Raw genomic sequence first — 57,494 nt, 5'->3', positions numbered from 1 at the left:
ATGGTTGCACCCAGGTAGTCACCACGACGCTCTTTGCGCAGCACGTGCTCGTAGACACGGCCGGTGGTGAAGTTGTTGTTCTGGGTCATGGTCGTGCGGATGAACCGCTCGTAGTGGCCCAGGTCCAGGTCGGTCTCGGCGCCGTCGTGGGTGACGAACACTTCACCGTGCTGGAACGGGCTCATGGTGCCCGGGTCGACGTTGATGTACGGGTCCAGCTTCAGCATGGTGACCTTAAGTCCCCGCGCCTCCAGGATCGCCGCCAATGAAGCCGATGCAATGCCTTTCCCCAATGAAGAAACAACACCGCCCGTGACGAATATGTAGCGCGTCATGAAAAACCCTAGAAGTCTGCGTTAAAGCGGTCCGAGCCGCCGGGGAAAGCGAAGGAAGGCCGAAGCCCCCGATCACCTGCATTAATCACAGTGCACCTTTCAAAAAAACCGCCGCGTTGGGACAGACCGGTAGATGAAACACCGGTAGGTTGCTCGCTACACATTTTTTGGAATCGCCCAGCAAAGACTGCTTGGTAATCGGCAACTCCTGCGATTCAGGCGAATCCACAGAAGTTGTATCAAGAAGGGAGCGTAGTCTACCGGAAAGCCCCTTTCAGCTCAAACCTTGATCTTCGCTTAGTGGAGCCCAATGCAAATGCCAGCCGTCCCGCGCGCAGCCACTCAAGTCCCGCAAGTTGGCCACCCCAAGCAATTGCTCGCCTCGGTAGAGCAGCGGCAATCTGCCACGCACAAACCCCGGGACATGCCTTTCGTTGAGCAGGCGCTTGAGATCGCGATGACCTCGGTCGGCCACAGCCATGACCTCACCCCCCTGACGATAGCGGATTTGCAACGGACCATCGGGAATCCGACCGTTGAAATTAAGCACGCCGTTATCCGGCAGCACCAGTGGCTGGGAGGGATCATTCCAGGCCACGGCGTCGGTTGCCGGACGTAGCCAGCTGCCGGCCAACCACCAGATCCGCCCGCCCGTGCGATGTAATTCGCCCTGGGCCAGGCGCCAGATCGGCCGGGCATCGGGGGCGGCATCGCGCAGGTTCTCCCAACCCGACCAATGGTCGCTGTCGGGCAGCTGGGTGAGTGCCGCAAGCCAGCCACTCAGCGCATTGCGCTGGCGCGCGGCGGAAAGTCCCGCAAGCGCTGCCAACTCCAGCGAGGGCACGCCCAACCAGTCGAAAACACTGACCGTGCGGGCGCTGGCCAGATCCATGTGCGCCAGCTCATCAAGCAAGTCCTGCGCTTCCCGCAGGTGTGCCGCGCTGCGGGCCATGGTGGTCACTGCTTGCGGCCAGCGCTCGATCATGACCGGCAAAACCTGATGACGCAGGTAGTTGCGCGAGAACTGCCGGTCCTGGTTCGAAGGGTCATCGATCCAGCGCAACTGATGCTCCGCCGCGTAGAACTCAAGCTCGCTGCGAGTGACATCGAGCAACGGACGCAACAGATGGCCGCGCCCCAGGGTTCGCTGTGAAGGCATTCCCGCCAGGCCGCGCACCCCGGCCCCGCGGATCAACCGAAACAACAGGGTTTCGGCCTGATCGTCGCGGTGCTGGGCAGTCAGCAGTAACTCGTCGGCCCCAGTCGCCGCCACGAACGCCCCATAGCGAGCTTCCCGGGCGGCGCGCTCAAGGCTGGCGCCGGGTTCCACCTGCACCCGAACGACCTGTAGGGGCACACCCAGCTCGTTGCAGACTGACCGGCAATGCTGCGGCCACGCGTCAGCCGCAGCCTGGAGGCCGTGATGGACATGGATGGCGCTCAGCGCCGGCAGGGAGTGATTTTTTGCAAGATGGGCGAGCAGGTGCAGCAGGACGGTGGAGTCGAGGCCGCCGGAGAAGGCGATGTGCCAACGAGCGGCATTGCGCCAGGGCGTAAGGTGCAGGAGCAACCTTGCAGGCAGATCAGTCATGGGCTGACTCATATCGTTCAAATCCTGTAGGAGCTGCCGAAGGCTGCGATCTTTTGATGTTGCTTTCAAAAGATCGCAGCCTTCGGCAGCTCCTACAGGGGTATTGCGTGATTTAGAGACCGTAGCTCATCAGACGCTCGTAACGACGAGCCAGCAGCGCTTCGCTATCGAACTTCTTCAACATCGCCAGTTGCGAGCTCAGCTCTGCACGGATGGACGCGGCCGCTGTGGCCGGGTCGCGGTGAGCGCCGCCCAGAGGCTCGCCGATTACCTTGTCGACGATACCCAAGCCTTTGAGGCGCTCGGCGGTGATGCCCATGGCTTCAGCAGCATCCGGTGCCTTTTCGGCAGTTTTCCACAGGATCGACGCGCAGCCTTCCGGCGAAATCACTGCATAAGTCGAATACTGCAGCATGTTCAACTGATCGCAAACACCGATCGCCAGTGCACCACCGGAACCACCTTCACCGATCACGGTGGCGATGATTGGGGTTTTCAGGCGTGCCATGACTCGCAGGTTCCAGGCAATCGCTTCGCTCTGGTTGCGCTCTTCAGCATCGATGCCCGGGTAAGCGCCCGGCGTATCGATGAACGTCAGGATTGGCATCTTGAAGCGTTCAGCCATTTCCATCAGGCGGCACGCCTTGCGGTAGCCCTCAGGGCGCGGCATGCCGAAGTTGCGGCGAACCTTCTCGCGCACTTCACGGCCTTTCTGGTGACCGATGATCATCACCGGCTGGTCGTCCAGACGGGCAATGCCGCCCACGATGGCAGCGTCGTCGGAAAAGTGACGGTCGCCGTGCAGTTCATCGAACTCGGTGAAGATGTGCTCGATGTAATCGAGGGTGTATGGACGTTTCGGGTGACGCGCCAGACGTGCAATCTGCCAGCTGGTCAGCTTGCCGAAGATGTCCTCGGTCAAGGTGCTGCTCTTGTCCTGAAGGCGGGAGATCTCATCGCCGATATTCAGCGAATTGTCATTACCGACCAAGCGCAACTCTTCGATCTTGGCTTGAAGGTCGGCGATCGGCTGTTCGAAATCTAGAAAATTCGGGTTCATAGGCGTCCGTCTTGGGTCGACGTCCAAGTGAGCTTGGGCCGGCCGGTTGTCTATTCGCGCCCTACCATAAGGGACAGGCGCGTTCAGGTCGAGATTAAAAATTGGGTCGAGATCAGGGCTGCTCTCTTCTGCAAGAGCGGCACCTGGCCGTCAACGGTATTGGAGGAAGACGTTGTCTCGCCCGAACTGGTCACGCAAGGCTTGAATCAACGCATCCGCCGGGTCGATTCGCCAGGTCTCGCCAAACTGCAGCAAGGCCTTGGCATCGGGGCTCGTGTATTCCATGGTAATAGGACACGCGCCGCGATGGCGCTTGAACAATTCACCCAGCCAGCGTAGCTGATCGCCCTTCAAGTCCTTGGTCTGCAACTTCAGGCGCAGGCTTTCGGCCAGGTTGGTGCGCGCATCTTCCATGCTCATCACCCGCTTGACCCGCAGGCGCAGGCCGCCGGAAAAATCATCGTTGCTGACCTCGCCTTCGACCACCACCATCGCGTCGGTCTGCAACAACGATTGCGCGGAATGGAACGCCTCGGCAAACAATGAGGCTTCAATGCGGCCGGAGCGGTCGTCCAGGGTAATGAACCCCATCTTGTCGCCCTTTTTGTTCTTCATCACCCGCAGCGCGATGATCATGCCGGCCACGGTCTGGGTATCGCGTGCCGGCTTCAGGTCAATGATGCGCTGGCGGGCAAAACGGCGGATCTCGCCTTCGTATTCGTCGATCGGGTGGCCGGTGAGGTACAGGCCCAAGGTATCTTTCTCGCCCTTGAGGCGTTCCTTGAGGGTCAGTTCCTTGGCCTTGCGATGGTTGGCGTAAACATCCGCATCCTCTTCGACGAACAGGCCACCAAACAGGTCGGCGTGGCCACTGTCGTGGGTGCGCGCGGTCTGTTCCGCCGCCTTGATAGCCCCTTCCATAGCATTGAGCAACACGGCACGATTCTGGTCGATGCTCGCTTGATAGGCTTTGGGCTCGTCGTGGAAATACGGTCCCAGGCGATCCAGCGCACCGCTGCGGATCAAACCGTCCAGGGTACGTTTGTTGATGCGCTTGAGATCGACCCGGGCGCAGAAATCGAACAGGTCCTTGAACGGCCCATCCTGGCGTGCCTCGGTGATGGCTTCCACCGGCCCCTCACCCACGCCCTTGATCGCACCAAGGCCGTAAATAATCCGGCCTTCTTCGTTCACCGTGAACTTGAACTCCGAAGTATTCACATCCGGCGCGTCGAGACGCAGCTTCATGGTGCGAATTTCTTCGATCAAGGTCACGACCTTGTCGGTGTTGTGCATGTCCGCCGACAGTACCGCAGCCATGAACGGCGCCGGGTAATGTGTCTTCAGCCATGCGGTCTGGTACGACACAAGGCCATAGGCTGCGGAGTGAGACTTGTTGAAGCCGTAACCGGCGAACTTCTCCACCAGGTCGAAGATGTTACCCGCCAGGTCGGCATCGATATTGTTGGTCGCGCAACCTTCGATGAAACCGCCGCGCTGCTTGGCCATTTCCTCGGGTTTTTTCTTGCCCATGGCGCGCCGGAGCATGTCCGCCCCGCCCAAAGTGTAACCAGCCATGACCTGGGCAATCTGCATCACCTGTTCCTGATACAGGATGATGCCGTAAGTCGGTGCCAGTACCGGCTTGAGGCCCTCGTACTGGTAGTCCGAGTGCGGGTACGCCAGTTCCGCGCGACCGTGCTTGCGGTTGATAAAGTCGTCAACCATGCCTGACTGCAACGGCCCCGGACGGAACAGGGCCACCAGTGCGATCAAGTCTTCGAGGCAGTCGGGCTTGAGCTTCTTGATCAGCTCCTTCATGCCGCGCGACTCAAGCTGGAACACCGCTGTGGTTTCGGCTTTTTGCAGCAACTGGTAGGTCGGTTTGTCATCCAGCGGAATGAAGGCGATGTCCAGGGGCGCTTCATCGACCTTGGCACGGTCGCGGTTGATGGTTTTCAGCGCCCAGTCGATGACCGTCAGGGTCCGTAGCCCCAGGAAGTCGAACTTCACCAGGCCAGCGGCCTCGACGTCGTCCTTGTCGAACTGGGTTACCAGGCCATCGCCGGCTTCGTCGCAATAAATGGGCGAGAAGTCAGTGAGCTTGGTCGGGGCGATAACCACACCACCGGCGTGCTTGCCGACGTTACGCACCACGCCTTCAAGCTTGCGCGCCATCTCCCAGATTTCTGCGGCTTCTTCATCGACCTTGATGAAGTCGCGCAGGATTTCTTCCTGTTCGTAGGCTTTTTCCAGGGTCATGCCGACTTCGAACGGGATCATCTTCGACAGACGATCCGCCAGGCCGTAGGACTTGCCCTGCACCCGCGCCACGTCCCGGACCACAGCCTTGGCGGCCATGGAGCCGAAGGTGATGATCTGGCTTACCGCGTTACGTCCGTACTTCTCGGCCACGTACTCGATGACCCGGTCACGACCGTCCATGCAGAAGTCGACGTCGAAGTCGGGCATGGATACCCGTTCCGGGTTGAGGAAACGTTCGAACAGCAGGTCGTATTCCAGAGGATCAAGGTCGGTGATCTTCTGCACATAGGCCACCAGCGAGCCGGCACCCGAGCCCCGGCCAGGGCCTACCGGCACACCGTTGCTCTTGGCCCACTGGATGAAGTCCATCACGATCAGGAAGTAACCGGGGAAACCCATCTGGATGATGATATCCAGTTCGAAATTCAACCGGTCGACATACACCTGGCGCTTGGCTTCGTAGTCCTCGGTGGTATCCCTGGGCAGCAGGACGGTGAGGCGGTCTTCCAGGCCGTCAAAGGACACCTTGCGGAAATATTCGTCGATGGTCATGCCATCGGGAATCGGGAAGTTGGGCAGGAAGTGCTTGCCCAGCTTCACTTCGATGTTGCAACGCCGGGCGATCTCGACGGTGTTTTCCAGCGCTTCGGGGATGTCGCTGAACAGCTCGGCCATTTCCTCGGCACTTTTGAGGTACTGCTGGTCGCTGTAGTTTTTCGAGCGCCGGGGATCGTCGAGGGCCCGGCCCTCACCGATACAGACCCGGGTTTCGTGGGCGGCAAAATCTTCCTGCTTGATGAACCGCACATCGTTGGTCGCCACCAGCGGTGCACCGATTTTCTCGGCCAGGGCGACGGCACCGTGCAGTTGCTCTTCGTCGTTGGGACGGTTGGTGCGCTGGATTTCCAGATAGAAGCGGTCCGGGAACACCGCCATCCATTCCCGTGCCAGGGTTTCCGCTTCCGCCGGATTGCCACTGAGCATGGCCAGGCCGATTTCGCCTTCCTTGGCCGCCGACAACATGATCAGGCCTTCGCTGGCCTCGGCCACCCACTCGCGCTCGATGATGATCGAACCATTGCGCTGGCCGTCGATGAAGCCCCGGGAGATCAGTTCAGTCAGGTTGCGATAACCCACGGCGTTCATCGCCAGCAGGCTGATCCTGCTCAAGGCATTGTCCGGGTCCTTGTTGGACAGCCACAGGTCGGCGCCGCAGATCGGCTTGATGCCTGCGCCCATGGCTGCTTTATAGAATTTGACCAGAGAGCACATGTTGTTCTGGTCGGTGACCGCCACGGCAGGCATGTTCATGCCGACCAGGGTCTTGACCAGCGGTTTGATCCGCACCAGACCGTCGACCAGGGAGTATTCAGTGTGCAGGCGTAGATGAACGAATGAAGCCGGCATGGTGATCCTGTCTGTGAGCTCGAAAACAACAAGGCCCGGATTGTACCGGGCCTTGGCGAAAACATCAGCCTTGCGACTAACTCTCGATCAGGCTCTCACGAGCCTCATACGCCAGGCGTACCGGGGCGAACGAACGCCGGTGAATCGGCGTTGGTCCCAGGCGGGCCAGGGCTTCCAGATGAACGGGGGTCGGGTAGCCTTTGTGGCCGCCAATGCCGTAACCCGGGTAAATCAATTCGAAAGCAGCCATTTCACGGTCGCGGCTGACCTTGGCCAGGATCGATGCCGCTGCAATCGCAGGCACCTTGCCGTCGCCCTGCACCACCGCTTCGGCGCGCATGGACAATTTCGGGCAGCGATTGCCATCGATCATCGCCAGCTTGGGCTGGATGTGCAGGCCCTCGATGGCGCGCTGCATTGCCAGCATGGTGGCGTGAAGAATGTTCAGCTCGTCGATTTCCTCGACTTCGGCCCGGGCAATGCACCAGCTCAGAGCCTTTTCGCAGATTTCATCGTAGAGTTTTTCGCGACGGGCCTCGGTGAGCTTCTTCGAGTCGTTAAGGCCGAGGATCGGACGGTTCGGATCGAGGATTACCGCAGCCGTCACCACGGCCCCGCAGAGCGGACCGCGACCGACTTCATCGACGCCGGCAACCAGTTCTTCGACTTCTGCGACCAAGGTGAAATCCAGTCCCATCTGCATGCTTGTCTTGCTCATTGTACTTGGCCAATCAGTTTCAGCACGGCATCTGCCGCCTGGTTGGAGGCGTCCAGACGCAAGGTCCGGTGAATTTCGTCGAAGCCGCGGGTTTGCTCTTCCCCGCCTTCGATCAGGGGGGACAAGGTCTGGGCCAGGGCTTCGACCGTCGCATCATCCTGGAGCAATTCCGGCACCAGCAGGCGCTGGGCCAGCAGGTTAGGCAAAGACACATAGGGGCTTTTGACCATGCGCTTGAGAATCCAGAACGTCAGCGGTGCCAGGCGATAGGCCACCACCATGGGCCGTTTGTACAACAACGCTTCAAGCGTAGCCGTTCCGGACGCGATCAACACCGCGTTGCAGGCGGCCAGTGCAAGATGGGATTGACCATCGAGCAGCGTCAGGGGCAAATCCCGCCCGGCCAGCATCGCTTCCAGCTGGGCCCGACGCTGCGGGCTGGCGCACGGCATGACAAATCGCACACCCGGACGCATGGCGCGCAGGCGCTGGGCAGTATCGAGGAACAGCTCGCCAAGACGCCCGACTTCACCGCCACGACTGCCCGGCATCAGCGCAACCAGAGGGCCGTCCGGCAAGCCGAGCTCGGCCCGCGCGGCGGCGCGATCGGCCTCAAGCGGAATCGCATCGGCCAGGGAGTGCCCGACAAAACGCACCGGCACGCCCTTCTCTTCATAGAATTTGGCTTCGAACGGGAACAGCGTGAGCATCAGGTCACAGCCTTCGCGAATCTTTAGCACGCGCTTCTGACGCCAGGCCCAGACCGAAGGGCTGACGTAGTGCACGGTCTTGATCCCGGCCTGACGCAGCTTGAGTTCGATATTGAGGTTGAAATCCGGGGCATCGATGCCGATGAACACATCCGGTTTCTCGGCGATGAGATCGCCGACCAGCTTCTTGCGCCGGGCCAGCAGCTCACGCAGACGGCCCAGCACTTCCACCAGGCCCATGACCGACAGGCGTTCCATGGGGAAGTAGGAAACGAGACCCTCGGCCTCCATCAACGGCCCGCCGACGCCAATGAACTCTACCGCCGGGTGCTGAACCTTGAGCGCGCGCATGAGACCCGCGCCCAGAATGTCACCGGAAGCCTCACCCGCTACCAGCGCGATACGCAAGTTAGCCATGATTAACGGGTTATGCCGCGGGTCGAAGACTGGATCGAGTCACGGAACACTGCGACTTCCGGGAACTGCGCCGAGGCCTCGCCCAGTTCGGTCAGTGCCTGCTCGACCGTCAGGCCCTGGCGGTACACGACCTTGTAGGCGCGACGCAGGGCATGAATGGCTTCTTCACTGAAACCGCGGCGGCGCATGCCTTCGAAGTTCATGCTGCGGGCTTCGGCCGGGTTGCCGAACACCGTGACGTACGCCGGGACGTCCTTGCCAATGGCGGTGCCCATGCCGGAAAAGCTGTGGGCGCCGATATGGCAATACTGATGCACCAGGGTGAAGCCGGACAGGATCGCCCAGTCCTCCACATGCACATGCCCCGCCAGCGCGGTGTTGTTGACCAGGATGCAGTGGTTGCCGATGACACTGTCGTGGCCGATATGGGCATAGGCCATGATCAGGTTGTGATCACCCAGGGTCGTTTCCGAACGGTCCTGAACAGTCCCACGGTGAATCGTCACGCCTTCGCGAATGACGTTGTGGTCGCCGATCACCAGGCGAGTTTCTTCGCCCTTGTATTTCAGGTCCGGCGTGTCTTCGCCTACTGAGGAAAACTGGTAGATGCGATTGTGTTTACCAATGCGGGTCGGGCCCTTGAGAATCACATGCGGCCCGATCACTGTCCCCTCGCCGATTTCCACACCAGCGCCGACGATCGACCAAGGGCCGACCTCGACGTCGTCGGCCAGTACGGCCGTCGGATCGATGATTGCGCGAGGGTCAATCAAACTCATAGTTTGCGTTCCGCGCAGATGATTTCAGCGGAGCACACTGGCTTGCCGTCCACCGAAGCCTGGCACTCGAACTTCCAGATCTGACGCTTGCAGCTCAGGAACTTGGCTTCAAGGATCAACTGATCGCCCGGCAGCACTGGCTGGCGGAAGCGCAGTTTGTCCGAACCGACGAAGTAGTAGAGGGTGCCGTCGGCTGGTTTCACGTCGAGCATTTTGAAACCAAGGATCCCGGCAGCCTGAGCCATTGCTTCAATGATCAGTACGCCCGGCATGATTGGGTGCGCCGGGAAGTGACCGTTGAAGAACGGTTCGTTGATGCTGACATTCTTGTAGGCGCGAATGCGCTTGCCTTCCACATCCAGATCCACGACCCGGTCCACCAGCAGGAACGGGTAACGGTGAGGCAGGTATTCGCGAATCTCGTTGATGTCCATCATTTCGGGGGGAAGCCTATGTAAAGATTGGGAGCGCGCGACTAAAAGCGCACCCCTCTAGCAAATCAAGGAGGCAGTCTAGCGGCTGTGCACACTTGATATGGAAATGGTATCAGCCATCTGATGAAGCATTACCGTCAGGGGTCACTTCCCCTGCACGCTTTTCCAGCTGACGCAAACGCCGCGCGATGTCATCGAGCTGACGGATGCGTGCCGCGCTTTTGCGCCACTCGGCTGCCGGCTGCATCGCCGTACCGGAAGAATAGGCACCCTTTTCGGTAATCGAATGGGTCACCATGGTCATCCCGGTGATGAAAACGTTGTCGCAAATTTCGATATGCCCCACCAGCCCCACGCCACCGGCGAGCATGCAATGCTTGCCGATCTTGGTGCTGCCGGAGATCCCCACGCACGCCGCCATGGCGGTGTGATCGCCAATTTGTACGTTGTGGGCGATCTGAATCTGGTTGTCGAGCTTCACGCCATTGCCAAGTACCGTATCGGCGAGCGCACCACGGTCGATCGCGGTATTGACCCCGATCTCGACGTCATCACCGACCAGCACACCGCCGATCTGGGCGATCTTCTGCCAAACGCCTTTCTCGTTGGCGAAACCAAAACCTTCGCCGCCCAGCACTGCGCCCGACTGAATCACGACCCGTTTGCCAATGCGAACGTCGTGGTACAGCGTCACTCGCGGTGCCAACCAGCCACCTTCGCCGATTTCGCTGCGCGCCCCGATGAAGCAATGTGCGCCAACCGTCACGCCGGCGGCAATACGCGCCGCACTTTCGATCACCGCGAATGCACCGATGCTCGCTGCCGGGTCAACCACAGCATCGGCAGCGATGACGGCGGTCGGATGAATGCCGGCAGGCGCCTTCGGCTTGGGATCGAACAGATGGGAAATCCGCGCGTAGGTCAGGTACGGATCCGGCACCACCAGTACGTTACCGGCAAACCCGTCCGCATCTGCGGCTTTGAGCAACAACGCTGCAGCCCGGCAATCAGCCAGGTACTTGCGATACTGAGGGTTTGCCAGAAAGCTCAACTGAGCTGGGCCAGCCTCTTGCAAAGTGGCTAGCCCAGTAATTTCTTTCTCCGGGTCGCCACGCAGGGTGGCGCCGAGGAACTCGGCCAATTGGCCGAGCTTCATAGTCGCTGTCATGGATTACTTCAGCTGATTCATGCGCTCGATAACCTGGCGAGTGATGTCGTACTGAGGTTTGACATCGATCACTGCGCCACGCTCGAAGACCAGGTCAAAAGCACCTTTCTTGATGACTTCTTCCACAGCGCTGTCCAGTTTTGGCTTGAGCTGCTTCAGCATTTCACGGTCAGCAACGGCTTTGGCTTCGTTCAGCTCCTTGGACTGGAACTGGAAATCACGGGCCTTTTGCTTGAACTCAAGCTCCAGGCGCTCACGCTCGCCTTGCTGCATCTTGTCGCCACCGGCCATCAGGCGGTCCTGAATGCCCTTGGCACTGCTTTCCAGGGTCTTGAGCTTGGACAGCTGAGGACCGAACTTCTTCTCGGCATCCACGGCGTACTTCTTGGCCGCGTCAGATTCGAGCAAGGCCATCTGATAGTTCAGGACCGCGATTTTCATGTCGGCAAAAGCCGGACCTGCGACCAGTACGGTTGCCAGGAGAACCAATTGAGTCAACTTACGCACGATGCACTCCTACAAAATCCATTGTCGTTATCTTGGGTCAGACGCTTAGAACGTCTGGCCGAGGGAGAATTGGAACACTTGAGTCTCAGCATCATCCGGTTTCTTCACTGGCATGGCCAAAGCGAAGCTCAACGGACCCAGTGCGGTGACCCAGGTCACACCGACACCGACGGAACTGGCCATGTTGCTCAGGCTGATGTCGTTGCACTTGGTGCGGGACTCCGAGCCGTCAGCATTGGTAGTGTCCTTGCACTGCGAGTCGAACACGTTACCCACGTCCCAGAAGACCGAAGTCCGCAGGGAGCGTTGATCCTTGACGAACGGCAGTGGGAACAGCAGTTCCACGCCGCCCTGGATCAGGACGTTACCACCGAACGGCAGTGGATCCTGGTCCGGATCTTCTGCGGTACCCGGGTTGGTGCCACGACTTGGCGTACTGCGAGGACCCAGGGTGCTGTCCTTGAAGCCACGAACCGAGTTGAAACCACCAGCATAGTAGTTTTCATAGAATGGCAAGCCATCGGTCGAACCGTAACCGTCGCCATAACCCAATTCAGTGTGCAGGCGCATGGTGTAGTTCTCGCTCAGCGGCTGGAACAACTGGCCACGGTAGTCGAGCTTGAAGAACGACAGGTCGCTGCCCGGCGTAGTGGTTTCCAGGGTCAGGCTCTGGGAACGACCACGGGTAGCCAGCACGCCCTTGTTCAGGGTCGACTCGGACCAGCCGGCCGACGCCTTGAAGTTCAGGTACTTGTCACCCTCCTTGTCCACGAAGTCGAAAATTTCATCAACGGTGTAGACACCGGTCTTGATCGTGTCCTGCTGTGCGGTCAGGCCGAAGGTCAGGCGCGACGTCTCGCTGATCGGGTAACCCACGCTCACGCCGGCACCCAGGCTGTCTACCGCATAGCTGGCGATATCAGTTTCGAGATTGTCATAGTCGGTCGTGCGGTAGAAAGCGTTGTAACCCAGGCTCACGCCATCAGCAGTCCAGTACGGGTCGACATAACCGAAGTTATAGCGGCTCTGGTATTCACTGCGGGTCAGGCCGATGCTGACCTTGTTACCGGTACCCAGGAAGTTGTTCTGGGTGATCGAGCCGCCGAGGATCAAACCGGCACTCTGGGCGAAACCGACACTGGCGGTGATGGAACCGGAGGCCTGCTCTTCCACGCTGTAGTTCACGTCCACCTGATCGTCGACGCCCGGTACTGCTGGCGTTTCAACGTTGACTTCCTTGAAGAAGCCCAGGCGTTCAAGACGGGTCTTGGACTGGTCGATCAGGTAGGTCGAAGCCCAGCCACCTTCCATCTGGCGCATTTCACGACGCAGCACTTCGTCTTCGGACTTGGTGTTGCCACGGAAGTTGATGCGGTTGACGTAGGCGCGCTTGCCCGGGTCCACGGCGAAGGTGATGTCGACCGTGTGGTCGTCATCGTGCGGCTGAGGCACACCGTTGACGTTGGCGAATGTGTAGCCTTCGTTACCCAGGCGGCGAGTGATCAGTTCCGACGTAGTGGTCATCAGCTTGCGCGAGAACACCTGGCCTTTCTGCACCAGCAGCAGGGATTTGACCTGGTCTTCAGGGACTTTCAGATCGCCGCTCAGCTTGACGTCACGAACGGTGTATTTCTCGCCTTCGTTGACGTTGACGGTGATGTAGACGTGCTTCTTGTCCGGGGTGATCGACACCTGGGTCGAAGCGATGTCCATGTTGATGTAGCCACGGTCCAGGTAGTAGGAACGCAGACGCTCCAGGTCACCGGACAGCTTTTCACGGGCGTACTTGTCATCGTTCTTGAAGAACGACAACCAGTTGGTGGTCTTGAGTTCGAACAGGTCGATCAGGTCTTCGTCAGGGAAGACGGTGTTACCCACCACGTTGATGTGCTGGATAGCAGCAACCGTGCCCTCGTTGATATTGACCTTCAGCGCGACGCGGTTGCGCGGCTGCGACACCACTTCGGTGTCGACGGTTGCGGAGTAGCGACCCTGAGCGACGTACTGGCGCTGCAGTTCGTTACGAACACCCTCAAGGGTGGCGCGCTGGAAGATTTCACCTTCGGCCAGACCGGACTGTTTAAGGCCCTTCATCAGGTCTTCAGTGGAAATCGCCTTGTTACCTTCGATTTCGATACTGGCGACCGACGGACGCTCGACTACCGTGATGACCAGGACGTTGCCATCGCGGCCCAGCTGGATATCTTGAAAGAAACCGGTTTTGAACAACGCACGAGTGGATTCCACCAGGCGACGATCGTCAGCCTGCTCGCCGACGTTCAACGGCAAGGCACCAAAGACACTACCCGCGGAGACCCGCTGGAGGCCATTGACGCGAATATCAGAGATAGTGAAGGACTCGGCGTGAACTTCGGCGATCATCAATACGGTGAGAACCGCAGTTAGCAGCAGACGTTTCATGAAGTCCTTTCTTATTCCAACTGGCAATAAACAAACTGCCGCAAAATGCGGCAGATTCGCAATTCAGCGAAGTGTTACAGACGGCCCAAATCATTGACCAGGGCAAGTAACATCACCCCGACCACCAAACTGATACCGATCTGTATCCCCCAACCCTGCACCCGATCCGACAAGGGGCGACCACGCACCCACTCGATCAGATAAAACAACAAATGCCCCCCATCCAGTACTGGAATGGGCAACAAATTCAGAACGCCCAGGCTAATACTCAGATAAGCAAGGAAATTCAGGAAATCAGCGACACCCGACTGGGCAGAAGCGCCCGCCACTTTAGCAATGGTTATCGGTCCACTCAAGTTTTTTACCGAGAGCTCGCCGAACAACATTTTCTTGAGCGAATCGAGGGTCAGAATGCTCATGGTCCAGGTACGTCGAGCCCCTTCCCCGATTGCCGCGACCGGACCGTAACTGATCTCGCGAATCATCTCTGGTGGCCAATCGACTGCTTTTACCCCGGCCCCCAGGTATCCGCTGGGCGCCTTGCTCTCGCCGCGAGCTGCCAGGGTCACTGGAACGTCGATTGGAGCCCCATCACGCTCGACCCGCAACACGATCTTGCTGTCAGGGCGCAGGCGAACCGTATCCACCACTTGTTGCCAGTCGTCGAGGGCCTTGCCATCGAGGGCCAGCAAACGGTCGCCCGTCTTCAGGCCGGCAGCCTGTGCCGGGCCTTTCGGGTCGAGTTCGGCCAACACCGGCGGCAGAGCCGGGCGCCACGGTCGAATGCCCAGCGAACGAATCGGATCGGGCTCATCTGCGCCTTTGAGCCACTTATCCAGCACCAGCTCGCGCGGGGTATCGCTGGTGGAACCCGGATCCCGTACAACCAGCTGCAACGCGCCGCTTTCGCCCAACCTGCGAACCAGCTGCAGGTTAACCGCGGCCCAGCCGGAAGTCGGCTCGCCATCTATTGCAACAATTTCCTGGCCCGCCGTCAGCCCGGCCTTGGCCGCGATGCTGGCGGGCTCGACACCACCGATGACCGGGCGCACCTGGTCGCTGCCCAGCATGGCGAGCACCCAGAAGAAAAACATCGCCAGCAGGAAGTTGGCGATCGGGCCCGCGGACACGATGGCGATACGCTGGCGTACGGACTTGCGATTGAAAGACTGATCCAGCTGATCGACCGGCACTTCGCCTTCGCGCTCGTCCAGCATCTTCACGTAGCCGCCCAACGGAATGGCGGCGACCACGAACTCGGTACCCTGCCTGTCGTGCCAACGCAGCAACGGCATGCCGAAGCCTACGGAGAAACGCAGCACTTTAACCCCACAGCGACGCGCGACCCAGAAATGGCCGAACTCGTGGAAGGTGACCAGCACGCCCAACGCAATCAGGGTGCCGACAATCATGTAAAGCGCGCTCATCTATTCTCTCCGCAATCCTATCCAGTGCTGCATGGGCTTGCGCATTGCAACACGTGTCAGCGCCCGTGGCGACTCAGCCATTGCCCGGCCAGTTCACGAGCCTTGGCGTCTGCCGTAAATACGGCATCGAGATCCTCCACCGCAACCACCGGCTCAAGATTCAACACTTGTTCGATAATACTCGCGATTTCCAGATAACGAATCCTTCCGTCGAGAAACGCGGCTACCGCCACCTCATTTGCTGCATTGAGCATGGCCGGTGCACTGTTGCCGGCCTCGGCCGCCTGACGCGCCAGGCGCAGGCAGGGGAAACGCTCCTCATCAGGCGCCTGGAAGTCCAGGCGAGCGATCGCGAACAGGTCCAGCGGCGCCACACCCGAGTCAATGCGCTCCGGCCAGGCCAGGGCGTTGGCGATCGGCGTACGCATATCGGGATTGCCCAACTGCGCCAACACCGAACCGTCTATGTAATCGACCAGGGAATGTATGACACTTTGCGAGTGGATCACCACCTCGACCTGGGACGGCTTGGCGTCGAACAGCCAGCAGGCTTCGATCAGCTCAAGCCCCTTGTTCATCATGCTGGCCGAATCGACCGAAATCTTGCGCCCCATGGACCAGTTAGGATGAGCGCAGGCCTGCTCTGGCGTCACGTGTTGAAGCTCAGCCAGCGGCGTCTGGCGGAACGGACCACCGGAGGCCGTGAGCAAAATACGACGAACCCCGACCGAACCCAGGCCCTGGGCGAAATCCCGCGGCATGCATTGGAAGATCGCATTGTGCTCACTGTCGATTGGCAACAGTACCGAGCCGCTCTTGCGCACCGCCTGCATGAACAAGGCGCCGGACATTACCAGCGCTTCCTTGTTAGCCAGCAGGATCTTTTTGCCGGCCTCGACCGCCGCCAGGGTCGGGCGCAAGCCTGCCGCTCCGACGATGGCAGCCATCACCGCATCCACTTGCGGATCGGCTGCGACCTGGCACAAGCCCTCTTCGCCGACCAATACCTGCGTCGACAGGCCGGCCGCGCGCAACTCTTCCTGCAGGCGTCGACCGGCGTTGACTTCAGGCACCACGGCAAACCTTGGCGCATGGCGCACACACAAGGCCAGCAGCTCGCTCAGACGAGTGAACCCGCTGAGGGCAAACACCTGGAAGCGATCCGGGTGCCGGGCAATGACGTCAAGGGTGCTCAGGCCAATCGAGCCCGTAGCCCCCAGCACGGTAATCTGCTGTGGGCGACTCACGGTGCCGCCATCCACAACAGCACCGCAAACACCGGGATGGCCGCGGTCAGGCTGTCGATCCGATCCAGCACCCCACCGTGACCTGGCAGCAGGTTACTGCTGTCCTTGATCCCGGACTGGCGCTTGAACATGCTCTCAGTGAGGTCGCCCACCACCGAGATGAATACGATCACCGCCGCACCGATCAAGCCCTTGAGCAGTTCTGCAACCGTCCAGTCGCGAACCAGCCCGACGAAAAACGTAATGACCAGCGCCAGCGCCAGGCCGCCGTAGACCCCTTCCCAGCTCTTGCCAGGACTGACCTGCGGCGCCAACTTGCGCTTGCCAAAGGCTCGACCGGAGAAATAAGCCCCGATATCCGCGCCCCACACCAGCACCATCACCGCCATGATCAGCCAGTTGCCCAGAGGCTCCTGCTTGATCAGGATCAGGCCTTGCCAGGCCGGAAGGAGAACCAGCAGGCCGATCACCAGCTTGCAGGCGGCGCTCGACCAATGACCGCTCGAACGCGGGTACGTCAGCACCAAATAGGTTGCAACGCCCCACCACAGCACCGCAGCGCCCAGGACCCAAGGCGCGAGCCCGGGCAATATATGCATGAAAAACAGCATAACCGCGACGGCCAGCGCGTAGCCGACACGAACTGGCTGGGCGGTAAAGCCCGCCAGGCGAGCCCACTCCCATGCGCCCAGGGTTACGACCAGGCCAATGAACAGCGCAAAGCCGGAGCCTTCCAGCAGGAAAAAGCCGCAAAGGGCGATCGGCAGCAGGATCAGTGCAGTGATGATTCGTTGTTTAAGCATTAAGCCCGGGCTCCAGCTTCGACCTGCTCGCTCGTTTTACCGAAGCGGCGCTGGCGCGAAGCGAAATCGGCCAGCGCTTTGCGCATGGCGTCGTGTTTGAAGTCCGGCCAGAACAGGTCGGAGAAGTACAATTCGGCGTAAGCCAGCTGCCACAGCAGGAAGTTGCTGATGCGGTGCTCGCCACCGGTGCGGATGCACAGGTCCGGCAGCGGCAGGTCACCCGTCGACAGACAGGTCTGCAGCAGCTCCGGCGTGATGTCCTCCGGACGCAGATGCCCGGCCTGGACTTCACGAGCCAGGCGTTGCGCGGCTTGAGCGATGTCCCACTGACCACCGTAATTGGCGGCGATCTGCAAGACCAGGCGATTGGCGCCCACCGTCATGGCTTCAGCCTCGCGCATGGCGGCCTGGAGTTCGGGATGGAAGCGCGAACGGTCGCCAATGATGCGCAAACTGATGTTGTTGTCGTTCAGGCGCTTGGCCTCGCGACGCAGCGCCTTGAAGAACAACTCCATCAAGGCACTGACCTCATCGGCCGGGCGCTGCCAGTTTTCGCTGGAGAACGCGAACAGGGTCAATACCTCGACCCCGGCCTCGGCACACACCTCGATCACGGCACGCACCGCATCGACGCCGGCCTTATGACCGGCGACACCGGGCAAAAAGCGCTTTTTCGCCCAGCGGTTGTTACCATCCATGATAATCGCGACATGGCGCGGCACCGCGAAGGGCGCAGTCTGCTTAGTCTTTTCCATGAAAACGCGACCCTTATACGGCCATCAGGTCCGCTTCTTTCTGCTTGGTCGCAGCGTCGATATCCGCCTCAGCCTTGTCGGTGAGCTTCTGGATATCGGCAGCGGCACGACGTTCTTCGTCTTCGCTGATTTCCTTGTCCTTCACCAGCTTCTTCAGGTCGCCAAGCGCATCGCGACGAATGTTGCGCACGGCAACACGAGCGTCTTCCGCAGCACTGCGAGCCTGCTTGGTGAAGCCCTTGCGGGTTTCCTCGGTCAGTGCCGGCATGGAGATCAGCAGCAGCTCGCCCAGGTTGGTCGGATTGAGGTTCAAACCGGCGCTCTGGATGGCCTTGTCGACTGCGGCGAGCATGTTGCGCTCGAACGCCACGACCTGCAGGGTACGGGAGTCTTTGACGGTCACGTTGGCGACGCCGCTCAACGGGGTGTCGGTACCGTAGTAAGGCACCATCACGCTGCCCAGAATGCTCGGGTGAGCCTTGCCGGTACGAATCTGTCCAAACGCGTGGGACAGAGACTCCAGGGATTTCTGCATGCGCGCTTGAGCGTCTTTCTTGATTTCGTTGATCATTGTTGGCCTTCCTCGATCAGGGTCCCTTCAGCGCCGCCATGCACGATATTCAGCAGGGCGCCGGGCTTGTTCATGTTAAAGACGCGCAATGGCATCTTGTGGTCGCGGCACAGGCAAATGGCTGTCAGATCCATTACACCCAGCTTGCGATCCAGCACTTCATCGTAAGTCAGATGATCGAACTTCTCGGCATGCGGGTCTTTGAATGGGTCGGCAGTGTAGACGCCATCGACCTTGGTCGCCTTGAGCACGACATCGGCATCGATTTCGATAGCACGCAAGCATGCCGCCGAATCCGTGGTAAAGAACGGATTGCCGGTACCGGCCGCGAAAATAACCACTTCCTTGGCGTTCAGGTGGCGCATGGCCTTGCGACGATCATAATGATCAGTCACACCTACCATGGAAATAGCCGACATCACGATGGCCGAGATATTGGCACGTTCCAGCGCGTCGCGCATGGCCAAGGCGTTCATCACAGTGGCCAGCATGCCCATGTGGTCGCCAGTTACCCGATCCATGCCGGCTGCGCTCAGCGCTGCACCGCGGAACAGGTTGCCACCGCCGATCACCAGACCGACCTGCACACCGATGCCAACCAGCTGGCCGACTTCCAGTGCCATGCGATCCAGAACTTTCGGATCGATCCCGAACTCTTCCGAGCCCATCAGGGCCTCGCCGCTAAGCTTGAGTAGAATGCGTTTATAGCGAGCCTGATAACCACTGCCCTGCTGAGCCATTGCGAATCTCTCCTGCGGCGTATTTTAAAAATTCTTTGCGAGCTGTTTACAGCTGGCGTTCACTCTAGCTTGGCGCTGCTTCAGCGCCATCGGAACATGGCTTTGTAAGCCAGTTCCAAAGGGAAACCAATTAAAAATTTGGCCCCCCATCTGAAAAGAGGCTGCGCGCGTGAGCGGGCAGCCTCTTCAGGGCGACAGTTGAAAACTGTCTTATTGCTTGGCGGCGGCCAGCTGGGCAGCAACTTCTTCAGCGAAGTTGTCGACCGGCTTCTCGATGCCTTCGCCTACCTTGAAGTAGGTGAAGGAAACGATTTCAGCACCGGCTTTCTTGGCCAGTTCGCCAACCTTGATTTCAGGGTTCTTGACGAACGCCTGCTCAACCAGGCTCGCTTCAGCCAGGAACTTGCTGATACGGCCTTTGACCATGTTTTCAACAATGTTCTCCGGCTTGCCGGCGATCTTGTCAGCGTTCAGGGTCAGGAACACGCCCTTCTCACGCTCTACCGCTTCAGCCGAAACTTCCGATGGCAGCAGGAATTCAGGGTTGGTCGCAGCTACGTGCATCGCGATGTCTTTAGCCAGCTCAACGTCGCCGCCTTTCAGAACAACCGCAACACCGATTTTGTTGCCGTGCAGGTAGCCACCAACAACATCACCTTCAACGCGAGCCAGGCGACGGATGTTGACGTTTTCGCCAACCTTGCCGACCAGTACCAGGCGATCAGCTTCTTGAGCTTCGATCAGCGGAGCAACGTCAGTCAGTTTGTCAGCGAACGCTTTTTCAACGCTGGATGCGACAAATGCCTTGAAGTCGTCCTGCAAAGCCAGGAAGTCGGTCTGCGAGTTCACTTCCAGCAGAACGGCGGACTTACCGTCTTCTTTCAGAGCGATAGCGCCTTCAGCAGCTACGTTGCCTGCTTTCTTGGCAGCCTTGATGGCGCCCGAAGCACGCATGTCATCAATGGCTTTTTCGATGTCGCCGCCGGCCTTGGTCAAGGCCTTTTTGCAATCCATCATGCCTTCGCCGGTGCGCTCGCGCAGTTCTTTGACCAACGCTGCAGTAATCTCTGCCATTTCAAAATCCTCTTGGATAGGTTTTCAACCATTCCACCCGAGCAAACGGGCGTTCAATTCTTCCCGAAGCCTTATTTGATAGCGGCTGCACATTACAAGGCTGCAACTGCGCTGCACACAAATGGTTTTCGAGGTGGCAAAAAGGGGGCCAAGCCCCCTTTTTGCTTACTGAGTCAACGCCAAGGCGTCAATTACTCAGCTGCAGCTACCGGAGCTTCTTCAACGAACTGCTCGGTACCACCAGCAACGTGGTTGCGGCCACGGATTACAGCGTCAGCCATCGAACCCATGTACAGCTGGATAGCGCGGATTGCGTCATCGTTGCCTGGGATGATGTAGTCAACGCCTTCCGGGCTGCTGTTGGTATCGACTACGCCGATAACCGGGATACCCAGCTTGTTGGCTTCGGTGATCGCGATGCGCTCGTGATCAACGTCGATAACGAACAGAGCGTCTGGCAGACCGCCCATGTCCTTGATACCACCCAGGGAACGATCGAGCTTCTCAAGATCGCGAGTGCGCATCAGCGCTTCTTTCTTGGTCAGCTTGGCGAAAGTACCGTCTTCGGCTTGCACTTCAAGGTCACGCAGACGCTTGATGGAAGCACGGATGGTTTTGAAGTTGGTCAGCATGCCGCCCAACCAGCGGTGATCGACGTACGGCGAACCGCAACGTGCTGCTTCTTCAGCAACGATCTTGCCAGCGGAACGCTTGGTGCCGACGAACAGAATCTTGTTTTTGCCCTGGGCCAGGCGCTCTACGAAAGTCAGAGCTTCGTTGAACATTGGCAGGGTTTTTTCAAGGTTGATAATGTGAATCTTGTTACGCGCGCCGAAAATGTACTTACCCATTTTCGGGTTCCAGTAACGGGTCTGGTGACCGAAGTGCACACCGGCCTTCAGCATATCGCGCATGTTGACTTGGGACATGATAGTTCCTTAATAAGTCGGGTTTGGCCTCCACGTATCCCAATGACCAACCAGCAGCATCAGCTGAAGGCACCCAGGTCATCGTGTCGACACGTGTGTGGATTTAAGCCTTTCGGGGTATCCCCGGAAAGCGGCGCATTTTATACCATAAGACTCGCAAAAACGGAACCCGGATTCTCAATTCCTGACGCACGCCTTTATCCGCGCCCTTGGAATCCCCCTGGAATGCGCCCATCTATATGAGGAAGCAATGCACAGAGCCTCAGATTTGCACTGATCGTCTGGTAGAATCGCGTTTTTCAGGGCGGCGAAGATCGTTTGCGCACCGCCCATCTTGACTTAGTGAAGCGCCATCGAGCGCAGAGAGAGCCTGTATGACCGTCAACCTCAAGACACCAGAGGACATCGCAAAAATGCGTGTCGCCGGCAAACTGGCCGCCGATGTGCTGGAAATGATCGCCGAACATGTCAAACCGGGTGTCACCACCGAAGAACTGGACCGCATTTGCCATGACTACATCGTCAATGTGCAACAGGCCATTCCTGCGCCGCTGAATTATAAAGGCTACCCGAAGTCAATCTGCACCTCGATCAACCATGTGGTCTGCCATGGCATTCCCAACGAGAAACCATTGAAGAATGGCGACACGTTGAACATCGACGTGACCGTGATCAAGGACGGCTATCACGGCGACACCAGCCGCATGTTCCACGTCGGCACCGTACCGGTCTGGGCCGAGCGTTTGTCCCAGGTCACCCAGGAATGCATGTACAAGGCTATCGAAATCGTCAAACCGGGCTGCCGCCTGGGCGACATTGGCGAAGTGATCCAGAAGCACGCTGAAAAGAACGGTTTTTCGGTGGTTCGCGAGTTCTGCGGCCACGGCATCGGCAAAGTGTTTCACGAAGAGCCGCAGATCCTGCACTACGGTCGTGCCGGCACCGGCATGGAGCTCAAGGCGGGCATGACCTTCACCATTGAGCCTATGATCAACCAGGGCAAGGCCGACACCAAGGTGCTGGGCGACGGCTGGACTGCCATTACCAAGGACCGCAAGCTCTCCGCGCAATGGGAACACACCCTGGTCGTGACCGAGACTGGCTACGAGATTTTCACCCTGCGCGCCGATGACACCATCCCTCGCGTTTCGGCCTGATTCAACCCGCGCAGCTCCCCGTCCATAGAAAGGAAAGCCAATCGATGCCGCAGGTGGATCCAGAACTCTTCGACCGCGGCCAGTTCCAGGCTGAACTGGCCCTGAAGGCGAGCCCCATTGCCGCCTTCAAGAAGGCCATTCGCCAGGCCCGCGAAGTGCTCGACGGGCGCTTTCGCAGCGGCCGCGACATTCGGCGCCTGATCGAGGATCGCGCCTGGTTCGTCGATAACATCCTGCAAAAGGCCTGGGAACAATTCGACTGGAGCGAAGACGCCGACATCGCACTGGTGGCGGTCGGCGGCTACGGTCGCGGCGAGCTGCACCCTTATTCCGACATCGACCTGCTGGTCCTGCTGGACAGCGCCGATCACGAAGTTTTCCGCGATTCCATCGAGCGCTTTCTTACGCTGCTGTGGGACATTGGCCTGGAAGTCGGCCAAAGCGTTCGCTCGGTGGACGAATGCGCCATTGAAGCCCGCGCCGATCTGACGGTTGTCACCAACCTGATGGAAAGCCGCACCATCAGTGGCCCCGAGCGTCTTCGCCAGCGCATGCTCGACGTCACCAGCACCGCGCACATGTGGCCCAGCAAAGACTTCTTCCTGGCCAAGCGCGCTGAACAGAAGGCCCGCCACCACAAGTACAACGACACCGAATACAACCTGGAACCCAACGTCAAAGGCTCGCCCGGCGGCCTGCGGGACATCCAGACGATTCTGTGGGTGGCCCGGCGCGAGTACGGCACCTTGAACCTGCGGGCGCTGGCAGGCGAAGGCTTCCTGGTTGAAAGCGAAAATGCCCTGCTGGCCTCGTCCCAGGAGTTCCTGTGGAAGGTGCGCTACGCCCTGCACATGCTCGCCGGTCGCTCCGAAGACCGCCTGCTGTTCGATCACCAGCGCACGATTGCCGGGCTGCTGGGTTTTGAAGGCGATGATGCCAAGCAAGCCATCGAAAACTTCATGCAGCAGTACTACCGGGTGGTCATGAGCATCGCCCAGCTCAGCGACCTGATCATCCAGCATTTCGAGGAAGTCATCCTCGCCCCGGATGACGAAGCGCCGCCACAGCCGATCAACTCGCGGTTCCAGTTGCACGACGGCTACATCGAGGCGCGCAACGATAACGTGTTCCGCCGCACCCCGTTCGCCATGCTGGAAATCTTTGTTTTGATGGCCCAGCAGCCGGAAATCAAGGGCGTGCGCGCCGATACCATTCGCCTGCTGCGCGAGCACCGTCACCTGATCGACGATGAGTTTCGCAACGACATTCGCAACACCAGCCTGTTCATCGAGCTGTTCAAGTGCAAGATCGGCATTCATCGCAACCTGCGCCGAATGAACCGCTACGGCATCCTCGGGCGCTACCTGCCTGAGTTCGGCTTTATCGTCGGGCAAATGCAGCACGACCTGTTCCACATCTATACGGTCGACGCCCACACCCTGAATCTGATCAAGCACTTGCGTAAGCTGCAGTACACCCAGGTGTCAGAGAAATTCCCGCTGGCCAGCAAGCTCATGGCCAAGCTGCCCAAACCTGAATTGATCTACCTGGCCGGCCTGTATCACGATATCGGCAAAGGCCGGCACGGCGACCACTCGGAAATCGGCGCAGTCGATGCCGAGGCGTTCTGCCAGCGCCACCAGTTGCCGGTGTGGGACAGCCGCCTGATCGTCTGGCTGGTGCAGAATCACCTGGTGATGTCGACCACTGCCCAGCGCAAGGACCTGTCGGACCCGCAAGTGATCCATGACTTCGCGCAGATCATCGGAGACGAAACCCATCTCGACTATCTATACGTGCTGACCGTGGCGGACATCAACGCCACCAACCCGACGCTGTGGAACTCCTGGCGCGCCAGCCTGCTGCGCCAGCTCTACACCGAGACCAAGCGGGCCCTGCGCCGCGGCCTGGAAAACCCGGTGGACCGCGAGGAGCAGATTCGCCAGACCCAAAGTGCTGCCCTGGACATCCTGGTACGCGGCGGGACCGATCCGGACGACGTCGAGCAGCTATGGGCGCAACTGGGGGATGACTACTTCCTGCGCCACACCGCTGGCGACGTGGCCTGGCACAGCGACGCGATCCTCCAGCAGCCGGCTGACGGCGGGCCACTGGTGCTGATCAAGGAAACCACACAGCGCGAATTCGAGGGCGGTACCCAGATCTTCATCTATGCCCCCGACCAGCACGACTTTTTTGCCGTGACCGTGGCGGCAATGGACCAGCTCAACCTGAACATCCACGACGCAAGGGTCATCACCTCGAGCAGCCAGTTCACCCTCGACACCTACATCGTGCTCGATACAGATGGCGACTCGATTGGCGACAACCCGACCCGGGTCAAGCAGATCCGCGAAGGCCTGACCGAGGCGCTGCGCAACCCGGACGACTACCCGACCATCATTCAGCGCCGGGTACCGCGCCAGCTCAAGCATTTCGCGTTCGCGCCCCAGGTGACGATCCACAACGACGCCCAGCGCCCGGTGACTGTGCTGGAACTCAGCGCCCCGGACCGCCCGGGCCTGCTGGCACGCATCGGGACCATCTTCCTTGAGTTCGACCTGTCATTGCAGAACGCGAAAATCGCCACCCTGGGCGAGCGCGTGGAAGACGTGTTCTTCATCACCGATGCGAACAATCAGCCTTTGTCCGACCCGTTGCTGTGCAGCCGCTTGCAGGATGCGATCGTCGAGCAATTGACCGTCAACCAGGAATCCGAAATAAAGCTGTCGCGACTCACTATCTGAATTATCCCCCCCTGTGGGAGCGAGCCTGCTCGCGATGGCGTCCGTCCATTCAACATCGCCAATGACTGACACAACGCTATCGCGAGCAGGCTCACTCCTACATTGAATGAGGCCCCCATGAACAACGCCCTGACCCAGTTGCAGCCCTACCCGTTCGAGAAGCTCCGCGCCCTGCTCGGCAGCGTCACGCCAAACCCGGACAAGCGCGCTATCGCCCTGTCCATCGGCGAGCCCAAGCACCGCTCGCCCGCCTTTGTTGCTGAAGCACTGGCAAGCAATCTGGATCAGATGGCCGTGTACCCGACCACCCTCGGCATTGCCGCATTGCGCGAAGCCATCGCTGCCTGGTGCGAACGACGCTTCAGCGTTCCTAACGGCTGGCTCGACCCGGCGCGCAACGTGCTGCCGGTCAACGGCACTCGAGAAGCGCTGTTCGCTTTCACCCAGACGGTGGTCAATCGTGCCAATGACGCGCTGGTGGTCAGCCCTAACCCGTTCTACCAGATCTACGAAGGTGCGGCGTTCCTGGCAGGCGCCAAGCCGCACTATCTGCCGTGCCTTGATGCCAATGGCTTCAATCCGGACTTCGACGCAGTTTCGCCGGATATCTGGAAACGCTGCCAGATCCTGTTCCTGTGCTCGCCGGGCAACCCCACTGGCGCACTGATTCCAGTCGAAACCCTGAAAAAGCTGATCGCCCTGGCCGACGAATACGACTTCGTTATCGCCGCCGACGAGTGCTACAGCGAGTTGTACTTCGACGAACAGACCCCACCCGCCGGCCTGCTCAGCGCCTGCGTGGAACTGGGTCGCCAGGACTTCAAGCGCTGCGTGGTGTTTCACAGCCTGTCCAAGCGTTCCAACCTGCCGGGCCTGCGCTCGGGCTTCGTGGCCGGTGACGCCGACATCCTCAAGGGCTTTTTGCTGTATCGCACCTACCACGGCTGTGCGATGCCTGTGCAGACTCAGCTGGCCAGCGTAGCCGCATGGAATGACGAAGTGCACGTGCGCGCCAACCGCGACCTGTACCGCGAGAAATACGACGCCGTGCTGGCAATCCTCAGCCCGGTGCTGGACGTGCAGCGTCCGGACGGCGGTTTCTACCTGTGGCCGAACGTTGAAGGTGATGACGAGGCGTTTTGCCGCGACCTGTACGCGGAAGAACATGTGACGGTGGTGCCGGGCTCCTACCTGTCCCGCGAAGTCGACGGGTTCAACCCCGGGGCTGGGCGCGTGCGCCTGGCACTGGTTGCGCCGCTGGCCGAGTGCGTCGAGGCCGCTGAACGTATCCGCGCGTTCATCCAACGCCGCAGCTAAGCGCCGCCCCCCCGGTAGGAGCTGCCGAAGGCTGCGATCTTTTGGCGTCTTCAAGGACGCTGAAAGTCAAAAGATCGCAGCCTTCGGCAGCTCCTACCGGGCGGGTCACCATTACTTCACCTGCCCCAAATTGGCCTCGCTCAAATCCAGCTCCGCCAACACCTCACGCAGTACGTCATCGCCAATCTGGTGATGACGGCTGAGGCTATACAGTTCCAGTCGCTGCGCCCGCAATGCTTTCAAGCGCATGCGCCGCTCCAGCAGGTCCATCTGAAACGCCAGTGCCTGGGCTTCCGCCGAATCGTTGAACACCTCCAGCTGATGCCGGTATTCGGACATGATCCGCGCCTTGAGCTCGGCGGCGAGTGCTGCCTGCGCCGCGTCCTGCGGCTTGGCTTCTTCGGCTTCGAGCGCATGAATTGCCGCCTCGGCGGTCTTGCGCCAGGCCTCACGCACTTCATTGCGCCGCTTGTCGTCGGGGCTTTTTTCGATGCCACGCAGGAGCAACGGCAGCGCAATACACGCCGCAATCAGTGACAGCAGGATCACCCCGGCCGCGATGAATATCAGCAAGTCACGCTCGGGGAATGCCACGCCACCCATCAACATCGGCACCGACAACACACCCGCCAGCGTCACCGCCCCGCGTACGCCGCCAACGGTCAGTAACCAGCACGAGCGCGCAGTCGGAACCTGCGTCATTTCAACCTTGCCGCGCCAGCGGCGCAGCAGGCCTGACAAGCGCCAGATGCTTTGCACCCACACGAACCGCAACACCAACAGCACCAGAAAGATTGCCAGCACATCCAGGCAGCGGTAGAGCAAGGTCGGCCACAACGAGGTTTCATGACTGGCAACTGCCTTGATGATGTCCGGCAGCTGCAAGCCCAGCAGCAGGAAAATCAAACCGTTGAAAGCGAACTCCAGCAGCGACCAGACGCTGCGATTGAGCAGTCGGGTACTGGTCTGGCGCGGCAGCAGGTCGAGCCAACTCTGCATCATCCCTGCCGCCACCGCCGACAGGATGCCCGATGCTCCCAGGCGCTCGGCCAGTACGTAGGCGGCGAAGGGCAGCAACAGCATAAACACCACGTGGGTCGCGGGGTCATCCCAGCCGCGCGCGATCATCCAGGAGCGCAGGCGCCCGACCAGCCAGCTCAGCGCAACCCCGACCGCCAGCCCGCCGACCGCTACCAGGACGAATGTCAGGCTCGCATTGGCCAGGGAGAACACGCCGGTGACAGCGGCAGCCAAGGCAAATTTGAACGTCACCAGGCCTGAGGCGTCGTTCATCAGTGCCTCGCCCTGCAACATGTGCATCAATGGCGTCGGCAGCCTGTTCTGCGAAATCGCCGACACCGCCACGGCATCCGTAGGCGACAAGACTGCCGCCAGCGCGAACGCCACCGGCAAGGGAATGCTTGGCAATAACCAATGAATGAAATAACCGGCGCCCACCACAGTGAACAACACCAGGCCCACTGCCAGCGTCAGGATCGGCCCCCGCAGGCGCCATAGCTCGCGCTTGGGCATCCGCCAGCCATCGGAAAACAACAAAGGCGGCAAAAACAGAAATAGAAACAATTCAGGGTCCAGTGCCACATGCAACCCCAGCGTCGGCCAGGCCAGCAGGGCTCCGGCGCAAATCTGCACCAGCGGCAAGGGCAGCGGGATAACCCGCCCTACCAGACGGGATACACTGACCAGCATCAGCAGGATCAGGACGGTGTAGGCGGTTTGCATAAAGCGTTTTCCCAGGCAATCGACAGCATTGAAGTGCCATATTAGCGGTTTAGACTGCGGGCTGGCCGTTACACCTATGTCGCATCGCGGGTATCAAACTGCCTCACTCCCACAGGTTTACGCGCTAACCGCAAGGTCATGGCATAATCCTTCACCTTTTTTTCCAGCACCTGTAAAGGGGGCAATTCCTTGACCGTTTCAAGTAAAACCTTGCACCTTTTCGGCATCAAAGCTTGCGACACCATGAAAAAGGCGCGCACCTGGCTTGATGAACACGCTGTCAGCTACGACTTCCACGATTACAAAACGGCCGGAATTGACCGTGAACACCTGACCCAGTGGTGTAACGAGCACGGCTGGCAAGTGGTGTTGAACCGCGCAGGCACGACCTTTCGCAAACTCGAAGACGAACGCAAAGCCGATCTCGACCAATCGAAAGCCATCGAATTGATGCTCGCGCAACCCTCGATGATCAAGCGCCCTGTGCTCGATCTCGGTGACCGAACCCTGATTGGCTTCAAGCCAGATATTTACGCGGCAGCGCTCAAGTAAGCCAGCCCGTTCAATTTTGTTAGAGGTATTTACATGTCCAATTCCCTGTTCAGCATCGCTTTCGGCGTCGGCACCCAGAATCGTCAAGGCGCATGGCTGGAAGTGTTTTACCCTCAGCCGCTGTTGAATCCGTCGGCCGAACTGGTGGCTGCCGTCGCGCCAATTCTCGCTTACAGCGAAGGCAACCAGGCCATCACCTTCACCACCGCGCAGGCTGCGCAACTGGCTGAAGCCGTGAAGGGCATCGACGCGGTACAAGGCAAGTTGCTGACCCGACTGGCCGAAAGCCACAAGCCGCTGGTCGCCACCCTGCTGGCCGAAGACGCGCAACTGACTTCTACCCCAGAGGCGTACCTCAAGCTGCACCTGTTGTCCCATCGTTTGGTCAAGCCCCATGGCCTGAACCTGGCCGGGATCTTCCCGCTGCTGCCGAACGTAGCCTGGACCAGCCAGGGCGCAATCGACCTGAGTGAACTGGCCGAACTGCAACTCGAAGCCCGTCTGCGCGGCGAGCTGCTGGAAGTGTTCTCGGTAGACAAATTCCCGAAGATGACCGACTACGTCGTACCGGCTGGCGTGCGTATCGCCGATGCGGCCCGCCTGCGCCTGGGCGCTTATGTCGGTGAAGGCACCACTGTGATGCACGAAGGTTTTGTCAACTTCAACGCCGGCACCGAAGGCCCGGGCATGATCGAAGGTCGTGTCTCGGCAGGCGTATTCGTTGGTAAGGGCTCGGACCTGGGCGGCGGTTGCTCCACCATGGGCACCCTGTCGGGCGGCGGCAACATCGTGATCAAGGTAGGCGAAGGCTGCCTGATCGGCGCCAATGCCGGTATCGGCATTCCACTGGGCGATCGCAACACCGTTGAGTCTGGCCTGTACGTGACCGCTGGCACCAAGGTTGCGCTGCTGGACGAGAAAAACCAGCTGGTGAAAGTGGTCAAGGCCCGTGAACTGGCCGGTCAATCCGACCTGCTGTTCCGTCGCAACTCGGAAACCGGTGCCGTGGAATGCAAGACCCACAAATCGGCCATCGAACTGAACGAAGCGCTGCACGCTCACAACTAAACTGCGCCATTAACCTGTAGGAGCGAGCTCGCTCGCGAAAATCGCTACGACAATGCGGCTATTCAGGTAGCCAGAGTTATCGTTGACGTCCATCGCGAGCAAGCTCGCTCCTACAGGTGCACAGTCAATTCTGTAGGAGCGAGCTCGCTCGCGAAAAACGCTAGGGCAACGCGGTTATTAAAGTAGCCCGAGTTATCGTTGACGTCCCATCGCGAGCAAGCTCGCTCCTACAACGGGTTTGGCATTTTCCCGCCCATGTTTTGCAGGGCCCATTTGCATGATGATCCCCTCCCCGTGGCGCGCCGACTTCCCGGCCATCGCCGCACTGCAACGGCAAGACCAGACTTATCTGGACAACGCCGCCACCACGCAAAAACCCCAAGCCCTGCTGGATGCTCTGGCGCACTACTACGCCAACGGCGCCGCCAACGTGCATCGGGCACAACACCTGCCCGGCGCCCACGCGACCCAGGCATTCGAGGACAGCCGCCGCAAAGCCGGACAATGGCTGAATGCCGGCGATAGCGGGCAGATCATCTTCACCCACGGCGCCACCTCCGCGTTGAATCTCCTGGCCTATGGCCTGGAACACTCATTCCAGCCGGGCGACGAGATCGTTATCAGCGCCCTGGAGCATCACGCCAACCTGCTGCCATGGCAGCAATTGGCCCATCGCCACAAGCTGAAGCTGGTGATCCTGCCACTGGACACCGACGGCCTCATCGACCTGGACGCCGCCGCCCTGCTCATCGGCCCGAGCACTCGCCTGCTGGCTGTCAGCCAGCTCTCCAACGTGCTGGGAGCCTGGCAACCGTTACCCGCCCTGTTGGCCCTGGCACGGAGCCACGGCGCCATCACCGTAGTCGATGGCGCCCAAGGGATCGTTCACGGTCGCCACGACGTGCAGGCCCTGGGTTGCGACTTCTATGTGTTTTCCAGCCACAAGCTGTACGGACCGGATGGCCTCGGTGTGCTGTTTGGCCGGCATGAAGCACTGGCACACCTGCGCCACTGGCAATACGGCGGCGAGATGGTGCTCGATGCCAATTATCACGACGCTCGTTTTCGTCCCGCGCCCCTGGGTTTCGAAGCCGGAACACCGCCGATCGCCAGCGTCATCGGGCTCGGCGCCACCCTGGATTATCTGGCAGGTCTGGATCAGGAAGCCGTGTCGGCCCATGAAGCCGCCCTGCACGACTATTTGCTCAAGGGCCTGCAAGCCCGCAACGGCATTCGCCTGCTGGGCAAACCGCAACTGGCCCTGGCCAGCTTTGTGGTCGAGGGTGTGCATAACTCGGATCTGGCGCACCTGCTGACCGAACAGGGGATTGCCGTGCGCGCTGGTCATCACTGCGCCATGCCGTTGCTGAAGAGTCTTGAACTGGCCGGCGCGATCCGGGTGTCGTTGGCGCTGTACAACGACTCCGATGATCTTGAGCGGTTCTTTGAAGCCCTGGACCAGGCCCTGGAGTTGCTGCGATGAGCCTGCCAGCGGACGCCGTCACGGCGCTGGCCACCTTCCAGGAAGCCGCAGGCTGGGAACAACGCGCGCGCCTGTTGATGCAGTGGGGCGACCGCCTGCCTGCACTCGGCGATGAGGACAAAGTCGACGCCAACCGCGTGCATGGCTGTGAAAGCCAGGTGTGGTTGGTGGGCTCGCTGCAGGACGGCCACTGGCAGTTTGCCGCGAGCAGTGATGCGCGGTTGATTCGCGGGTTGGTGGCGTTGCTGCTGGCGCGGGTCAATGGCCTGCCGGCGAGCGAATTGAAGCAGGTCGATTTGCCGCAATGGTTCAATCAACTGGGACTGGGCCGGCAGCTCTCCCCCTCGCGCAGCAATGGCCTCAATGCAGTACTGCAGCGCATGCAAGAACTCGCCCCGTAGGGGCCGACTTGCTGGCAATGCGGTCGACGCGCTCTGTTGTACCCGTAGGAGCTGCCGAAGGCTGCGATCTTTTGATCTTCGGCGCCCACTTCGACGCTAAAGATCAAAAGATCAAAAGATCGCAGCCTTCGGCAGCTCCTTCAAGTGCCTATGCCTCGGGTTTGATGCGATCCGCCGGGCGCCGCACTCCCGCCACGATCTTGTCCACAGCCTTGGTCGCCGCGACCATGCCGAACGTCGCCGTCACCATCATCACCGCGCCAAACCCGCCGGCGCAGTCCAGCTTCACCCCATCGCCCACGAAACTCTTCTGCAGGCAAATGCTGCCATCGGGTTTCGGGTAGCGCAGTTGTTCGGTGGAAAACACGCAAGGCACGCTGTAATGCCGGGTCACGGTGCGCGAGAAGTTGTAATCGCGGCGTAGCGTGGAACGCACTTTCGAAGCCAGCGGGTCGTTGAACGTACGGTTCAGGTCACAGACCTGAATCAGCGTCGGATCAATCTGCCCGCCCGCGCCCCCGGTGGTGATGATCTGGATCTTGCGGCGCTTGCACCAGGCAATCAGTGCCGCCTTCGCGTTGACGCTGTCGATGCAATCGATCACGCAGTCGATATTCGGCGTGATGTATTCGGCCATGGTCTCGCGGGTAACGAAATCCGCCACCGCGTGCACGGTGCAAGCCGGGTTGATCCCACGCAAGCGCTCGGCCATCACCTCGACCTTGGGCTTGCCCACGGTGCTGTCCAGCGCATGCAACTGGCGGTTGGCGTTGCTGACGCAGACGTCATCCAGGTCGAACAGCGAAATCTCTCCCACACCGCAGCGCGCGATCGCTTCCGCTGCCCAGGAACCGACGCCACCGACGCCGACGATTGCCACATGCGCCGCGCGCAGGCGCTCAAGGCCCTCGATGCCATACAAGCGGGCGATGCCGGCAAACCGTGGATCTTCTGTACTCATGACCATTACCCCAAAAACCGGCGCGCAGTATAGGGCCATCGCGAGACAAGTTTAAGCGTCGGCGACAAGTGTAAGAACTTATGTGAAATCAGAGTGCCCAATGTAGGACATTTCCCTGCTAGCTGTAGGATCAGAGAACCTACAGTGTAGGATGTGCACCCTTGCCCTTGTCAGTCAGTCGCCAACCGCCCCTTCGTTCCACAGCCTTTGGAACCCGAAAAAGCTATGTCATCGCGTAAATTTGGACTCAACCTGGTCGTGGTGCTCGCCATCGCAGCCTTGTTTACCGGCTTCTGGGCGCTGATCAATCGCCCGGTCACCGCTCCCAACTGGCCTGAACAGATCTCCGGCTTCTCCTATTCGCCGTTCCAGCAAGGCCAGTACCCGCAAAAAGATCAATATCCAAACGACGATGAAATGCGCCGTGACCTGGAGATCATGAGCAAGCTGACGGACAACATCCGCACTTATTCGGTCGATGGCACGCTGGGGAATATTCCCAAGCTCGCGGAAGAGTTCGGCTTGCGTGTCACCCTGGGCATCTGGATCAGCCCGGACGAGGAGCGCAATGAGCGGGAAATCCTGCGCGCCATTGAAATCGCCAACACTTCGCGCAGCGTGGTGCGGGTGGTTGTAGGAAACGAGGCAATCTTCCGTAAGGAAATTACCGCTGCGGAACTGGGCATGATTCTCGATCGCGTACGCGCGGCGGTGAAAGTGCCCGTGACCACGTCCGAACAATGGCACGTCTGGGAAGAACACCCGGAGCTGGCCAAGCACGTCGACCTGATCGCCGCTCACGTATTGCCCTACTGGGAGTTCATCCCGGTGGACAAGGCCGGGCAATTTGTACTGGACCGCGCCCGTGACCTGAAGAAAATGTTCCCCAAAAAACCCCTGCTGCTCTCGGAGGTTGGCTGGCCGAGCAACGGCCGCATGCGCGGTGGCGCCGATGCGTCGCCGGCAGACCAGGCGATCTATTTGCGCACGCTGGTCAACAAGCTCAACCGCCAGGGCTTCAACTACTTCGTGATCGAAGCCTTCGACCAACCGTGGAAGGCCAGTGACGAAGGTTCGGTGGGCGCCTATTGGGGTGTATTCAATGCCGCACGCCAGCAGAAATTCAACTTTGAAGGCCCGGTAGTCGCAATCCCGCAATGGCGCGTGCTGGCGGTCGGCTCGGTGGTACTGGCCCTGCTGTCCCTGACGCTGCTGATGATCGACGGCTCGGCGCTGCGCCAGCGTGGTCGCACGTTCCTGACCTTCATCGCATTCCTTTGCGGTTCGGTGCTGGTGTGGATCGGTTATGACTACAGCCTGCAATACAGCACCTGGTTCAGCCTGACAGTAGGCATCCTGCTCGCCCTCGGTGCGTTCGGCGTGTTCATCGTGCTGCTGACCGAGGCCCATGAACTGGCCGAAGCGGTATGGACCCACAAACGTCGGCGCGAATTCCTGCCAGTGGTGGGCGACTCGAACTATCGGCCAAAAGTCTCGATCCACGTGCCTTGCTATAACGAGCCACCGGAGATGGTCAAACAAACCCTCAACGCCCTCGCCAACCTCGACTATCCGGACTTCGAAGTCCTGATCATCGACAACAACACCAAAGACCCGGCCGTCTGGGAACCGGTGCAGGCGTACTGCGAAACCCTGGGGCCGCGTTTCAAGTTCTTCCACGTCGCCCCCCTGGCCGGCTTCAAGGGCGGTGCGCTGAACTACCTGATCCCACACACCGCCAAGGATGCCGAAGTCATTGCAGTGATCGACTCCGACTACTGCGTCGACCCGAACTGGCTCAAACACATGGTGCCGCACTTCGCCGACCCGAAAATCGCCGTGGTGCAGTCGCCGCAGGATTATCGCGACCAGAACGAAAGCACCTTCAAGAAGCTCTGCTATGCGGAATACAAAGGTTTCTTCCACATCGGCATGGTGACCCGCAACGACCGTGACGCGATCATCCAGCACGGCACCATGACCATGACCCGTCGCTCGGTGCTCGAGGAGTTGGGCTGGGCTGACTGGTGCATCTGCGAAGACGCCGAGCTGGGCCTGCGGGTGTTCGAAAAAGGCCTGTCGGCAGCGTACTACCACACCAGCTACGGCAAGGGCCTGATGCCCGATACCTTCATCGACTTCAAGAAGCAGCGGTTCCGCTGGGCCTATGGGGCGATTCAGATTATCAAGCGGCACACCGCGAGCCTGTTGCGCGGCAAGGACACTGAACTGACCCGCGGCCAGCGTTACCACTTCCTCGCGGGCTGGCTGCCGTGGGTGGCGGACGGCATGAATATCTTCTTCACGGTCGGCGCCCTGCTGTGGTCGGCGGCGATGATCATCGTGCCGCAGCGGGTCGATCCACCGTTGCTGATTTTCGCGATTCCGCCCCTGGCACTGTTCGTGTTCAAGGTCGGCAAGATCATCTTCCTGTACCGCCGCGCGGTCGGGGTGAACCTCAAGGATGCCTTCTGTGCGGCGCTGGCAGGGCTGGCGTTGTCGCACACCATCGCCAAAGCGGTGCTGTACGGGTTCTTCACCAGCAGCATTCCGTTCTTCCGCACGCCGAAAAATGCCGACAACCACGGCTTCTGGGTGGCGATTTCGGAGGCGCGCGAAGAAGTGTTCATCATGTTGCTGTTGTGGGGCGCGGCATTGGGGATCTTCCTGGTGAACGGCTTGCCAAGTAATGACATGCGCTTCTGGGTCACCATGTTGCTGGTGCAATCGCTGCCGTACCTGGCGGCATTGATCATGGCGTTCCTGTCCTCGTTGCCCAAACCTTCGTTGGAAGCCGAACCGGCAACGGCATAATCCGTTATGGGATAACGTCAAACGGCGGCCTTCGGGTCGCCGTTTTGCTTTAGAATGATTGCCCTTTTGCACAGGTTTACCGTGCGCACCTCGGAGCTTCTACATGACGGCCCACGCCGACCTTTCGCCGACCCTTCAACTCGCCATCGACCTCATCCGCCGTCCATCCGTGACGCCGCTCGACGCCGATTGCCAGAAGCAGATGATGCAGCGCCTGGGCGATGCCGGTTTCACGCTGGAACCGATGCGCATCGAGGATGTGGATAACTTCTGGGCCACCCACGGCCAGGACGCGGGCCCGGTACTGTGTTTTGCCGGCCACACCGACGTCGTGCCAACCGGCCCGGTGGCCGCCTGGCAAATCGACCCGTTCAACGCGCTGATCGATGAACACGGCATGCTCTGCGGCCGTGGCGCGGCGGACATGAAAGGCAGCCTGGCGTCGATGACCGTGGCCGCCGAGCGCTTCGTCACCGACTACCCGAACCACAAGGGCAAGGTCGCATTCCTGATCACCAGCGACGAAGAAGGCCCCGCCCATCACGGGACCAAGGCCGTGGTCGAGCGTCTGGCTGCACGCAAGGAGCGCCTGGACTGGTGCATCGTCGGCGAACCGTCGAGCACCACACTGGTGGGCGATGTGGTGAAGAACGGTCGCCGTGGCTCCCTGGGTGCCAAATTGACCGTGCGCGGCGTGCAAGGTCACGTTGCTTACCCGCACCTTGCCAAGAACCCGATCCACCTGGCTGCCCCGGCGCTGGCCGAACTGGCCGTCGAGCACTGGGACAACGGCAACGACTTCTTCCCGCCTACCAGCTTCCAGATTTCCAACGTGAATTCCGGCACCGGCGCAACCAACGTGATTCCGGGCGACCTGGTGGCGGTGTTCAACTTCCGATTCTCCACTGAGTCCACGGTTGAAGGCCTGCAGAAACGCGTTGCCGACATCCTCGACCGGCATGGCCTGGACTGGCACATCGACTGGGCGTTGTCCGGCCTGCCGTTCCTGACCGAGCCAGGCGCTTTGCTGGATGCGGTTGCATCGAGCATCAAGGACATCACCGGTCGCGACACCAAGGCGTCCACCAGCGGTGGCACCTCTGACGGACGTTTCATCGCCACCATGGGCACCCAGGTCGTCGAACTGGGGCCGGTCAACGCGACCATCCACCAGGTCAACGAGCGAGTGCTGGCCGCCGATCTCGACGTGCTGACCGAAATCTACTACCAGACCCTGATCAAGTTGCTCGCCTGATGCTCGCCTGCCCGATCTGCAGCGAACCGCTGAACGACGTGGACAACGGCGTGGCCTGCCCCGCGGGACACCGGTTCGACCGCGCACGCCAGGGTTACCTCAACCTGCTGCCGGTACAGCACAAGAACAGTCGCGACCCTGGGGATAACCTGGCGATGGTCGAGGCTCGCCGTGACTTCCTCAACGCCGGTCATTATGCCCCGGTGGCCCGGCGCCTGGCCGAACTGGCGGCGCAGTACGCGCCGCAACGCTGGCTGGACATCGGTTGTGGCGAAGGCTATTACACCGCACAAATCGCCCAGGCACTGCCCAATGCCGACGGCTACGCGCTGGATATTTCCCGGGAAGCGGTCAAACGCGCCTGCAAGCGCAACCCGCAACTAACCTGGCTGATCGCCAGTATGGCGCGGGTGCCGCTGGCTTCCGGCAGTTGCCAGTTTTTGGCCAGCGTGTTCAGTCCCCTGGACTGGGAAGAAGCCAAGCGCCTGCTCAGCTCCGGTGGCGGCCTGATGAAGGTCGGACCGACCAGCGGCCACCTGATGGAATTACGCGAGCGCCTGTACGATGAAGTCCGTGAATACACCGACGACAAGCATCTGGCCCTGGTACCGCAGGGCATGGTGCTGGCGCACAGTGAAACCCTGGAGTTTCGCCTGAGCCTGGCAAGCGGCCTGGACCGTGCCAACCTGTTGGCCATGACGCCCCATGGCTGGCGCGCCAGTGCCGAACGCCGGGCTGCGGTGATCGAGCAGGTTGAACCGTTCGAGGTCACCGTTTCAATGCGTTACGATTACTTCGTACTTCAATAATTTTGGTCTTGAGTTAACAACTTGAGGCCGGCTAAATCCGCGAATGGATTTTTCAGACCCGCAGTGAGGACATCCATGCGCCAACCCGATATCGAGATTTACCTGAAAGACGCTGACGTTGACTACAAGGCGGTCGCCACCTGGCTCGGCGAAGCCTTGGGGCCGTGCACCGACTGGGTCCAGAAGGGCCAGACCTACAAGTGCAAGGCCGGCAATGTCCCGGTGACCTGGTTGCCGAAGGCTGTAGGAAAATGGAACAGCCTGTACCTGGAAAGTGACCAGACCCCGTGGGAAGACGACATCGCCTGCGCCCGCGCTGCATTTGCCGCACTGAACGTCGAAGTACGCTGCGCGCCAGGTACTTGGGTCGAGGAAGAAGGTGAAGAGACCGCGGATCGCTGGATGCGCATCAGCGCTGATGGTGAAGAAGAGATCACCTGGAAGACCGCATAAAAGCGAATAGATCGTCCGAACGCGGCCCGAACCTTCGGCAGCTCCTACAGGGTCATGTGTACACCTGTAGGAGCTGCCGAAGGTTCGGGCCGCGTTCGGACGATCTTTTGATCTTAAAATTTACAACCCAACCACATCCTCAGCCTGCAATCCCTTTTCTCCCGTCACTACGGCGTATTCGACCTGCTGCCCTTCCGCCAACGAACGATGCCCCTCGCCGCGGATCGCGCGGTAGTGCACGAAAACGTCCACCCCGTCCTCGCGCTGAATGAAGCCATAACCCTTGGCGTCGTTGAACCACTTCACATTGCCAGTCTCGCGCGTTGCCATGAATCGCACCTCTTCTTTTTATTGTTGAGGCGCGAGTATAGGACAGCCCGAAAAACTCTCAACTGAACTTTACTTAGCCGCTTTTTTGCCGATTTTCGATGAATCCGGCACACTATCGACCGCCCGAGCAAATGCTCGGTCTCATTCACTCACGCAGAAGCCGTATGACCCGCTCCCCGTTCCGCCGTCTAGTGTTTGGCACCTTGCGCCGACTGCTGTACCTCTGGGTTCGCTCGGAGACGATCAACCAGTCGTCGTTCACCCTCAACCTCGACCGCAGCCGGCCGGTGTTCTACGTCCTGCAAAATCCTTCGCTGACCGACCTTGCCGTGGTCGATACCGAATGCACCAAGGCCGGTCTGCCGCGCCCGGTCCTGCCGGTGTCGGTGGGCAACCTGCTGGAGCCAGCGGCGTTTTTCTACCTGACACCCGACCCCGACTGGCTCGGCCGCCAGGACAAGCGTGGCGCGCCGCCGACCCTGACCCGGCTGGTCAGTGCCCTGAGCCAGAATGCCGCCGAAGACGCGCAGATCATTCCCGTCAGCGTGTTCTGGGGCCAGTCGCCAGACAGCGAATCGAGCCCGTGGAAACTGCTGTTCGCCGACAGCTGGGCAGTCACCGGCCGCCTGCGCAGGTTGCTGAGCATCATCGTGCTGGGCCGCAAGACCCGGGTACAGTTTTCCGCGCCGATTCACCTGCGTGAGCTCATCGATCACAACAAGGGCCATGAGCGCACAGTGCGCATGGCCCAGCGCATCCTGCGGGTGCACTTTCGCAACCTGAAAGCCGCCGTGATCGGGCCGGACATCTCCCACCGGCGCAACTTGGTCAAGGGCTTGCTCAACCAGCCGCTGGTCAAGCAGGCGATCCTCGAGGAGGCCGAGCGCGAGAACATCTCCCCGGAAAAAGCCAAGGCCCAGGCCCTGCGCTATGGCAACGAGATCGCGTCGGACTACACCTATACCGCGATCCGTTTCCTCGAAGTCGTGCTGAGCTGGTTCTGGAACAAGATCTACGACGGGATCAAGGTCAACCACATCGAAGGCGTGCAAAAGGTCGCCCAGGGTCACGAAGTCATCTACGTGCCGTGCCATCGCAGCCATATCGATTACCTGCTGCTGTCCTACCTGCTGTTCCGCAACGGCCTGACTCCGCCGCACATCGCCGCCGGGATCAACCTCAACATGCCGGTGATCGGCAGCCTGCTGCGCCGCGGCGGCGCGTTTTTCATGCGCCGCACGTTCAAGGGCAACCCGTTGTACACCTCAGTGTTCAATGAATACCTGCACACCCTGTTCACCAAAGGCTTTCCGGTCGAATACTTCGTCGAAGGTGGCCGCTCGCGCACCGGGCGCATGCTGCAACCAAAAACCGGGATGCTGGCGATCACGTTGCGCAGCTTCCTGCGGTCCTCGCGGATGCCTATCGTCTTCGTGCCGGTGTACATCGGTTACGAGCGAGTGCTGGAAGGTCGTACCTATCTGGGCGAGCTACGAGGGGCCACGAAGAAGAAGGAATCGATCTTCGACATCTTCAAAGTCATCGGCGCCCTCAAGCAACGCTTCGGCCAGGTGGCCGTCAACTTCGGCGAGCCGATCAAACTGGCGGAGTTCCTCGACAGCGAGCAGCCCGACTGGCGCCAGCAGGAACTCGGCCCGCAGTTCAAGCCGGCGTGGCTCAACGAAACCACCCATCGCCTGGGCGAAAAAGTCGCGCAGCACCTGAACGAAGCGGCAGCCATCAACCCGGTCAACCTGGTCGCACTCGCCCTGCTCTCCACCAGCCGCCTGGCCCTGGACGATCGCGCGATGGCGCGGGTGCTCGACCTGTACCTGGCGCTGCTGCGCAAAGTACCGTACTCGCCGCACACCACCCTGCCGGAAGGCGATGGTCGGGCGCTGATCGAGCACGTGAAGGACATGGACCTGCTCTCCGAGCAGAGCGATGCCCTGGGCAAGATCCTGTACCTGGACGAGCAGAACGCCGTCCTGATGACCTACTACCGCAACAACGTGCTGCATATCTTCGCGCTGCCCGCGCTGCTGGCCAGTTTCTTCCAGAGCGCCTCGCGCATGAGCCGGGAGCAGATCCTGCGCTACACCCGCGCGCTGTACCCGTACCTGCAGTCGGAGCTGTTCATTCGCTGGTCCCTGGATGAACTCGATGCGGTGGTCGATCAATGGCTGGAGGCATTCGTCGAGCAAGGCCTGTTGCGATTCGAAAACAATGTGTACCTGCGCCCGGCGCCGAGCTCGCGACACTTCGTGCTGCTGACCCTGTTGTCCAAGAGCATCGCCCAGACCTTGCAGCGCTTCTACATGACCGTGTCCTTGCTGCTCAACAGCGGCCAGCACAGCGTCAGCGCCGAAGAACTGGAAGACCTGTGTACCGTCATGGCCCAGCGCCTGTCGATCCTGCACGGCTTGAACGCTCCGGAATTCTTTGACAAGAGCCTGTTCCGGCACTTCATCCAGACCATGCTCGACCTTGACGTGTTGCGCCGTGACGAAGCCGGCAAGCTGAGCTATCACGAGCTGCTGGGCGAACTGGCTGAAGGCGCGGCGAAGCGGGTGTTGCCGGCGGAGATTCGCCTGTCGATCCGCCAGGTGGCCTTGCACCGCAGCGAAGATGCAGCGGATCAGCCACCCGCACCAATCGAAATTTCATGAAGTCCTTGTGGCAATGAATTCCCCTGCAGGAGCCATGCTTGCTCGCGATGGCGGTGTATCAGACAGCAAATATGTCGAATGCCGCCCGGAGCAGCCTGGCGCCCACATTCAGAACGGAGACACCCCTATGAAAAAACTCTCTCTCCTGGCCGCAGCCACCCTGCTCAGCGCCTGCCAATCCATGCAACCTGCAGCAAAAACCAGCCTCGACGGCGAAGTGTTCTACCTGCAACGCATCGCCTTGCCGCCGACCGCCACCCTGAGCGTCAGCTTGCAGGACGTCTCCCTGGCCGACGCACCAGCGGTCGTCCTCGACGAACACAAAGGCCCGGTCAAAGGCCAGGTGCCACTGCCCTTTCACCTGAGCTACGACCCGGCGCAGGTCAAGCCCGGCCACCGTTACTCGGTCAGCGCACGCATCGAAGCGGATGGCCAGTTGCTGTTCATCACCACCGAAAATCACGCCGTGCAGCTGGATGGCAGTGATCCGCAGCCACTGAAGATTCGCGTGAACGCCGCTCGCTAAAGCCCTTTTACCCTTAGGAAGCCGCCATGCCCCCCATGATCCTCCGCTTCACCGGCCTCTTTGCAGGCTTGCTGATGTGCGCCAACGCCATGGCGCTGTCGCTCAATGACCTGTCACAAAAAGACGCTACCGGGGGTCTCAAGGACGCCCTGACCCAAGGCGCACAGCTCGCCGTCAAACAACTGGGCGCTCCAGGCGGCTTCAGTAACAACCCTGAAGTGAAAATCGAGCTGCCGGGCAAACTGGGCAAGGTCGCCAGCAAGATGAAACAGTTCGGCATGGGGGCCCAGGTCGATCAACTGGAGACCAGCATGAACAAGGCCGCTGAAACGGCCGTGGTCCAGGCCCAGCCGATTCTTGTGGATGCGGTGAAGAAGATGACGGTCGACGATGCCAAGGGCATCCTGGGCGGCGGCAATGACTCGGCCACGCAGTACCTGAGCAAAACCAGTCGCGAACAGATCCGCGTCAAGTTCCTGCCCATCGTCAAGCAAGCCACCGACCAGGTCGGCCTGGCCAAGCAATACAACGCCTTCGCCGGTCAGGCGGCTACCCTGGGTGTATTGGATGCCAAGAACGCCAACATCGAAGGCTATGTGACCGAGCAAGCGCTGAACGGCCTGTTCGAGATGATCGGCAAACAGGAAGAAACCATCCGCAACAACCCGGCCGCTGCGGCGACCAGTTTGGCGAAGAAGGTGTTTGGCAGCCTGTAAACAGTGGGAGCAAAGCTTGCTGCGGGAAGCGTTGCGACGATAGCCCTGAGGCGATCTGCGAGTGAAATCGCGTAGCATCGATCGCGAGCAAGCTTTGCTCTCACAGGGGAGGATCAGGCCGGGTCCTTCCTGATGCGGAACCATGCCGCATACAAGGCCGGCAGAAACAACAGCGTCAACGCTGTGGCCACAATCAGCCCGCCCATGATGGCAACCGCCATCGGCCCGAAGAACACGCTGCGTGACAGCGGGATCATCGCCAGCACTGCCGCCAGCGCCGTCAGCACGATTGGCCGGAAGCGTCGGACCGTGGCTTCGATGATCGCTTGCCAAGGCGTGAGCCCGGCGGCGATGTCCTGCTCGATCTGGTCCACCAGGATCACCGAGTTGCGCATGATCATCCCCGACAGGGCGATGGTCCCCAGCATCGCGACGAAGCCGAACGGCTGCCGGAATACCAACAGGAACAGCGTCACGCCGATGAGCCCCAGCGGCGCGGTCAGGAACACCATCACCGTGCGCGAGAAGCTGCGCAGTTGCAGCATCAGCAAGGTCAGTACCACCACGATAAACAAGGGTACGCCAGCCTTCACCGAGTTCTGCCCACGGGCCGAATCTTCGACGGTGCCGCCGACATCCAGCAGGTAGCCGTCCGGCAGCTCGGCGCGAATCGGATCGAGGGTCGGCATGATCTGCGCCACCAGGGTCGCCGGTTGTTCCTTGCCGTAGATATCGGCCCGAACGGTGACGTTGGGCAGGCGATTACGGTGCCAGATGATGCCCTCTTCAAAGCCGTATTCCAGCGTCGCGATCTGTGACAGCGCCACGCTGCGCCCGTTGTCGGTCGGCACGGCGAGGCTCGGCAGCAACGACAGCTCGGTACGCTCGTGCAGGGTGCCGCGCAGCAGGATCTCGATCAATTCGTTGTCTTCGCGGTACTGGCTGACGCTGGAACCGGTCAGGGAACTCTGGAGGAATTTTGCCAGGCTCGCGGTGCTCACCCCAAGCGCCCGGGCACGGTCCTGATCGACGTTGAGGTACACCACCTTGCTCGGCTCTTCCCAGTCCAGGTGCACGTTGACCACATGCGGGTTCTCGCGCACTTTCGCCGCGACCTTGCGCGCCAGGGCACGCACCTCCTCGATGTGTTCACCGGTCACCCGGAACTGCACCGGATATCCCACGGGCGGGCCGTTTTCCAGGCGCGTCACCCGCGAGCGCAAGGCCGGAAACTGCTCGTTGAGGGTCTCGATCAGCCAGGTGCGCAGGGGTTCGCGGTCTTCGATGGTCTTGGCCAGCACCACAAACTGGGCAAAGCTGGCGGCTGGCAGTTGCTGATCCAGCGGCAGGTAAAAGCGCGGTGACCCGGTGCCCACGTAAGCCACGTAACTATCGATACCGGCGTGATCCTTAAGCAGCACTTCGAGACGTTTGACCTCTTCGGCGGTGTTGCTCAGGGACGCGCCCTCGGCCAGCTTCAGGTCGACCATCAGTTCAAGGCGGCCGGACGCCGGGAAAAATTGCTGCGGCACAAACCGGAACAGCGCAATAGAGGCAATGAACAACACCACGGTTAACACGATCACGGTCTTGCGCCACCGTACGCACCACTCCACCAGGCGCCGCACGCGCTGATAGAACGGAGTGCCGTAAGGATCAGGCTGACCACTGCCGTGTTTGGCTGCGTGAATTTTCGCCAGATCAGGCAGGAGTTTTTCCCCCAGATACGGCACGAAGACCACGGCGGCGACCCAGGACGCCAGCAGTGCGATGGTCACTACCTGGAAGATCGAGCGGGTGTACTCGCCAGTGCCCGATTGCGCCGTGGCAATCGGCAGAAAGCCGGCGGCGGTGATCAGCGTGCCGGTGAGCATCGGGAACGCGGTGCTGGTCCAGGCGTAGCTGGCCGCCTTGACCCGGTCGAAGCCCTGCTCCATTTTGATCGCCATCATTTCCACGGCGATGATCGCATCGTCCACCAGCAAGCCCAGCGCCAGCACCAGGGCTCCGAGGGAGATTTTGTGCAGGCCGATGCCCAGGTAATACATGCAGGCGAATGTCATCGCCAGCACCAGGGGAATCGCCAACGCCACGACCATGCCGGTGCGCACGCCAAGGGAGAAGAAACTTACCAGCAATACGATCGCCAGGGCCTCCACCAGCACCTGGATGAATTCGCCAACGCCGGTTTTTACTGCAGCGGGCTGGTCCGAGACCTTGCGCAACTGCATCCCGGCCGGAAGATTCTTCTGGATGCGGTCGAATTCGACTTCCAGCGCCTTGCCCAGCACCAGGATGTCGCCACCGTCCTTCATCGCAACCGCCAGGCCGATGGCGTCCTGCGCCATGAAGCGCATACGCGGCGCCGGCGGGTCGTTAAAACCACGCCGTACGTCAGCCACATCGGAAATGCGGAACGTACGCTCGCCCACCCGGATTGGAAAGTTCTTTATCTCATCGACTGTCTGAAAATTCCCCGACACCCGCAGCTGCAAACGTTCACTGCTGGTTTCGAAGAACCCCGCCGTAGACACCGCATTCTGCTCTTCCAACGCTTGCTGGACTGCGGCCAGGGGCAAACCCAGGGTGGCGAGCTTGACGTTGGACAGCTCGATCCAGATCTTCTCGTCCTGCAGCCCAAGCAGCTCGACCTTGCCGACATCCTTGACCCGTTGCAGCTGGATCTGGATGCGATCGGCGTAGTCCTTGAGCACCGCGTAATCGAACCCATCGCCGGTCAGGGCGTAGATATTGCCGAAGGTGGTGCCGAATTCATCGTTGAAAAACGGCCCCTGGATGCCCGGGGGCAAGGTGTGGCGAATGTCGCTGATCTTCTTGCGCACCTGATACCACAGCTCGGGAATCTGCACCGAGTGCATGGAATCCCGGGCGATAAACGTCACCTGGGATTCTCCTGGACGAGAGAACGACACGATGCGTTCGTACTCCCCGGTTTCCATCAGCTTCTTTTCGATGCGTTCGGTAACCTGCCGCGAGACTTCCTCGGCCGTTGCGCCCGGCCAATTGGTGCGAATTACCATGGCCTTGAAAGTGAACGGCGGGTCTTCGCTCTGGCCGAGCTTGGTGTAGGAAAGCGCTCCAACCACGGCCAGCAGCAGCATCAGGAACAGTACGATCTGGCGGTTACGCAACGCCCACTCGGAAAGATTGAAGCCCATCGGGGATTACTCCTTGTCCGCCAGATTGATCACGCGGTTGGAGCGGTCCACCGGGCGCACCTGCTGCCCGTCATGCAGCACATGAACACCGGCGGCGACTACCCAATCAGTGGCGTTCAGGCCTTCCAGCACCGGCACGGTCTTCTCGCCGAAGGCGCCGACACGCACCGGGGCTTTTTTCAGGGTGTTGTTGGCGCCGAGTACCCAGACGTAGGTGGCGCCGTTTTCTGCGGTGACTGCCGAGAGCGGCACTGACAGCGATACGACGTCAGCGGCCTGGATAAACACCCGGGCGCTCTGACCGAGTTCGGCCGGTACTTTGCCGGCGGTGAAGGCAATACGCGCGGCGAACGTGCGCGACTTCGGATCGGCCGCCGGCGAGAGTTCGCGGATCCGCCCGGCAAAGCGCTGGTCAGGTTGGGTCCAGAGCTCCACGGACACCGGCTGGCCCACCTTGAACCGGCCAAAACTCTGCTCCGGAAGGCTGATCAGCACTTCCCGCTCACCATCAGTGGCCAGGGTAAACACGGTTTGCCCGGCGGCTACCACCTGCCCGACTTCCACCGCCCGCTTGGCCACCACACCGTCCTGGGGCGCCCGCAGAACGGCATAGCTGGCCTGGTTGGTCGATACGTTGAATTCGGCTTTGATTTGCTTGAGGCGCGCTTCACCGGATCGGTAAAGATTTTCGGAATTGTCGTACGCCGAACGGCTGACCATCTGACGGTCCATCAAGGTCTTGTAGCGATCACGCTCGGCACGCACCAGATTGAGATTGGCTTCGGCCGCCGCGACCTGGGCGCGGGTGGCCTCCAGTTGCAGGCGTACGTCCTGGGGATCAAGCTCCGCCAGCGGCTGATCAGCCTTGACCCGCTGCCCCTCCTCGACCAGTCGTCGAATCACCTTGCCGCCAATCCGGAAAGCCAGGTCCGGCTCGAAACGCGCCCGCACTTCACCGGGGAAACTTTCCATGGCCTGCGCCGAAGGCTCTGGCTGCACCATCATGGCCGGTCGCACCGTGACCTGAGGCGCCTCCTCATGACCGCACGCGGACAATAAAAAAGCCAGACCGACTGGCAACGCGAGGGGCAAGGCATAGCGGAACATGGTGAAGGACCTTTCGCTAATGGTGCTTGGAATAATTATACTGGCCAGTATGTTATTAATAGCAAACTCACCAGTCCAGTATTAAAGCGAAGAATGCCCAACAATCTTTCAGCCCCCAACGGCCCTGGCCGTCCCAAGGATCTGGCCAAGCGCCAGGCGATCCTCGACGCGGCGAAAAGCCTGTTCCTGAGCAACGGCTACGCGAACACCAGCATGGACGCAGTGGCGACCGAGGCCGGCGTGTCAAAGCTCACGGTGTACAGCCACTTCAACGACAAGGAAACGCTGTTTTCCGCGGCCGTCGTGGCCAAATGTGAAGAACAACTGCCGCCGCTGTTTTTCGAGTTGCCCGACGGCATCGCAGTGGAGACCGTGCTGCTGAACATTGCCCATGGTTTTCACCAACTGATCAACAGCGATGAATCGGTGAACCTGCACCGCCTGATGATGACCCTGGGCAGCCAGGATCCGAAGCTCTCGCTGATCTTCTTCGAAGCCGGCCCCGAGCGCATGCTGCATGGCATGGAACGGTTGCTGGTAAGGATCGACCAAAGCCGCGCGCTGAGCATCGATAAACCGCGCAACGCGGCCGAGCATTTCTTTTGCCTGCTCAAGGGCGCAGGGAATTTTCGCCTGCTGTATGGCTGCGGCGCGCCGCTGGCCGGGGAGGCCGCGGAAAGCCATGTGCGGGAGGTGGTGGGGTTGTTTATGCGGGCTTATCGGCCGGATTCAGTCTGAGTTATTTGCAGCAAGGACCGGCCCCATCGCGGGCAAGCCCGCTCCCACAGGAGGTCTGTGATTTAACACGAATCCCTGCGGGAGCGGGCTTGCCCGCGAAAGGCGCAACCCGGTCTCAGGACTTGAGCGCCTTCTTCGGATAAATATCATACCGACTCGATTTCCCGTCCAGCGCATGGCTGGGCTTGGGCCCCTCAATGCACGGTGCCTTGCGCGGGCGCTTGACCACCACGCGATGGCTGGCAAGGGCTAACGCCGCTGCGAGCAAGGCCGGCGCATCCAGGTCATCGCCCACCAGTGGCCGGAACAGGCGCATCTCCTTCTTCACCAGCGCGGTTTTCTCACGATGCGGGAACATCGGGTCCAGGTAGATCACCTGCGGTGGCTCCCCCTCCCAGTTGCGCATCACCTCGATCGAGTTGCCCTTGAGCAAACGCATGCGCGCCACGATCGGCGCCACGTCGAAATCCTCCGCCGCACGCAGCAGGCCATCTTCGAGCAAGGCGCCAATCAAAGGCTGGCGTTCGATCAGGCTCATCTCGCAACCCAGACTCGCCAGGACAAACGCATCCTTGCCCAGCCCCGCCGTGGCATCCAGCACCCGCGGCCGCACGCCTTGGCCGATACCCACCGCCTTGGCGATCATCTGCCCGGTGCCACCGCCAAACAGGCGCCTGTGGGCCGCACCGCCTTCGACAAAATCCACCCGCACCGGCCCCGGCGCATCGGCCCCGAGCTGTTGCAGTTGCAAACCCTGCTCGCCTACCTGCAGCGCGAACTCGGCATCGGCCACCTGCAACGGCAAACCCAGGCGCTCGGCCCATTGTTCGGCCTCTGGCTGGAAGGTCGTGCTCAGGGCTTCGACATGGATGCGGCAGGCCGACGGTTGCTCAATCATGGAAAACACACTCAAAAAATTAATGATCGGCAAAAACGGCCGATAACAAAACTATCGAGCATTTTGCCAGAGCTGAGCGTCGACCGAGAAAAATGTCAGACATTCAACCCATCATCACAGGCTTTATCTCGCCCTACGGCGATTACAGCCTGCGAAACTCCCAAGCACTGAGCGGCGTCAGTCATCTGTGGCAGGATTTTTTTGCCCGGGCCCTGGCTGATCAGTCGAAGGAAGAGGTGCTCCCCGCTTCGCTGGATTTCCCGGCGGTCGACCTCGACAGCCCGGTCGAACCCACCGTGGGTAGCGACCTGCTCGCGCATATCGTTTCGCAGCGCGAATGTAACGTGCAGGACCACGTAGTACGCCCGCCCGAACCACTGTTCCTGCCAATTGCCGAGTTCGAGCTGGACCTGGTCGACAAGCCCTTCCCACCGTTCCCGGAAGAAGAAATCGTCGCCCAACAGAAACAGCAGGATTTCGAAAGCGCCTGGGTTCGCCCGATCGTGCTCAATGCTGGCCAACCGTTGGCAGACGTTGGCCCGGCGCCACAACCGCGCCTGCTGCACCTGCCCATCGCCGAATTCGAACTTGATCTGCTGGACAAGCCGTTCCCGCCTTTCTCGCCCGAAGAACTGGTGGATCAGCAGAAAAACTTCGACTTCGACATCGGCTGGGCTCGCCCGATCGTCCTGCACAACCTGCGCATCGCCGCCTGACCGTCAGCGGCACACCGACCACGGCCCGACATCCACATGAAAGTGATTGTGATGGGCGGCATTGTAATCCGGACTCAAGACCACACTGAACAGCCCACAGCCGCCATTGCGAACCTGCCGTAAAAACTGCGCGTCGCGATTATCCCCTGGCCAGTCCTTGAGCACACTGATCGTTCGCCCATCTGCCAGGCGAAAACCGGCGATGTCCAGCGCATCGGCGGACGCATGCTGGCTGCGCCTCGCATTCTCGCGCCCGTAGACGTTGCGACAGGCGAAGCTGCCCAGATGATCGACCCGCGCCACCGCCTGCCCATAGATCGCCTGAGCTGCAGGCTGAAGGGCATGGCGCTCGAACAGTGCGAAGGTCACGGCCAATGGGCAACTGGCGAGGAAACTGCTGCTCAACGCGACCTCGCCGCCCTGTATGCGCAAGGTATTAAGCAGCGGGCAGGTCGCGTCGGGGCTATCGGCCTGGCGGTTCACGCGCAAGCCGGAAGTGGCCAGGGCCTGGTCACACAGCTGGGCATCGGCGCGCAAGCGCATGAGTTTGTAGCGCGTGAGGACATTCGGCGCAGCGGCAACGTCCAGCGGCGCCCAGGGGTTCCACTGCGGCGGTACCGCGATCCAGCCACGCCACACGCCCGCAGCGGTTGAGCCGATGATCAGCAGCAGGAACAACAGCCACCAGCGCAACCGCATCGTCAGCCCTTGAACAATTGATTGGCCTGGGCGTACGGCATGGACCTTGAGGTGAAGTCAAACGTGCCGGCCTCCTTTATCTCCCGCGCCGCACGGAAAAACTCGCCATAGGCCGCCAGAGCCAGCGCCGAACCGACGCTGATGCGCCTGACGCCCATGTCGTTCAATTGCGCGACCGTCAATTTGAGGCCACCGGACATCAGCACATTGACCGGCTTGGGCGCGACCGCACGAACCACCGCCAAGACCTCCTCGGCACTGCGCAGCCCGGGTGCATACAGCACGTCGGCGCCCGCTTCAGAAAACGCCTGCAGACGGTGGATCGTATCCGCCAGGTCCGGATTGCCGTGCAGGAAGTTTTCCGCCCGGGCCGTCAGCGTGAAGGCAAAGGGCAAGCTGCGAGCGGCTGATACTGCCGCTTCGATCCGCGCCACGGCATGTTCGAAACAATAAATCGGCGCGTCATCGCGGCCCGTCGCGTCTTCGATCGAGCCGCCAACAGCCCCGGCCTCTGCCGCACGCAGAATACTTTGCGCACAGGCGGCGGGATCATCGGCAAAGCCGTTCTCCAGATCGACCGCCACTGGCAGGTCCGAGGCCGCGACGATCGCCCGGACATTGGCCAGGGTGTCATCCAGGCTCAGTCCGCCGTCCGGGCGAGCATTGGAGAAGGCATAACCGGCGCTGGTGGTGGCCAGGGCCTGGAACCCCAGGCTGGCGAGCATTTTCGCCGAACCGGCGTCCCACGGATTGGGAATCACGAAAGCCTTGTCGCGTTCATGCAGCGCTTTGAACGCCTGGGCTCGAAGGGTTTGCGCATCCATTGGCAGGCTCCTGGAAAAGACGACTCACGCCTCAGAGCAAACCAAGTTGTTCGGCGGCGGGCTCTCTGTATAGCTCAGGCAGCGCCGGCAGACCAGGTAAACGCAGCATCAGTTGAGTGTGGAAACGTTGCGCGAGTTTCGCCGCCAGCAGGTTGTCGGCGGTGTGCAGGAAGATATAAGGCGTGCGGCCCTCCTCGATCCACTGCGCAATTTTTTCCACCCAGGGCACCAGGAACGGATCATTCGCTTCCAGCTGTGGATGACCAATGAAGCGCACCTGTGGGCACTGTGTGAACGCCGCCGGGCGAGTCGCCACGTTGGGCTTCTTAGCCTGGGCGTCGAGCACGGCAGGATCGGTCGAGGTGCAACTGAACAGTGCCCGTGGATCGAGGCAGATACGTTCGATGCCACGATCGCGCAACAATCGATTGAGAATGCGTTCGCTGTCGCCCTTGGCGAAGAACTCCCGATGGCGCACCTCCACCGCCAGTGGCCGCTCCAACGCATCAATGAAACCCGCCAGTTCGGGCAGGCGTTGCGGTGTGAAGCTTTTCGGCAGTTGCAGCCACAGTGGCGAGACTCGTTCACCCAAGGGGCTGAGCAGTTGCAGGAAAGTCTCGGCCGCAGTCAGCTGTTCACGCAGGTCGCCGCTGTGGCTGATGTCGCCGGGGAATTTGGCAGTAAAGCGAAAGTGCTCGGGCATGGTGTCGGCCCAGCGCTGCACAGTACTGGCAGCCGGGCTGGCGTAGAAGGTTGTATTGCCTTCAACCGCATTGAACACCTGGGAATAAAGCGACAGGAACTCGGCAGGCCGGGCATCTTGCGGATAGAAGTAATCGCGCCAGGCGTTTTCACTCCAGGACGGGCAACCGAGGTAATACGGCAGCCGCATCAGATGTACAGGTCGAGGCCCAGCACGTCTGCATCCCAATCGACGAAACCGGCAGTGCTGAGGTAGCTGGCAAGGGCCATTGCGACGCTCTTGCTCATGGCGCGATGGTAGATCATGTCCTGCTGACGCGCCGGAAGATTACCCAGGCGTTGCGCGCCAGCTTTGGCGGCGCGGGCGGCCATTTGCTCTTCGGATGGATATTCCAGCTCACCGTCGATATCGACCGGCTCGTCCTGCACCACAGTGCTCTTACGCTGTTGGCGCTTGATGGGGTAGGACTGAGAGGAAAAGCCGTCTATACGCATAAAGTCATGCTCGGTATCGATGATGGCAGTTTAGTGGCGCGCAGGGCTCTTCGCAAACTGCCGAATGATAACTAGAACACAAAAAAGGCAAAAGGTTTAAACATGGAAGATGGAAACTGACGATTGGCTGTGTCTGCGAGGCCGTCTTCGCGGGCAAGCCCGCTCCCACAGGAGGCATGTCGCACACAAGTTCAGTGACAACTCGCAATCTGTGGGAGCGGGCTTGCTCGCGGAGAAACCACCGCGATTCAAGCTTATCTTGCTTTGGGCGTCGCCACTTTATCGCGCAAATAAACCGGCTGCGCCTCATCCGCCACGATGGCTTCACCGCGCGCCCAGGCAAATCTGGCCAGCGTCAGCAGGTCTTCAGCGTGGGGCAACATGCCCGCATCCTGCCCGCTCGGATTGACGGCTATGCGCTCGGCATAGCCCCAACCGGTACCCGCACCGAACCACTCGCCGCTGGCATCGGCAGGCAACGCTGCCGCTTCCGGCGCCAGCACCGCTTCGGCACCGACCAGGCGCATCTCCCCCGCTGTCTCGCGGTAGCAACCCCAATACACTTCATCCATGCGCGCGTCGATAGCCGCGGCCACCTGGCTCACGCCATGCTCGCGCAAGGCCCGCTGCGCCAGCACTGCCAGGTTGGATACCGGCAGTACCGGGCGATCCAGGGCAAAGGCCAGGCCCTGGACCACGCCGATGGCGATCCGCACGCCGGTAAATGCTCCCGGCCCCCGGCCAAATGCGATGGCGTCGACCGCCTGCAGCGTGGTCCCGGCGTCTGCCAGCAACTGCTGAATCATCGGCAACAGCTTTTGCGCGTGCAGGCGCGGGATCACCTCGTAATGGCTCGTGACCTTGCCGTCATGCAGCAAGGCAACAGAGCAGGCTTCAGTCGCGGTGTCCAGGGCCAGCAAGGTGCTCATCGATGTTTCCGTAAGAGAGTCAGAAAAAGTGCGCCAGTATAAACAACTACGGCCCGCAAGCGGGCCGTAGAAGATCAAACGCAGATCAGCTCAGGGCTTCAAGCACCTTGCCGGTTATCGCTTCGACGGAGCCGACGCCAGCAATGTGGCTGTACTTCGGCTTGCCATCGGTTTCAGCCGACAGCTTCTGGTAGAAAGCCACCAGCGGTTTGGTCTGGGAATGGTAGACCGACAGGCGATGACGAACGGTTTCTTCAGTGTCGTCCTTGCGCTGCACCAGGTCTTCACCGGTGATGTCGTCTTTACCGGCAACTTTCGGCGGATTGTAGACGGTGTGGTAGACGCGGCCGCTGGCCTCGTGAACACGGCGACCGGCGATGCGCTGAACGATTTCTTCGTCGTCAACGGCGATCTCGACCACGTGATCCAGCTCCACGCCGGCTTTGACCAGCGCTTCAGCCTGAGGAATGGTGCGCGGGAAACCGTCGAACAGGAATCCGTTGGTGCAGTCAGCCTGGCTGATGCGTTCCTTGACCAGGTTGATGATCAGGTCGTCGGAGACCAGACCGCCGCTGTCCATGACGCTCTTGGCGATCAGGCCCAGCTCGGTGCCAGCCTTGACCGCTGCACGCAGCATGTCGCCAGTGGAGATTTGCGGAATGCCGAATTTCTCGGTGATGAACTTCGCCTGAGTACCTTTACCGGCCCCGGGAGCTCCCAGCAGAATGACGCGCATCGATGTGCTCCTCAATTTTTTATATGGATAACGTCAGATTCGCCTCATGGGGCCAATCTCAAAAATAGGGTCGTGACCGCCCAAACGGCCAAAGGCTGCTCAAGATACACAGCAGTTCCTGCCCACACAAGCCGCCGAAAGTCGGAGAAACCCACGCCTTGCGTGACTTTGCGACGGGGTACCCCAAGTCGCAACCCCATCACTAACTGTCGCCTGACCGCACTTTCGCGCGACTCGGCGGCAGGCATCCGCCACCCGCTGCAGGTGCCGGACGCCACCGCAAAATGTTAGCCGGTGTTACGCAAACCAGCGGCAATCCCCGCCACAGACACCAGCAGCGCCTGTTCTACCGGGCTGCCTTGAGTGACTTCCTGCTGCCGGGAGCGCGCCAGCAACTCCGCCTGTAATAGATGAAGCGGGTCGAGGTAGGTGTTGCGCAAGCGGATGAATTCGAGGGTGGCTGGGCTATGCGCCAGCAGTTGGGACTGACCGGTCAGCCCCAGGACCACCGCGCAGGCCTGCGACAATAGGTCGCGTAAATGCGCACCTAGTGGCAGCAGATCCGGCTCCACCAGACGCTCGTCGTAAGACCGGGCGATGTCCGCATCGGCCTTGGCCAGGACCATCTCCAGCATATCGATGCGCGTGCGGAAGAACGGCCACTGCTCGCGCATCTGCCCCAGCAACTCACCTTCGCCGCGCTCCAGCGCCTTGCTCAGTGCCGCTTCCCAGCCAAGCCAGGCTGGCAACATCAGTCGGGTCTGGGTCCAGCCGAAGATCCAGGGAATGGCCCGCAGGCTTTCAATACCACCCGCGCGTCGCTTGGCCGGGCGACTGCCCAACGGCAGGCGACCGAGCTCCTGCTCCGGGGTGGACTGGCGGAAATACTCGACGAACTGCGGATTTTCCCGCACCACTGCGCGATAGGCTTTCACGCCATCAGCGGCCAGTTCGTCCATCAGATCGCGCCAGGCCGGCTCCGGCGGTGGCGGTGGCAACAACGTTGCCTCCAGCACGGCCGCCAGGTAGAGGTTGAGGTTCTGTTCGGCGATATCCGGCAGGCCGAATTTGAAGCGGATCATTTCCCCCTGCTCGGTGGTGCGGAACCGCCCCGCGACCGAACCCGGCGGCTGCGACAGAATGGCTGCGTGAGCAGGACCGCCGCCACGTCCAACGGTGCCACCGCGGCCGTGGAACAACAGCAGCTCCACCTGCTGCTCGCGGCAAATATCGACCAGGCGTTCCTGCGCGCGATACTGCGCCCAGGCGGCCGCCGTGGTACCGGCATCCTTGGCCGAGTCGGAGTAGCCAATCATGACTTCCTGCGGGCCGTGCAGGCGTGAACGATAGCCTGGCAGGAGCAACAGTTTTTCGATCACCGGGCCGGCGTTATCCAGGTCGGCGAGCGTCTCGAACAGCGGCACTACACGCATCGGCCGCAATACCCCGGCCTCCTTGAGCAGCAGCTGCACGGCCAGCACGTCCGAGGCGGCGCCGGCCATGGAGATCACATACGAGCCCAGCGAAGCGCCCGGCGCGGCGGCGATTTCCCGGCACGTGGCCAGTACTTCGGCGGTGTCGGCCGATGGCTTGAAGTACGCCGGCAACAATGGTCGACGGTTGCCCAGCTCGCGCATCAGGAAGTCGATGCGCTCTTCTTCAGTCCAGTCCTCGTAGCGCCCCAGGCCCAGGTAATCGGTGATTTCGGTCATGGCCGACGAATGCCGCGAGGAGTCCTGGCGTACATCCAGGCGTACCAGGAACAGCCCGAACGTCACCGCTCGGCGTAGACAATCGAGGAGCGGTCCATCGGCAATCACGCCCATGCCGCACTCGTGCAGCGACTGATAACACAGCTGCAGCGGACCTAGCAGGTCGCGGTTGTCCTGCAGCACATCAGCCGTTGCCGGTGTGCTGGCTGTCAGGGATGCATGCGCCCAGTTACGCGTTGCCCGCAGACGTTCACGCAGTTGCTTGAGCACCGCGCGGTAAGGTTCGGCGCTGTCGCCGGCCTTTGCCTTGAGCCCATCGCTGGCCTGCTGCATCGACAGCTCCGCTGCCAGTTGATCGATGTCACGAACGTACAGATCCGCCGCCATCCAGCGCGCCAGCAGCAGCACTTCGCGGGTGACCGCCGCCGTGACATTCGGGTTGCCGTCGCGATCGCCGCCCATCCAGGAAGCAAAGCGAATCGGCGCAGCTTCCAGCGCAAGGTGCAGGCCGGTGGCGTCGTGCAGGGCCTTGTCGGCCTTGCGCAGATAATTGGGAATGGCTTGCCACAGCGAGTGCTCGATGACCGCAAAACCCCATTTCGCTTCGTCCACCGGGGTCGGGCGGGTGCGGCGGATTTCCTCGGTGTGCCAGGCTTCGGCGATCAGGCGTTGCAATTTGACCTGGATCTGCTCGCGCTCGGCGCTGGTCAGGTCGCGATGGTCCTGAGCCGCCAACTGCTCGGCGATGGCGTCGTATTTCTGGATCAGGGTACGGCGTGCCACCTCCGTCGGGTGCGCGGTCAGCACCAGCTCGATCTCCAGCCGCCCCAACTGCCGCGCCAGCGCTTCGGCACCATGACCTTCGGCCCGTAAGCGAGCGAGCAACTCCGGCAATACCCGGGCCTCGAAAGGTGCCGGTTGGGATTCCTCGCGTCGGTGGATCAGTTGGTACTGCTCGGCGATATTGGCCAGGTTGAGAAACTGGTTGAACGCCCGCGCAACCGGGAGCAATTCATTTTCGCTCAACTGGTTGAGGCTGGCGCTCAGCTCGGCGTCCATCGAACCGCGCCGGTCGGCCTTGGCCCCCTTGCGAATCTGCTCGATCTTGTCGAGGAAGCCGTCGCCATACTGCTCGCGAATGGTGTTGCCCAACAGCTCACCCAGCAGGTGAACATCCTCGCGCAAGCGTGCATCAATATCGGTCATCAGCAGTTCTCCAGCAAAAAATCCGGGCGGCCAGGAACCTCAAGAGTGCCGCTCCAGACTGTTTCTGACAAGCAGACGACGAAGGGACTGTAAACCTTTGGGGTTGAAGCTAGTCTGAAGAGTAAGCCGTACAACGGCTTGCCGCCCCTCACCGGCGGATACTCTCCGGCCTGCCACGAGCAGGCGCGCAATGAGGTTGTCATGAAAATTCGCGAGCTCGCCCAGCATTGGGAAGAAAATGCCAAAGGTCGCCTGACCGACACCGGTTACAAGATTCACCTGGACGTGGAAGCGGCCGCGAGACTGGCGGCCATCACCGAAATGTACCCCAAGCGCCAGCCCGAAGAACTGCTCGGGGAGCTGATCGGCGCCGCGCTGGAGGAGCTTGAGAAAAGCTTCCCGTATGTGAAGGGATCGACCGTCGTGGCAACCGACGAAGAAGGCGATCCATTGTACGAAGAAAGCGAGCACGCAATAGGAAAAACTCAAGATCTCTTGAAAGCCGCCTAGACCATGGGTTAGCGATCATTTCAACGAACCATGAGTGGTAAAGACAGTCACAGATTTACGAACACATGTAGCCAAGCCGGAGATACCCCATGGACACCTTCAAGACCATGCTCAGCAACTGGGAAAACAAGGCTCACGAAGCCTCGGAGCTTGCTGAAATCACCCTGACCATCCGCAAACAAGACCTAGTGAAAATCAAAGCCTTTGCGGAAGCCTACGAACTGGATGAAAGCGTCATCACTGAGGGGCTAATTCACACTGCTATAAAAGAAGCGGAAACAGCCATGCCCTACATCAAAGGGTCTGAGGTGTTCCGAGTGGAGGAAGGTGAAGAGATTTTTGCCGACGCTGGTAAGACACCCGCCTACGTCGAAGCTGAACAAGCAATTTCAAAGACCCTACGGGGATAGGGTCTGTAATCCTGAATAGAGCCTCGCAAGAGGCTATTCAGGTTGACCTTGTTGACTAGCCAGTTTCTGAACTGCCTGAGCATAAAGCGTTTCGTAACCTTGAAATTTACTCATTCTGGCCTTATTAAGCAAAGAACCTTCAGACATTTTCATTAGGCAGTGGTAGGTTTTTACAAAAACATTCTGATAGCCGTCCTGAATATCTTTATCAGGAGAACTAACCTGACCACACTTCAAACACATTCTCACATAATTCTGTCTCTTATACACATCT

At 60.4% G+C, this 57,494-nt stretch carries 50 protein-coding genes and 1 pseudogene (1 of these 51 running past the window's edge); 18 read left to right on the top strand and 33 right to left on the bottom strand.

What is annotated here, in order from left to right:
• The 19 genes from UB23_RS15250 to rpsB form a co-directional block, all read right to left on the bottom strand.
• Positions 1 to 335 carry the 5' portion of a CTP synthase gene (locus UB23_RS15250; protein WP_028622541.1) on the bottom strand. It extends 1,297 nt beyond the left edge of the window, so the window shows 335 of its 1,632 coding nt (coding positions 1-335); its start codon is at positions 333 to 335; its stop codon lies beyond the left edge, outside the window.
• 274 nt (positions 336 to 609) lie between these two features.
• Entirely contained in the window at positions 610 to 1,938 is a 1,329-nt protein-coding gene (gene tilS, locus UB23_RS15245; protein ID WP_045060141.1) for a tRNA lysidine(34) synthetase TilS, read from the bottom strand.
• Between the two features lie 100 nt (positions 1,939 to 2,038).
• Positions 2,039 to 2,986 (bottom strand): acetyl-CoA carboxylase carboxyltransferase subunit alpha, encoded by a 948-nt coding sequence (locus UB23_RS15240; RefSeq protein ID WP_045060140.1) that lies wholly within the window; start codon positions 2,984 to 2,986, stop codon positions 2,039 to 2,041.
• A gap of 150 nt (positions 2,987 to 3,136) precedes the next feature.
• A complete protein-coding gene (gene dnaE / locus UB23_RS15235) occupies positions 3,137 to 6,658 on the bottom strand; it encodes a DNA polymerase III subunit alpha (protein ID WP_045060139.1) in 3,522 nt (1,173 codons plus the stop codon).
• A gap of 76 nt (positions 6,659 to 6,734) precedes the next feature.
• A complete protein-coding gene (gene rnhB, locus UB23_RS15230; RefSeq protein ID WP_045060138.1) occupies positions 6,735 to 7,361 on the bottom strand; it encodes a ribonuclease HII in 627 nt (208 codons plus the stop codon).
• Positions 7,362 to 7,372: 11 nt separating this feature from the next.
• On the bottom strand, positions 7,373 to 8,503 hold the full coding sequence (gene lpxB / locus UB23_RS15225; RefSeq protein WP_045060137.1) for a lipid-A-disaccharide synthase: 1,131 nt from the start codon (positions 8,501 to 8,503) through the stop codon (positions 7,373 to 7,375).
• Positions 8,504 to 8,505: 2 nt separating this feature from the next.
• A complete protein-coding gene (gene lpxA / locus UB23_RS15220; RefSeq protein ID WP_045060136.1) occupies positions 8,506 to 9,282 on the bottom strand; it encodes an acyl-ACP--UDP-N-acetylglucosamine O-acyltransferase in 777 nt (258 codons plus the stop codon).
• On the bottom strand, positions 9,279 to 9,719 hold the full coding sequence (fabZ, locus tag UB23_RS15215; RefSeq protein WP_007907157.1) for a 3-hydroxyacyl-ACP dehydratase FabZ: 441 nt from the start codon (positions 9,717 to 9,719) through the stop codon (positions 9,279 to 9,281). Before fabZ ends, lpxA begins: the two co-directional genes overlap by 4 nt.
• 109 nt (positions 9,720 to 9,828) lie before the next feature.
• Positions 9,829 to 10,884 (bottom strand): UDP-3-O-(3-hydroxymyristoyl)glucosamine N-acyltransferase, encoded by a 1,056-nt coding sequence (lpxD, locus tag UB23_RS15210; protein ID WP_045060135.1) that lies wholly within the window; start codon positions 10,882 to 10,884, stop codon positions 9,829 to 9,831.
• A 3-nt stretch (positions 10,885 to 10,887) separates the two neighbouring features.
• A complete protein-coding gene (locus tag UB23_RS15205; protein WP_010462812.1) occupies positions 10,888 to 11,391 on the bottom strand; it encodes an OmpH family outer membrane protein in 504 nt (167 codons plus the stop codon).
• Positions 11,392 to 11,436: 45 nt separating this feature from the next.
• Entirely contained in the window at positions 11,437 to 13,812 is a 2,376-nt protein-coding gene (bamA, locus tag UB23_RS15200) for an outer membrane protein assembly factor BamA (protein WP_045060134.1), read from the bottom strand.
• A 74-nt stretch (positions 13,813 to 13,886) separates the two neighbouring features.
• Positions 13,887 to 15,239: a sigma E protease regulator RseP gene (gene rseP / locus UB23_RS15195; RefSeq protein WP_045060133.1), complete on the bottom strand. Its 1,353-nt coding sequence runs from the start codon at positions 15,237 to 15,239 to the stop codon at positions 13,887 to 13,889.
• A 56-nt stretch (positions 15,240 to 15,295) separates the two neighbouring features.
• The gene (ispC, locus tag UB23_RS15190) at positions 15,296 to 16,486 is read right to left on the bottom strand and encodes a 1-deoxy-D-xylulose-5-phosphate reductoisomerase (RefSeq protein ID WP_045060153.1); all 1,191 of its coding nucleotides are present in this window, start codon (positions 16,484 to 16,486) and stop codon (positions 15,296 to 15,298) included.
• On the bottom strand, positions 16,483 to 17,289 hold the full coding sequence (locus UB23_RS15185; protein WP_045060132.1) for a phosphatidate cytidylyltransferase: 807 nt from the start codon (positions 17,287 to 17,289) through the stop codon (positions 16,483 to 16,485). The genes ispC and UB23_RS15185 overlap by 4 nt, the downstream gene beginning before the upstream one ends.
• On the bottom strand, positions 17,289 to 18,044 hold the full coding sequence (gene uppS, locus UB23_RS15180) for a polyprenyl diphosphate synthase (RefSeq protein WP_045060131.1): 756 nt from the start codon (positions 18,042 to 18,044) through the stop codon (positions 17,289 to 17,291). The genes UB23_RS15185 and uppS overlap by 1 nt, the downstream gene beginning before the upstream one ends.
• 13 nt (positions 18,045 to 18,057) lie before the next feature.
• On the bottom strand, positions 18,058 to 18,615 hold the full coding sequence (frr, locus tag UB23_RS15175; protein WP_045060130.1) for a ribosome recycling factor: 558 nt from the start codon (positions 18,613 to 18,615) through the stop codon (positions 18,058 to 18,060).
• Complete coding sequence (gene pyrH / locus UB23_RS15170; protein ID WP_003172271.1) at positions 18,612 to 19,355, bottom strand: UMP kinase; 744 nt, start codon at positions 19,353 to 19,355, stop codon at positions 18,612 to 18,614. Before pyrH ends, frr begins: the two co-directional genes overlap by 4 nt.
• Positions 19,356 to 19,565: 210 nt before the next feature.
• The gene (gene tsf, locus UB23_RS15165) at positions 19,566 to 20,429 is read right to left on the bottom strand and encodes a translation elongation factor Ts (RefSeq protein WP_028622556.1); all 864 of its coding nucleotides are present in this window, start codon (positions 20,427 to 20,429) and stop codon (positions 19,566 to 19,568) included.
• 191 nt (positions 20,430 to 20,620) lie between these two features.
• Positions 20,621 to 21,358 carry a 30S ribosomal protein S2 gene (gene rpsB / locus UB23_RS15160; RefSeq protein ID WP_003219330.1) on the bottom strand — a complete coding sequence of 246 codons (738 nt, stop codon included), beginning with the start codon at positions 21,356 to 21,358 and terminating at the stop codon, positions 20,621 to 20,623.
• Between the two features lie 374 nt (positions 21,359 to 21,732).
• Between rpsB and map the strand changes: the two genes are divergently transcribed.
• The 3 genes from map to dapC all read left to right on the top strand — a co-directional run bounded on the left by map (position 21,733) and on the right by dapC (position 26,579).
• Positions 21,733 to 22,515 (top strand): type I methionyl aminopeptidase, encoded by a 783-nt coding sequence (gene map / locus UB23_RS15155; RefSeq protein ID WP_045060129.1) that lies wholly within the window; start codon positions 21,733 to 21,735, stop codon positions 22,513 to 22,515.
• Positions 22,516 to 22,559: 44 nt separating this feature from the next.
• A complete protein-coding gene (locus UB23_RS15150) occupies positions 22,560 to 25,262 on the top strand; it encodes a [protein-PII] uridylyltransferase (RefSeq protein ID WP_045060128.1) in 2,703 nt (900 codons plus the stop codon).
• 117 nt (positions 25,263 to 25,379) lie between these two features.
• Positions 25,380 to 26,579, top strand: a complete 1,200-nt coding sequence (dapC, locus tag UB23_RS15145) for a succinyldiaminopimelate transaminase (protein WP_045060127.1) — start codon at positions 25,380 to 25,382, stop codon at positions 26,577 to 26,579.
• 111 nt (positions 26,580 to 26,690) lie between these two features.
• On the opposite strand, the gene UB23_RS15140 is transcribed toward dapC, so the two are convergent.
• Entirely contained in the window at positions 26,691 to 28,322 is a 1,632-nt protein-coding gene (locus tag UB23_RS15140; protein ID WP_045060126.1) for a Na+/H+ antiporter, read from the bottom strand.
• Between the two features lie 243 nt (positions 28,323 to 28,565).
• On the opposite strand from UB23_RS15140, the gene UB23_RS15135 reads away from it, so the two are divergent.
• The 4 genes from UB23_RS15135 (at position 28,566) to UB23_RS15120 (ending at position 31,826) form a co-directional block, all read left to right on the top strand.
• Positions 28,566 to 28,874 (top strand): arsenate reductase, encoded by a 309-nt coding sequence (locus tag UB23_RS15135; RefSeq protein ID WP_236695863.1) that lies wholly within the window; start codon positions 28,566 to 28,568, stop codon positions 28,872 to 28,874.
• Positions 28,875 to 28,907: 33 nt separating this feature from the next.
• Entirely contained in the window at positions 28,908 to 29,942 is a 1,035-nt protein-coding gene (gene dapD / locus UB23_RS15130; protein WP_045060124.1) for a 2,3,4,5-tetrahydropyridine-2,6-dicarboxylate N-succinyltransferase, read from the top strand.
• Between the two features lie 277 nt (positions 29,943 to 30,219).
• Positions 30,220 to 31,425 carry an aminotransferase class V-fold PLP-dependent enzyme gene (locus UB23_RS15125; protein WP_045060123.1) on the top strand — a complete coding sequence of 402 codons (1,206 nt, stop codon included), beginning with the start codon at positions 30,220 to 30,222 and terminating at the stop codon, positions 31,423 to 31,425.
• Complete coding sequence (locus UB23_RS15120) at positions 31,422 to 31,826, top strand: SufE family protein (RefSeq protein WP_045060122.1); 405 nt, start codon at positions 31,422 to 31,424, stop codon at positions 31,824 to 31,826. Before UB23_RS15125 ends, UB23_RS15120 begins: the two co-directional genes overlap by 4 nt.
• Before the next feature lie 148 nt (positions 31,827 to 31,974).
• Here the strand turns inward: UB23_RS15120 and tcdA are convergent, their stop codons facing one another.
• Entirely contained in the window at positions 31,975 to 32,787 is an 813-nt protein-coding gene (gene tcdA, locus UB23_RS15115; protein ID WP_177328560.1) for a tRNA cyclic N6-threonylcarbamoyladenosine(37) synthase TcdA, read from the bottom strand.
• A 225-nt stretch (positions 32,788 to 33,012) separates the two neighbouring features.
• On the opposite strand from tcdA, the gene UB23_RS15110 reads away from it, so the two are divergent.
• From UB23_RS15110 to UB23_RS15095, 4 genes are all read left to right on the top strand, one after another.
• Positions 33,013 to 35,601, top strand: coding sequence for a glycosyltransferase (locus UB23_RS15110; protein ID WP_045060120.1), 2,589 nt, complete (start codon positions 33,013 to 33,015; stop codon positions 35,599 to 35,601).
• Between the two features lie 103 nt (positions 35,602 to 35,704).
• Positions 35,705 to 36,856 carry a succinyl-diaminopimelate desuccinylase gene (gene dapE, locus UB23_RS15105; protein ID WP_045060119.1) on the top strand — a complete coding sequence of 384 codons (1,152 nt, stop codon included), beginning with the start codon at positions 35,705 to 35,707 and terminating at the stop codon, positions 36,854 to 36,856.
• Positions 36,856 to 37,665, top strand: a complete 810-nt coding sequence (locus tag UB23_RS15100) for a putative RNA methyltransferase (protein ID WP_045060118.1) — start codon at positions 36,856 to 36,858, stop codon at positions 37,663 to 37,665. Before dapE ends, UB23_RS15100 begins: the two co-directional genes overlap by 1 nt.
• Positions 37,666 to 37,740: 75 nt before the next feature.
• Positions 37,741 to 38,118, top strand: coding sequence for a hypothetical protein (locus UB23_RS15095; RefSeq protein WP_045060117.1), 378 nt, complete (start codon positions 37,741 to 37,743; stop codon positions 38,116 to 38,118).
• Positions 38,119 to 38,238: 120 nt separating this feature from the next.
• Here UB23_RS15095 and UB23_RS15090 read toward each other — a convergent pair whose 3' ends face one another.
• Positions 38,239 to 38,448, bottom strand: a complete 210-nt coding sequence (locus tag UB23_RS15090; RefSeq protein ID WP_010462862.1) for a cold-shock protein — start codon at positions 38,446 to 38,448, stop codon at positions 38,239 to 38,241.
• Between the two features lie 164 nt (positions 38,449 to 38,612).
• On the opposite strand from UB23_RS15090, the gene plsB reads away from it, so the two are divergent.
• The 3 genes from plsB (at position 38,613) to UB23_RS15075 (ending at position 42,359) form a co-directional block, all read left to right on the top strand.
• Positions 38,613 to 41,117 carry a glycerol-3-phosphate 1-O-acyltransferase PlsB gene (gene plsB / locus UB23_RS15085; protein ID WP_045060116.1) on the top strand — a complete coding sequence of 835 codons (2,505 nt, stop codon included), beginning with the start codon at positions 38,613 to 38,615 and terminating at the stop codon, positions 41,115 to 41,117.
• 127 nt (positions 41,118 to 41,244) lie between these two features.
• The gene (locus UB23_RS15080; RefSeq protein WP_045060115.1) at positions 41,245 to 41,643 is read left to right on the top strand and encodes a YbaY family lipoprotein; all 399 of its coding nucleotides are present in this window, start codon (positions 41,245 to 41,247) and stop codon (positions 41,641 to 41,643) included.
• Between the two features lie 38 nt (positions 41,644 to 41,681).
• Positions 41,682 to 42,359, top strand: a complete 678-nt coding sequence (locus UB23_RS15075; RefSeq protein ID WP_177328562.1) for a DUF4197 domain-containing protein — start codon at positions 41,682 to 41,684, stop codon at positions 42,357 to 42,359.
• Between the two features lie 113 nt (positions 42,360 to 42,472).
• Here UB23_RS15075 and UB23_RS15070 read toward each other — a convergent pair whose 3' ends face one another.
• Together UB23_RS15070 and UB23_RS15065 are read right to left on the bottom strand one after the other, a co-directional pair.
• The gene (locus UB23_RS15070) at positions 42,473 to 45,538 is read right to left on the bottom strand and encodes an efflux RND transporter permease subunit (RefSeq protein WP_045060113.1); all 3,066 of its coding nucleotides are present in this window, start codon (positions 45,536 to 45,538) and stop codon (positions 42,473 to 42,475) included.
• Between the two features lie 6 nt (positions 45,539 to 45,544).
• Positions 45,545 to 46,645, bottom strand: coding sequence for an efflux RND transporter periplasmic adaptor subunit (locus UB23_RS15065; RefSeq protein ID WP_045060112.1), 1,101 nt, complete (start codon positions 46,643 to 46,645; stop codon positions 45,545 to 45,547).
• A gap of 93 nt (positions 46,646 to 46,738) precedes the next feature.
• Here UB23_RS15065 and UB23_RS15060 point away from each other — a divergent pair, with 93 nt between their 5' ends.
• On the top strand, positions 46,739 to 47,383 hold the full coding sequence (locus tag UB23_RS15060) for a TetR/AcrR family transcriptional regulator (protein ID WP_045060111.1): 645 nt from the start codon (positions 46,739 to 46,741) through the stop codon (positions 47,381 to 47,383).
• A gap of 115 nt (positions 47,384 to 47,498) precedes the next feature.
• Here UB23_RS15060 and UB23_RS15055 read toward each other — a convergent pair whose 3' ends face one another.
• Positions 47,499 to 48,281, bottom strand: coding sequence for a class I SAM-dependent methyltransferase (locus UB23_RS15055; protein ID WP_045060110.1), 783 nt, complete (start codon positions 48,279 to 48,281; stop codon positions 47,499 to 47,501).
• A 92-nt stretch (positions 48,282 to 48,373) separates the two neighbouring features.
• On the opposite strand from UB23_RS15055, the gene UB23_RS15050 reads away from it, so the two are divergent.
• On the top strand, positions 48,374 to 48,997 hold the full coding sequence (locus UB23_RS15050) for a hypothetical protein (RefSeq protein WP_045060109.1): 624 nt from the start codon (positions 48,374 to 48,376) through the stop codon (positions 48,995 to 48,997).
• A 3-nt stretch (positions 48,998 to 49,000) separates the two neighbouring features.
• Here UB23_RS15050 and UB23_RS15045 read toward each other — a convergent pair whose 3' ends face one another.
• From UB23_RS15045 to ppc, 7 genes are all read right to left on the bottom strand, one after another.
• A complete protein-coding gene (locus UB23_RS15045) occupies positions 49,001 to 49,696 on the bottom strand; it encodes an extensin-like domain-containing protein (RefSeq protein ID WP_045060108.1) in 696 nt (231 codons plus the stop codon).
• A gap of 2 nt (positions 49,697 to 49,698) precedes the next feature.
• Positions 49,699 to 50,520, bottom strand: coding sequence for an isocitrate lyase/PEP mutase family protein (locus UB23_RS15040; protein ID WP_045060107.1), 822 nt, complete (start codon positions 50,518 to 50,520; stop codon positions 49,699 to 49,701).
• Between the two features lie 31 nt (positions 50,521 to 50,551).
• Positions 50,552 to 51,412, bottom strand: a complete 861-nt coding sequence (locus tag UB23_RS15035) for a DUF72 domain-containing protein (protein ID WP_045060106.1) — start codon at positions 51,410 to 51,412, stop codon at positions 50,552 to 50,554.
• Positions 51,412 to 51,717, bottom strand: coding sequence for a hypothetical protein (locus UB23_RS15030; protein WP_045060105.1), 306 nt, complete (start codon positions 51,715 to 51,717; stop codon positions 51,412 to 51,414). The genes UB23_RS15035 and UB23_RS15030 overlap by 1 nt, the downstream gene beginning before the upstream one ends.
• A gap of 254 nt (positions 51,718 to 51,971) precedes the next feature.
• Positions 51,972 to 52,646, bottom strand: a complete 675-nt coding sequence (gene tsaB / locus UB23_RS15025; protein ID WP_045060104.1) for a tRNA (adenosine(37)-N6)-threonylcarbamoyltransferase complex dimerization subunit type 1 TsaB — start codon at positions 52,644 to 52,646, stop codon at positions 51,972 to 51,974.
• Between the two features lie 85 nt (positions 52,647 to 52,731).
• Entirely contained in the window at positions 52,732 to 53,382 is a 651-nt protein-coding gene (adk, locus tag UB23_RS15020; protein ID WP_045060103.1) for an adenylate kinase, read from the bottom strand.
• A gap of 287 nt (positions 53,383 to 53,669) precedes the next feature.
• Positions 53,670 to 56,300: a phosphoenolpyruvate carboxylase gene (gene ppc / locus UB23_RS15015; protein WP_045060102.1), complete on the bottom strand. Its 2,631-nt coding sequence runs from the start codon at positions 56,298 to 56,300 to the stop codon at positions 53,670 to 53,672.
• Positions 56,301 to 56,501: 201 nt separating this feature from the next.
• On the opposite strand from ppc, the pseudogene UB23_RS15010 reads away from it, so the two are divergent.
• A pseudogene (locus tag UB23_RS15010) lies at positions 56,502 to 56,762 on the top strand (pilin assembly protein); the annotation flags it as partial.
• Between the two features lie 137 nt (positions 56,763 to 56,899).
• Positions 56,900 to 57,220: a hypothetical protein gene (locus UB23_RS15005; protein ID WP_045060100.1), complete on the top strand. Its 321-nt coding sequence runs from the start codon at positions 56,900 to 56,902 to the stop codon at positions 57,218 to 57,220.
• A 33-nt stretch (positions 57,221 to 57,253) separates the two neighbouring features.
• Here UB23_RS15005 and UB23_RS30280 read toward each other — a convergent pair.
• The coding region (locus UB23_RS30280) for a hypothetical protein (protein WP_045060099.1) at positions 57,254 to 57,494 on the bottom strand (241 nt) is incomplete at its 5' end.

It is taken from the genome of Pseudomonas sp. ES3-33, from assembly GCF_000952175.1.
In the GTDB taxonomy this organism is placed as follows: Bacteria; Pseudomonadota; Gammaproteobacteria; order Pseudomonadales; family Pseudomonadaceae; genus Aquipseudomonas; species Aquipseudomonas gregormendelii.
The sequence above is the reverse complement of the archived record's forward strand: the minus strand, read 5'-3'. Positions and strand labels throughout refer to the sequence as shown.

Excerpts from the sequence above, each read along its gene's own strand:
- dapC (WP_045060127.1), top strand. The coding sequence starts at position 25,380 with ATGAACAACGCCCTGACCCAGTTGCAGCCCTACCCGTTCGAGAAGCTC.
- bamA (WP_045060134.1), bottom strand. The coding sequence starts at position 13,812 with ATGAAACGTCTGCTGCTAACTGCGGTTCTCACCGTATTGATGATCGCC.
- tsaB (WP_045060104.1), bottom strand. The coding sequence starts at position 52,646 with ATGAGCACCTTGCTGGCCCTGGACACCGCGACTGAAGCCTGCTCTGTT.
- UB23_RS15095 (WP_045060117.1), top strand. The coding sequence starts at position 37,741 with ATGCGCCAACCCGATATCGAGATTTACCTGAAAGACGCTGACGTTGAC.
- UB23_RS15030 (WP_045060105.1), bottom strand. The coding sequence starts at position 51,717 with ATGCGTATAGACGGCTTTTCCTCTCAGTCCTACCCCATCAAGCGCCAA.
- UB23_RS15240 (WP_045060140.1), bottom strand. The coding sequence starts at position 2,986 with ATGAACCCGAATTTTCTAGATTTCGAACAGCCGATCGCCGACCTTCAA.
- UB23_RS15185 (WP_045060132.1), bottom strand. The coding sequence starts at position 17,289 with ATGCTTAAACAACGAATCATCACTGCACTGATCCTGCTGCCGATCGCC.
- dapD (WP_045060124.1), top strand. The coding sequence starts at position 28,908 with ATGTCCAATTCCCTGTTCAGCATCGCTTTCGGCGTCGGCACCCAGAAT.
- uppS (WP_045060131.1), bottom strand. The coding sequence starts at position 18,044 with ATGGAAAAGACTAAGCAGACTGCGCCCTTCGCGGTGCCGCGCCATGTC.
- plsB (WP_045060116.1), top strand. The coding sequence starts at position 38,613 with ATGACCCGCTCCCCGTTCCGCCGTCTAGTGTTTGGCACCTTGCGCCGA.
- pyrH (WP_003172271.1), bottom strand. The coding sequence starts at position 19,355 with ATGGCTCAGCAGGGCAGTGGTTATCAGGCTCGCTATAAACGCATTCTA.
- UB23_RS15125 (WP_045060123.1), top strand. The coding sequence starts at position 30,220 with ATGATGATCCCCTCCCCGTGGCGCGCCGACTTCCCGGCCATCGCCGCA.
- lpxA (WP_045060136.1), bottom strand. The coding sequence starts at position 9,282 with ATGAGTTTGATTGACCCTCGCGCAATCATCGATCCGACGGCCGTACTG.
- rnhB (WP_045060138.1), bottom strand. The coding sequence starts at position 7,361 with ATGCAGATGGGACTGGATTTCACCTTGGTCGCAGAAGTCGAAGAACTG.
- UB23_RS15050 (WP_045060109.1), top strand. The coding sequence starts at position 48,374 with ATGTCAGACATTCAACCCATCATCACAGGCTTTATCTCGCCCTACGGC.
- UB23_RS15090 (WP_010462862.1), bottom strand. The coding sequence starts at position 38,448 with ATGGCAACGCGCGAGACTGGCAATGTGAAGTGGTTCAACGACGCCAAG.
- UB23_RS15100 (WP_045060118.1), top strand. The coding sequence starts at position 36,856 with ATGCTCGCCTGCCCGATCTGCAGCGAACCGCTGAACGACGTGGACAAC.
- tcdA (WP_177328560.1), bottom strand. The coding sequence starts at position 32,787 with ATGAGTACAGAAGATCCACGGTTTGCCGGCATCGCCCGCTTGTATGGC.
- UB23_RS15080 (WP_045060115.1), top strand. The coding sequence starts at position 41,245 with ATGAAAAAACTCTCTCTCCTGGCCGCAGCCACCCTGCTCAGCGCCTGC.
- lpxD (WP_045060135.1), bottom strand. The coding sequence starts at position 10,884 with ATGACAGCGACTATGAAGCTCGGCCAATTGGCCGAGTTCCTCGGCGCC.
- UB23_RS15040 (WP_045060107.1), bottom strand. The coding sequence starts at position 50,520 with ATGGATGCGCAAACCCTTCGAGCCCAGGCGTTCAAAGCGCTGCATGAA.
- UB23_RS15150 (WP_045060128.1), top strand. The coding sequence starts at position 22,560 with ATGCCGCAGGTGGATCCAGAACTCTTCGACCGCGGCCAGTTCCAGGCT.
- dnaE (WP_045060139.1), bottom strand. The coding sequence starts at position 6,658 with ATGCCGGCTTCATTCGTTCATCTACGCCTGCACACTGAATACTCCCTG.
- frr (WP_045060130.1), bottom strand. The coding sequence starts at position 18,615 with ATGATCAACGAAATCAAGAAAGACGCTCAAGCGCGCATGCAGAAATCC.
- UB23_RS15045 (WP_045060108.1), bottom strand. The coding sequence starts at position 49,696 with ATGCGGTTGCGCTGGTGGCTGTTGTTCCTGCTGCTGATCATCGGCTCA.
- adk (WP_045060103.1), bottom strand. The coding sequence starts at position 53,382 with ATGCGCGTCATTCTGCTGGGAGCTCCCGGGGCCGGTAAAGGTACTCAG.
- tsf (WP_028622556.1), bottom strand. The coding sequence starts at position 20,429 with ATGGCAGAGATTACTGCAGCGTTGGTCAAAGAACTGCGCGAGCGCACC.
- UB23_RS15005 (WP_045060100.1), top strand. The coding sequence starts at position 56,900 with ATGGACACCTTCAAGACCATGCTCAGCAACTGGGAAAACAAGGCTCAC.
- UB23_RS15070 (WP_045060113.1), bottom strand. The coding sequence starts at position 45,538 with ATGGGCTTCAATCTTTCCGAGTGGGCGTTGCGTAACCGCCAGATCGTA.
- rpsB (WP_003219330.1), bottom strand. The coding sequence starts at position 21,358 with ATGTCCCAAGTCAACATGCGCGATATGCTGAAGGCCGGTGTGCACTTC.
- ppc (WP_045060102.1), bottom strand. The coding sequence starts at position 56,300 with ATGACCGATATTGATGCACGCTTGCGCGAGGATGTTCACCTGCTGGGT.
- UB23_RS15135 (WP_236695863.1), top strand. The coding sequence starts at position 28,566 with ATGAAAAAGGCGCGCACCTGGCTTGATGAACACGCTGTCAGCTACGAC.
- dapE (WP_045060119.1), top strand. The coding sequence starts at position 35,705 with ATGACGGCCCACGCCGACCTTTCGCCGACCCTTCAACTCGCCATCGAC.
- rseP (WP_045060133.1), bottom strand. The coding sequence starts at position 15,239 with ATGAGCGCGCTTTACATGATTGTCGGCACCCTGATTGCGTTGGGCGTG.
- UB23_RS15055 (WP_045060110.1), bottom strand. The coding sequence starts at position 48,281 with ATGATTGAGCAACCGTCGGCCTGCCGCATCCATGTCGAAGCCCTGAGC.
- UB23_RS15140 (WP_045060126.1), bottom strand. The coding sequence starts at position 28,322 with ATGCAAACCGCCTACACCGTCCTGATCCTGCTGATGCTGGTCAGTGTA.
- UB23_RS15060 (WP_045060111.1), top strand. The coding sequence starts at position 46,739 with ATGCCCAACAATCTTTCAGCCCCCAACGGCCCTGGCCGTCCCAAGGAT.
- UB23_RS15065 (WP_045060112.1), bottom strand. The coding sequence starts at position 46,645 with ATGTTCCGCTATGCCTTGCCCCTCGCGTTGCCAGTCGGTCTGGCTTTT.
- fabZ (WP_007907157.1), bottom strand. The coding sequence starts at position 9,719 with ATGATGGACATCAACGAGATTCGCGAATACCTGCCTCACCGTTACCCG.
- UB23_RS15035 (WP_045060106.1), bottom strand. The coding sequence starts at position 51,412 with ATGCGGCTGCCGTATTACCTCGGTTGCCCGTCCTGGAGTGAAAACGCC.
- UB23_RS15110 (WP_045060120.1), top strand. The coding sequence starts at position 33,013 with ATGTCATCGCGTAAATTTGGACTCAACCTGGTCGTGGTGCTCGCCATC.
- map (WP_045060129.1), top strand. The coding sequence starts at position 21,733 with ATGACCGTCAACCTCAAGACACCAGAGGACATCGCAAAAATGCGTGTC.
- UB23_RS15120 (WP_045060122.1), top strand. The coding sequence starts at position 31,422 with ATGAGCCTGCCAGCGGACGCCGTCACGGCGCTGGCCACCTTCCAGGAA.
- lpxB (WP_045060137.1), bottom strand. The coding sequence starts at position 8,503 with ATGGCTAACTTGCGTATCGCGCTGGTAGCGGGTGAGGCTTCCGGTGAC.
- tilS (WP_045060141.1), bottom strand. The coding sequence starts at position 1,938 with ATGAGTCAGCCCATGACTGATCTGCCTGCAAGGTTGCTCCTGCACCTT.